This window comes from Methanosarcina sp. (assembly GCF_035390745.1).
GTDB lineage: Archaea > Halobacteriota > Methanosarcinia > Methanosarcinales > Methanosarcinaceae > Methanosarcina.
The window spans coordinates 8,212-65,882 of record NZ_DAOOUJ010000008.1; the positions used below are offsets into that span (position 1 = coordinate 8,212).

The window sequence follows — 57,671 nt, forward strand, 5'->3', positions numbered from 1 at the left end:
AATTAACCTGTATCTTCCTTTTTTATTCTTTTTCTCCAGGTTCCTATACTGGTTTTTTGGAAAAGTTTATCCATTGTTGGATAAAATAAACCCTCATGAAAAAGTACATGGGGATTATTGTTGACGCTGTTTTCAGACGGCAGTTCAAAGGTGAGATTACCGTTGAAAATGGAAAAATTACCAGCATAAAAGAAAAAGAGCATGATAACGAACATTATATCCTGCCCGGGCTTGTGGACGCCCACGTGCATATAGAAAGCTCCATGACTGTTCCTTCGGTTTTTGCCCGGATGGCTATAGCAAAAGGCACGGTTGCAGTTGTCAGCGATCCCCATGAGATTGCAAACGTTATGGGGGAAGAGGGCATTGAGTTTATGCTTGAGAATTCAAAAAGATCCCCTCTGAAAATCTATTTTGGAGTGCCATCCTGTGTGCCAGCTACGCCTTTTGAATCCTCAGGAGCAGTCCTTGATGCTGAGGCTGTTGACCGCCTGCTGGCAAAAGAAGAATTGTGTTACCTTTCCGAGATGATGAATTTTCCGGGAGTGATTCTGGGATTCCCCGATGTAATGGCAAAACTGGAATCAGCAAAAAAGCACGGTAAAGTAATTGATGGGCATGCCCCCGGCCTGAGGGGAGCCGACCTGCAAAAATATATCGGTGCAGGGATTTCAACAGACCACGAGTGCTTTGAATATGAAGAAGCTGTTGAGAAAATAAAGCTGGGCATGAAGATCCTTATCCGGGAAGGAAGTTCAGCCAGAAATTTCGAAACCCTGCACCGCCTGATAGATGAATATCCCGAATTGGTTATGCTGTGCACAGATGATTCCCACCCGGACACCCTGATATACGAAGGTCATATCGATAAGCTTATCCGGCGCGGGCAGGAAAGAGGACTTGATATCTATAATCTTGTCAGGGCAGCTGTTTTCAACCCTGTGAAGCATTACGGGCTCAATGTCGGGCTGCTACGTGAAGGAGACCCTGCTGATTTCATCATTGTAGACGACCTGAAATCTTTCAATGTGCTCAGCACCTTTATAGGCGGCGAATGTGTTTACGATAAAGGAAAGGTTCTTTTCCCCCTGGAAAAAGTTCCTGCTAAAAATGTATTTAACAGGAACAAAATTTCAGTTGATGATGTAAAACTGGGTCTACCTCCTGCAGAGGCAGATAAAGAGCAAATAAAAAAGATCAGGGCAATAGTTGCCAGGGATGGAGAACTGGTCACAGGACAGGAGCTTTTTCTGCCAAGCATCAAAAACGGCAGTCTGGTTTCCGATCCGGCAAGAGATATTTTGAAAATGGTTGTCCTTAGCAGGTATGCAGATGACCCTGTTCAGATCGGTTTTATAAAGAACATGGGCCTGAAGAAAGGCGCTATAGCAAGCAGCATTGCCCATGACAGCCACAATATCATTGCAGCAGGAGCAACCGACAAAGATATAGTTGAAGCTGTTAACAGGCTGGTGGAAAATAAAGGGGGAATCGTTGTCGGGACTGCAGAAAATCTCCTTGACCTTCCTCTTGAGGTTGCAGGCCTTATGAGCACCCTTAGTGGAGAAGAAGTAGCTTCCCGTTATCAAATGCTTAACGAAGAAGCCAGAAGGCTCGGAATTTCTCTAAAATCGCCTTTTATGACTCTTGCTTTTATGTCTCTTCTGGTTATTCCCGAACTTAAGCTGGGAGATAAAGGTCTTTTTGATGTAATGAAATTTGAGTTTGTCGAGCTTTTTGCAGACGAATAATCAGAAGAGAGAAAAACAGAATAATCAGAAGAGAGAAGCCGAAAAGAAAGCCAGGCAGAGAATTTTTCTGCTTTTTCAGCCGTTTCTGTCCTTTTCCACAACTTTCAAAACATCAGCATTCGATGAGGTTTGAACGATCATGAACTGCCTGCTCACGGAAGCTGTTTTCTTAGCTGCGGTTTCCATACACAGGATCAGGATCTTCACCGCATCCTGCAGACTGCTTTTTTTCGTCCAGTGATCCTTGAAACATTTGTTAGCTACCTGCTTCGTAAACTCATTTCCGAATGCTATGAAATTGCTTCCCTTCCCCTGAGAAGTCAGTGTCATATCGGCATTCCTCAGTTCTGCTATTGCATGGTTTCCTGCTGAGGCGTAAAGCCTTCTTTTTTTAACGACTCCGCCTTCAATTGAAGAAACCTCCCCTACAAGAACGCCGTTTCTCTCCGAGACTTTCTCCTTGCAGTCGGTAACCGTTATTCTGACCCCTAACTCCTCTGCTTTCTTTTGCAGTTCCTCATCCGTAGCGATTGCCCCGCTGTAAAGCTCTTTTTCGAGCTTTTCCCTGTCGGGCTTCTCCCCTTCAAAAGTGATTTCGCGCATATCTCCTGCCATGACTGCACCGTTCTTTCCTATAAAAGCAATAACAAGGGTCATTATAATCTGCTCCAGAAGTTGTGTTTAAGAATCTCTTTGTTTTAGTTACTTCTATTTCTTAATAATTCTCCTTAAAGCGATATTATTCTGGATGAGGAAATAAATGATTCGAGAAATCGAATAACGTTGCAGGGATCAGAAGAAATATCTTTCTACCAGAGAACTGGCTTTAAATTCGTATAGTATTGAAAAAAAACCAGCTTGTCTGGCGGTCCTGCCCAAAAAGCAGAAAAGCAGAAAGTAGTAGAATGAAAAAAGGCTTTAAAAGTAGTGAAAAATAAACTAAACAGCAAAGAAGTACCTCGGCAGTATTTGTTCGTTTTTCTGCCTTTAAATCGGTTTTTGGCATCACTTTTACATTGTAACTTTATTTTTGGCTTTTTTCCTGTTCTTTTTTTGCTTTTTGAGAAAGCCGCTCTCCTTCGTCGAGCGTAACAAGAATGACTCGGTATAGCAAGTACTATTTTTTGGGTCAAGAGTTTTTCTTGTGAACTCAGTTTATTGTATAATCCATTATAGACCACAAATTAGTCAACTTGAGTTCAGTTAACTTATAAAATCATAGATTAGTCTGCTTGAGGAAGCGAAGCGAAAATTACACCGTCCTTCCGAAGCGAAACTCGGGGAGCGAAGCGAAAAGGACACCGCCCTCCCGAGGCGGAACTCGGGAAGGATAAATCTAAGAGGTGATTCACATCTCTTTAAGGTTTGGAATATATGCGTAAAGCTGCGTTCCAGATAAACTGCATTCTCCAATCTCTTTCTGTCTGAGATGTTCCTGGAACTTTTCTATTGCCTCTTTACGTACGCTTTCCGGAATATTGCTGCTGTTTGCTATTGAAATAAATGTCCCAAGATCAGATTTTTCCATGGTTCTGATTAACCAGCATAATATATTATGTCTTGCAGCTTCGTTGGGGTGGCTTAGCAGTTCAAATGCTGCAGAAGCGTCTTCTAAGGAGAGATAATCATAGATGGTAACCGAGGCTCTCGCTGATATTATCCCTTCTGAAACATTAAGAGCAGAAATCAAGCATTCTTTTATTGCCTTTCTCTGTTCCTTTGAAAATACTGTAGGATCAATCCCCTGAAGCCCTACTACGGAAGCCAGGATATAATATGGATTTTTCTTTTCTCCTAGACCTTTAAGGAGACAGGCTGCCCTCATGTCTTCAGGTATAAGGTTAGGGTGGAAAAGAAGATTGGACACTGCCTGAGGGCTGTTCCATCTCTGGAGGATGGAACGAATCTTCTTTATATCTTTCTCGTCTAACTGTCTTATCTTTGACCTTGCTTCCAACAAGTCATCCAGGTCCTCTGCCTCAAGAAAGTCCTTTAGTTCGGGACTCGTTCCCGTAGAAAAAATACCCATATATTGTACCCCCGGAGTTTTATGCTCTAAATTAATGCTCTAAAATGCAGGAAACTTATCAGCGCATCCGGCAAAGCTGGCATTATTTTTTTCACAGCTAGATGTCGTGAATATGTATAGGCGTATTAGATTATCTGTAATGTAAGTTTAGGTTTAATTATACTTAAACTTATTTTATATATTTATATTTTAATATCTATTCGACAAAGTTCACAAATATTTATATTAAGCAGGTAAAATATAAGTCTAAACATAAGGTTTAGATCCGGTATCATAAAACCAGGTCTCACATTATAAATATCGAATTTTTCCAACAAAACCAAATAGATCGACTGCGATACTTATACAGGGGGACCAGTATGTGCACTATCATAGGAAGCAGAGAAATTCCAGTAAGCCTGTTTGTTAATAAGGATTGGGGAATCATTATCAGGCAGAGTTGCGGTTCTTATTTTTGTAAAAAATCTGAAGGATTACTCGTCGAGAGGGGGAGACTATATGGCTAATCTCAGAAAAATAAAGAAAATAAGGAAAAGCATGCCAACCGTCGAAGGGGCAGGAGTACACCTCAAGAGAGCTTTTGGGTTCAGGCATGTGCCTGAGTTAGATCCATTTTTGCTGTTTGATGAATTTCACTCAAAAAAACCGGAGGACTACAGTATGGGATTTCCCTGGCACCCGCACAGGGGAATTGAGACTATTACTTATGTCCTGCAGGGGGAGATAAGGCATGAAGACAGCCTGGGAAACAGCGGTATAATTCGGTCTGGAGAACTGCAGTGGATGACTACCGGAAGCGGGATCATCCATCAGGAAATGCCGCATGGAGATGAAAAAGGGGATCTGTGGGTTTTTCAACTCTGGGCAAATCTTCCGGCTTCCCTTAAGATGATAGAACCGCAATACCGTGAAATCAAAAGCAGCCGCGTCCCTGAACTCATCATGGAAAAAGGGCTGAAGGTCAGGATTATCTGCGGAGATGTGAACGGAGTTGAGGGGCCTGTGCGGGAAATAGCTACCGATCCCGAATATCTGGACATTACAGTCCCGGCAGAGGAGAAGTTTTTCCATATAACAACTCCGGGGTATACCGTCTTTGCGTATGTCATAGAGGGCAGCGGGCATTTTGACAGGGAAAAAGACCCGTGTGCTTTTGAGGTTGAAGGAGAAAGGTACATTCATCCGGCAGGGGACTGCACGATAGGTCCTGAAACCCTGGTTCTCTATGGAGACGGAGATTCCATTGAGGTGACTGCAGGAGATAAAGGGGTAAGGTTTCTTCTAATATCAGGAAAACCTATAGGGGAGCCTGTTGCCTGGTACGGGCCGATTGTTATGAACACAAAAGAAGAATTGAGAGCAGCTTTTGAAGAATACAGGCAGGGGGTTTTTACAGGAAGTACCGGATAAAAATTGAAATTCGTTACTTTTTTATAAATTCAATATCTTTACCGAGAAATAAATACCTCACACGGCCTGCTGCAAATACCTCAATGGTCTAATACTGAAATCATAAGAAGTTAGACGTGAATTGTTGATTTTTAGCACTGAGGCATTTTTCCATTCTTACTGATAAAGTATTGATTTTTGAGTGAGTTTCTTTTTTTACAAAAGCCTTTAATATTAAAATATGTTATCTATATCTAACACATGTTAGATGAATCTAACTTAATGTTAGTAATTTCGAATAATATGTTGCAGATAATGAACAATGAACCATTGTTTTTTACAGGAGATATTCAACAAAGTCTATTCAATAGAACAGGATTATTTAAGGAGATATGAAAATGAAAAGTCTACAAAAAGGATACAAATACAAGCTTTCTTCAGGAGTAGTTCTTATACTTGCAGGAATATTGTTTACGTCTTTTGATGTTGAATAGGGGTTTTCGGAGGTATTTTGTGAAAACAAGGATCAAAGAGTTTCGGGCAAGGCATGACCTGACCCAGGAAGCTCTTGCAAAGCTGGTAGGAGTCAGGAGAGAGACCATTGTTTTCCTGGAAAAAGGAAAATACAATCCCTCTCTGAAACTTGCTTACAGGATAGCCAGATCTCTGGGCAGCACAATTGATGAACTGTTCATTTTTGAAGACTCGGATCTTGAATGAGCTTCAAACAAATAATGAAGCTGTTTTGGAAAAAACTGATAGCAGTTATTACTATATTTATAATTTTTGTCCAGAGTCTCAAACAATCACAGATAATAGAACGATTTTCAGTTTTTATCAAATAACAGAGATTCAATTTCTTTAAAGAAGATGAAATTAAATAAACTTTTTAAAGAACATATTATTAAACAAGTCTTTCAGGAGAAAATATGGAAAATACATTGATCGCCTTCCAGAATGTCTGGAAAACTTATCAGATGGGCGAAGTCAAGGTCAATGCTTTGAAAAATGTGAGCGTGAAGCTTGGAAAAGGAGAATTTGCTGCTATAATAGGTCCTTCAGGAAGCGGGAAATCTACGATGATGAACCTGGTTGGCTGTCTTGACGTTCCTTCACAGGGTAAAATCTTCCTGAAAGGCAGGGATATATCCCGGCTTCAGGAATCGGATCTGGCAGCCCTAAGAGGCAGGACAATTGGATTCGTATTCCAGCAGTACAACCTGATTCCCGGGATGACGGCACTTGAAAACGTGCTCTTGCCCCTTGAGATCCAGGAAATTGATGAGAAGACTGCGGAAAAAAAGGCAAAGGAACTTCTCGACCTTGTAGGGCTCTCGGACAAAATGCAGAATAAACCCTCCCAGCTCTCAGGAGGACAGCAGCAGCGAGTTTCTATTGCCAGAGCCCTTGCCTGCGACCCCGAAATAATCCTTGCAGACGAACCGACAGGCGCTCTTGACAGCATAACCGGACAGGAAGTAATTTCGATTCTTTACAGGCTCTGGAAAGAGAAAAGAAAAACAATAGTTATGGTTACTCACGATCTGCACCTTGCAGGGTATGCCAGCAGGCATATTCAGCTCAAGGACGGAGAAATGGTCAGGGACTGCACAAACGAATCACAGATCACCCCTGAAACCTGACAGGGATTGAAAAGCTCAAAATTTCAGTCGAAAATCAGATTCAGTCGAAAACTGAACAAATTAATTCTAATTATAAAAAAGGGTTTCTGTAAATGATTTTAATGATTACAAATTGGAGTAGTTAATAGAGGTATCCAAAAATGGGTGTTAAACAATATATCAGTTTTATATTCATGATTCTGTTCAGTTTATTATTATGCAGTGGAACTTCTCTGGCTGAAAGTACTATTAATACATCGAGTCTTGATAAAGGCTTAAGTGTCGACCTTCTTAACCAGGATCCGGACCCTGTAAATCCAGGGGATGTGCTTGAAGTAAGGATTTCAATTGAGAATACAGGTTATGATGATATAGAAAACTGCTTTGTAGAAATCAAGCCAGAATATCCTTTTAAGGCTCTTTCGGGAGAAAAACTTGTAGAGAGCATAGGAACTCTCGGAAAACGTTCTGAAGATGACCGCAGAAAGGTTCTGAAGTTCAAAGTCGGAGTTGAAAATGATATCAATGAAGGCTCATATCCCCTTAAAGTGTACCTTTACTCGACAGATAAGAAAAAGAAAGTTTCCCTCACCAAAGAACTCACAATAGATATCGACAGCGAATCAAATGCTGAAATAGAATATATCAGTGTCGAGAAGCTGATACCAGGAGAAAAAACAAAACTTACTTTCGGTATAAGAAATGCAGGAAACTCCCCCCTCAAAAACTCAATGTTTTCCTGGGAATCCACAAACGACGTGATCCTTCCTGTAGGTTCCAGCAATGTCAAGCACATCAACCTTATTGATGTTGGGGAAACTGCCAATGTCAGCTTTGAGGTTCTGACCAATGTGAATACAAAACCCGGCCTTTACAAGCTGGATATGACTCTGACCTATGATGATATAGAGGAACTTCAGACAATTACGGAAGCAGGCTATGTAGAAAACGAAAAGCGCAAGACAATAGAAAGCAAGGCAGGGATCTACATAGGAGGCACCACAGATTTCGATATAGCCTTTATGGAACAGAGCCCAACAGGCGCTTACACTTTTTCAGTTTCTAATATAGGGAACAACGGTGCAAACTCGGTAAAGGTTTCTGTTCCCCTGCAGGAAAACTGGACAGTAACAGATGGCAGCAATTCTGTAGTTCTCGGTAACCTGGCAAAAGGGGACTATACAATCGCAGATTTCAACCTTGAACCCGTAACTGTTGGAGAGGAGCTTCCCATAAAATTTGAAATCAGTTATACCTCCAGTGACGGGATCAGGCAGGTTGAAGAAAATGTGATCTCACTTTATGCATCTCCTTCTACCCTGCAGGCAGGTTCTAAGATGACAGAGGAGAGCAGCAAATCGAGCATGCTGTCGCATAAACTTCTGTTCCTTCTCCTGCTCGGTGCTGCAGGCTTTTTCGTTTATAAAAAGCATCAGAAAAAGGTAATAGAAAAGAATGCTGAAGCAAATTTGACCGGCGAAAACCAGACCGACGAAAAGAAAATGGACGAATAAATCCTGAATCAGGATCTGTTTCCATGAAGCTGGCAAAGATTTTGAAAATCGCCCTGAATATGGTCAGAGCCAATAAGCTGAGAAGCTGGCTGACAATTATAGGGGTTATCATAGGGATTGCCTCGGTAATGGTAATCATTACTACTGGAGAGTATTTTCAGGAGCAGGTAACTGAAACTCTGGAGGGGCTCGGGGGTGATACAATTACAATAATAGCCTCGATTCCTTTTGAAATATCATCTGAAGACGATACGTATGAAGAAGATATGGAAGAAAGCTCAGATGAAAGTGCAGCAATGAGCACAGAAACAAATGCGGGAATCGAGGGTGAATCTGAGAACGCAACTTCCGATCCCATAGAATCTGAAACTGAAACTGAAACTGAGGCAGAACTCACAAGAAAGGATGTATTTGTCCTGCGAAGCATCCCGGCTGTTGAATATGTAAATGTTAACGTTCAAACCGGAGCGGAGTTGAAATCAGGAAGCGAATCAACTTTTGTCTGGGTTGACGGCGTGGATCCGGCTGTCTGGCCTGATATTACAAAAAAGAAGGTCGGAGAGGGCAGGATGCTGGCGCCTGGGGACAGGGCAGTTGTGGTTATTTCGAATGAGCTGGCAAAAAATACCTTCGAGCAGGAAATCCGGCTTAACCAGATGATACCCCTCAACGGTAAATCTTACAGGGTAATCGGAATACTGGCAAAGGACGGAGGGCTTCTTGGAGGTATGGGAGATATTTTTGGGAGCAGCGTTTATATGCCATATCAGGAGGTATACTCCCTTCGGAATGGTGAAGAGTATGCATCCGAAAGAGAAGGGGATGTGTACGATACCATAGAGGTAAAGCTCTATAATGAGGCAGATTATGATACAGCACTTCAGGAAATAGAGCGTAAATTAAGACTCTCAAGGAGAGTTACCGAAGAAACCCAGGACTTTTATGTAAACTCCCAGAAAGAGGCTATTGAAAGTACGCGAAAACTTATTAATGGCCTCACAGCATTCCTCGCATTCATCGCAGGTATCTCTCTTCTTGTAGGCTCAACAGGGATTGCAAATACAATGTTTACTTCCGTGCTTGAGAAGACGAAGGAAATCGGGATTATGAAAGCCATAGGTGCAAAGAACAGCGATATCATGATGATTTTTCTTTGCAATGCCGCAATGATCAGCCTTGTAGGCGGAATAATAGGAATCCTTCTGGGGACAGCTGCAGTCCAGCTGATTCTATTCCTGATTTCAGCAAAAATGAGCATTCCTTTTGAATTTGCTTTAAGCCTGAAAGGCACCCTTATTGCAACTCTGGTTTCTATAGTGGTGGGGCTGATTGCAGGTATCGTGCCGGCAAAGAATGCATCCGAACTGAAACCCGTGGATGCTCTGAGATATGAATGAGTTATTGAGCTGTGCAATTTCAGGCAAAAGAAAGATAAAAAGGAATAAAAAGAGAATATACTCTAGTAAATATATAAATAATGTTAAAAACTCTATATAATATGAAAAATGTACAGACCGGGTTTATATGGAGAGAAAAATGGATAGTTTAAAATTATTTAAGCAGGTTACAGATGCCATTACCACAATCATTCTTTACATACTTTTATTTGCTTTAATTGTGGGAATGGCAAAAACCTTGCTGGAGATCCGTTTCATTATTTTTGAGTCGCTTGAAAGCGGATTCAATCACATGGTAACAAGTGTATTGACAGTTTTTATCGTTATTGATCTTTTCAAAGCTTTTGTTGATTATCATGAACATGACAGGATCAAGCTTACAGATATTACTGATGCCACAATCTTAATAGTCCTGCGTGAAATTGCTGTGGGTCTTTACTCCCAGAAATTTGGATATGAGTTTATCCTGAGCCTTGCCGTGCTGCTGCTTGTGCTGGGCATAATAAGAGTACTTGCAGTTCAATATTCTCCTGCGTCAAAACCTCAGAGTTATCAAACTCCATTAAAGGGAGAAGGGCAGACTTCAAAAAAAGGACTGAACGCCCTGCTTGATTGGTGCAACCCCGATGCTGAAGGAAAACGGCCCCTCAGTTAAAAGAGGGGTTCCTTCAGAAAACCAGAATATACGGGCTAAGCGAATGAAAAGCCCTGAAACAGAACATTTTTAAACAATTTCCTGAACATAGTGTATCCAATGAAAGATTCAATCAAAAAAGACATTCAAAACCTCAGCTTCAAAAGAAAAGATCCCGGGCCTGTTATCCTGAAGATCTACAAATTCCTCTTTAATTCATATGGTCCTCAGGGATGGTGGCCTTTAATAGAACTCCACGACAATGGTGGGACAAATCCTACAAAAACAGGTTCTGTCCAGGGATACCATCCTGGAGATTATACATATCCTCATGCTGAAAATCAGCAGTTTGAGATCATATGTGGAGCCATGCTTACTCAGAATACGAGCTGGCAGCAGGTTGAAAAAGCCCTGATAAACCTGGAACAGATAAACTCTTTTTCTCCATGCGGAATCCTTGACCTTGTTCCCGAAACCTTAAAAGAAGCTATAAAGCCTGCAGGCTATTATAACCAGAAAGCAGTACGCCTTAAAACTCTTGCAGAATGGTTTCTGGAATTGAAAGGCAGAATGCCTGAAAGAGATGAGCTGCTCTCATTAAAAGGTGTGGGTCCCGAGACTGCAGATTCGATCCTGCTGTATGCCTTTAAACAGCCTTCATTTGTGGTTGATGCATATACCAGAAGAATAGTAAGCAATCTTGGCCTGGCTGATGAGAAAGCAAAATATTCCGAAATCAAGGCATTGTTTGAAGAGAATTTACCGGAAGACCTGGTCATCTATCAGGAATATCATGCCCTTCTTGTAGAACATGCAAAGAGGTATTATCAAAAGAAGGTTAACTATTCCCTGTGTCCTCTTCTAAATATTTACTAATAAGGCCAATGGAATTTGAGATTTAAGGACCTGAATATTACATCCCTATATCCAGAAAAATTCATCAACTAAAAGATTTTAAGGGGAGTAAGAACTGGTTACTTAAGAAACTCTGGCTGAAGTTTCCGCTGTATAATGTTTCTTAATCCTTGTTTATGCGATCAGATCAGATAATTGTTAAGGCAGTAAAGTGCCCTGTTCAATAATCAAATAATCCCTGTTCAATAATCAAATAATTGATCCAATCCAGATTTCGTCATGCATCGATCTGTGCCTATCTTTTTTCCGAAGGGCGGTTTGTGCTTACAGGAGCTTTATTCCGTACCAGTCGGAAAGTTCTGCATCAAGAACGCCTTCGTGGACCATCTTTTCGATCTCGTTTTCGACCTGTCCGTAAGTGAACTTATAGTCATGTGAGATCGCTGAGATAACATCCGGGCTATGGCAGAACCTGTCCGGAAATGCCCTGTTGAATGTTGCCACGTTCTCGATAATTATATTTCTAAGTTTTTCCATTTTATATCACCTTTTTTATTTCTAATTCAAATTTATTCTAATTTTAGTCTCGTTTCTTGGTTCTCTTCGACATAATATAGTGTGCATGACAGATATAAATAGATATCCCCAATAGTAATTATATATTATACATATCTATATAGTTGGAACTTAGTTATAACTAATTTAAGTCTTTATGTATCGATTAATATAAATAACTCACATTGAATATTTACTCAGTTAACTTATATATCTTTTATGCTCTGTTAGTAAAAATAAGAAGAAAAGAGGGAGGAAAACCTGCTAAATCATGCATATGAAAACTCAGAAGTAATCCTGAACATATGCATATTTTTGAGTACTTGAGGCACCAACTCAAAACTTACTGGCTGAGAAAGCCCCCATCACGAAACCTCGAACTCTCCATAAACAGCAAGACTATGAAAAGATTGTAATCTCAGGTATTATGCTGAGACATATTTTAACAAACACTATTGCGAAAATCAGCAGTGATATGTTAACCACAGCTTCTACCAGCCGTCCCATAAGCTAAGATTGTACTCCATATACTTAATAATTTTTGTTCAACAGTTTTGTATGGTTTCTATTCTTATTTTTGTATAATTTTTGCAGCTTCAGCAAGATCTTCAGCTATCACTTCTCTTTTCGACTTTTCTATCAGGTAATTCTACCATCAACATATATACCTCAATATTCGGAAAAAGGGCAAGTTCCTTTTCGAGCACCAGAGAGCAGTTTTTGACCGTCTGTGCAGAAATCCCGTACTTCGTCTTTTTACATTTGACTGCCGTTGTGAGGTAGAATCCAAGGTCGAGAATTTCCCTTATGCTGCTTACCGAAATTCCTGCATCATTGAACGCCTGGAGGGTTGTTCTCAGGTAAAAAGGATCTCCCGGAGCATAAAAATAATCGTGAGGATCTTCAGGAGGAGCTTCGGAAATCATAACTACTTTAACCTTTTCAGGATCGAGGTCTGCAGCAGGCATAATATACCCGCTTTTATCAATACCGGAACAGGGAAAGTTTTTACATTCGATACATTCAACAGGTTTCATTCTTAAATTAAGGTGATAGAAATATAAATAGGAATTAGGGCAGAAAATAAGATATTAAAAAAGGGTTTTTGTGACCCATAAGGTCTGATCCACAATTTAATGTAGTTCTTTACTCAGTTAAGTTATGCCTATTTAAGTTATGCTTATTAAGTCATTACTCATTTAAGTTACTACTTAGTCAAGTCATTACCTATTTAAGTTACATACTTTCTTCGTACGTCTTCTTCATAGATTTGGGACTGACCTTATGGATCAAGTTATATTTATGTGCTAATGGTATAAAAAAACAACGATAAAATATTCTATTTTTTATAAAGTGCCGATCTTCTGGAAGGCCAGATTGCATAAATATGCTCGGCTAACAAAGTCTGGCTCACCAGACTTTCAGGAGCAGTATTAACAAAGAAGTATCAACAAATTGCCCGAGCTTTGATGAGCTGTTTTAAATCCGCTTTTGGGATCCCGATAAAACTCCTCTTGTACCTGAAGTCATAACTGTTCAATTGCCGCCGCTATACATCCAATTATTCTGAGGCGCCCAGTTCATACCATAGAGCTATAATAATCTTGATTTCGAAAGATATATTCGTTTAATTATATAAGGTTGAAATTATAGATTATTGTTTATAATAAATCAGATAAAGGGCTGAAACGGCTGATGAAGTCGGGAGATCAGAACTATAGAGAGGCCTGCAGTCACTACGAAAAAGGAGATTTAAGCGAAGCTATCGAGCTGTTTACCAAAGCTATTGATTATTATTCCAAAAGTTTAGAGCTAAACAAAGAGACTAAAGCGCACTACTATAGAGGGTGCTCTTACTATAGACTTGGAATACAGTTTGAAAAAAATCAGATGTTTGAAGATAGTGAAGAAAACTTTGAAAAAGCCATAAAAGACTTCGAGGAAGTTTCTAAAAAGATCAATGAATTAGTGCTGAATAAATTTAAAGAAGATAAGGATCAATTAAATACCAATATAGAAAGATTTTGTGAAGTGTATAAAGAAATCGACAAAAATAACAAAATCAAGGAAAAGTATAATGACGTAAAAGAAAATATTGAAGAAGTTTCTACTTTTAAGAAAAATTTAACTCTGTTTTTGGAAGAATTTTGTAAAGTTTATCAGAAAGTAGAGGGAAATAGCAAAATTAAGGAAAAGTATGATCATGTTTTAGAAAAGGTTGAAGAACTCTCTTTAAAAATCGATGACTTATTTTCCTTCAATTACTATGCAGGATGCACCTTTTATAAATTTGGAATGCTGTATGAGAAAAAACGAATGAATAGCAAAGCTTATGAAAACTTTAGAAGTGCTTCAGAACATTTAGATAATGCCTCAAAGTGTGGTTTATATAAGGAAAATGGCAAATTGTGGTTCTATAAAGGCATTGCAAATTATAAACTTAAAAAATATGAGGATTCTTTTGAAGATTTCAAAAAAGCAGTAATTTATGATTATTATGATATAGAAATATTAGAAATATTAAGGAAATTACCTTGTGGAGAGCAGGCTGAAGACACTCCTGAAAATGAACAAAAGAATATTTTGCTTTTATATTACCTAAAAAAATATGAATGTATAAACAAAATTTCAGATAATTATTTAAATTTAGATCTTTTGAACGACCTAATAACTAAGTATAAGCGCGATGGAGCATATTATTTTGCTCTTTCTCGCTATGAAGTTAAAGATTTTAAAAGTTCGTTTAAAATATTTGATAAGCTCGCAAAAGAAGAAGCTAATAATGATTTGTCTTCTAAAAAAATCTCCTCAATTTCATGGTACTATAAAGGCCTCATACTTCGCGAACTTAGGAACAATTATAAAGATCTGGAGATGTTAAAAAATATTATCAATAAAGATCAGACTGATAAACCAGAGAATAATAAAAAATTTCATAAAAAATTTCAAGCTATAATAGAGGAGAATGAAAACGAATTCTTGAAAAGTTACAAATCAATGAGTTATGAAACGAAAGTTAAGTTCGCAGAACGTTTGTTAAAAAACATATTGAGTAATGAATTAAATGCCAGAATACTTCAAAAAATTTTTGATATAGAATCCCAGGTAGCTTTTAAAATAGCCCTTGAAGAATATAATAAATTAATAGAATCTTCCCAAACATTTGAATTATATTACGATAAAGCCCTTGTTTTAGACGAGCTCAAAAGATACAAAGAAGCTATTGAATCCCTCGACAAATTCCTTAAAAATAAACCACGGGATGCAAAAGCCTGGCTTAAAAAAGGAACTATTCTCTTCAAAATTGCAATAGATGAAGAGATCAAAACTGCTTCTGAAGAACCTAAAACAGAAAATAAAGATGAAAAAAGCCCATGTGAAAAGGAAATAACAAAAATTAACGCAGCTAAAAATGCTCTGGAAAAATCCATAGGATATTTTAAAATCCTGATTTATGAAAACCCAAACAATCCAGACCACTGGTACAACAAAGGAACTGCCCATTCAAGTCTTGCTGAAGTTCTCATTAAAACCAGAAAATATCAGGATGCCATTGATGAATACGAAAAAGCCGTAACAGCTTTTGATACCGCTACAACTCTAAATCCAAATTTTCCCCTTGCGTGGAATAATAAAGGCAACGCATATATGAAACTCAAAAAATACAATAAAGCTATTGAAGCTTTTGAAAAAGCATTTGAGATAAACCCAAATTACTATCTTGCGTTGCATAATAAGGGTGATGCTCTATATTCTCTTGGGAAATATAAAGAAGCAATTAATATTTATGACCAGGTAATATCTACTGAAAATGATCCAAACGTTTACAAATCCTGGAATGACAGAGGACTTGCCAAATATAGACTCGAAAATTATGAAGAGGCTCTAGAAGCTTTCGATAAAGCAATTGATATTAACCCGACTTTTGCTGATGGTTTGATAAACAAGGGGGTCGTCTTCTACAAACTGGAAATTTTTTCAGAGGCAAGAAAAGCTTTTGAAAAAGCTCTGGAACTTGAACCAGGGAATTCACGTGCTTCCAACAATCTGGGAGTTGTTCTTGCCAGAGAAGGAGAACTGAATAGAGCAAAAAAGCTTTTTGAGAATACTATACAGGAAGATCCTGATTTTATTTTAGCGCATGCCAATCTGGCAGAGCTTTTCTTAAATAGTGGAGGAATTGAAGAAGCCTCCAAAAACATAAAAAGTATTCAAATAGATGACAAAAATCCTGATTCTAATATAGGTTATATTCACTTTCTGGAAGGCAGAATAAAAATAGAAGATATAGAAAGTCAGGAAAAGAAATATAGTAACGCAGCTAAATTATTTGAAAAAGCAGCTTCTTTCAATCTAGATAACCCAATATTTCTTCTCTGGTCGGTTTATGCCAAATACCTTTGCCAGAAATTTGAAATAAATGGAGAATCAGACTCTTCTGAGGAATCAAAATCTGCCAACGAAAATAGTCAATCAAAAACTGAAGATATACACTCGAATGAACTTTTTAATTCAATTATATGTGATCTGGAAAAAGTCATACCTTTTTGTAAAAAATCTGAGGTTACAAGAGACGATCTAGTTAAAAAAATAAACCAAGATTCCCGATCAAAAACCATTTTACCTATCTGTACAATAGCTGCCTTAACAATTACGTTAATATTAGGAATAAAAATTCTCTATCCTATTTTTAAATTTTTTGGTATACTGGAGTTAGTTAGGGACCACTTCTATATTGCTTTAATCTTACTCCTACTGGCAATTTTATTAAATTACCAATATAGAATCTTAAAGAGGCTTGAAACAAAAGAATTAAAAATTGAAGAATCAATGAATGAGAAAAAATTAACGATTAAAGAAAAAGTAAGCTCTTATTTAATCCAACTGGGGATTAAAGTTTTCCGTCTTGAATCAGTCTCCAGTCGGATTAGATTAACTCTGATTAGATTAACTCTGAAATCTACTGAAAATTCAGAAGACTCTGAATCAGAAACTAATAACTATGGAAGATTAAAATGTAAAACAGCGATTAGAGCACAACTTACCAAATTTAATAAATATGAAAAAATTGAAGAATACACCCTGTACCTTCTGGGTTACTTTTACTTTAAACTTCAGGACTACACAACCGCTAAAGAGAAACTTCAGAAATGCATAAGCCTGAAGCCAGACCCCAGGACTGATAAAGCTGCCAGAGATCTTCTTGACAATATCTGGAAGCAAAAAATAAAACCACCCTTCTGGACTTACTGGTTTAATTCGCCTGTAAATACATGGAGAAGAAGGACTTCTGGCACATTTGTTATACTTGGGATTTTGTTAACATTGTTTGTTCACATGGAAAATCCACAACCTGTAGCATGGAACAATTCTACATCCAATGATGCTTGGTATTTTGTTCCCGACCAGATAAACATTTATCCCTATATAATTTCGTACTCTCCGGCAAATAACACAACTTCAAATCCTGTAGCTTCTGAGATTAGCAATGGAGATGCAATAGAGAGTATTTTAACTCCCGCCAGTATGGACATTTATTTGCACTATCCAGCAAATAACACAACTTCAAATCTCATAGGTTCCTTGAGTAACAACAATAACACTAACAATGAAAATGACAGCAATAACAGTAACAACAATACAACCTTGAATATTTTAACTCCAGCCAGCGTAAACATTTACTTGTACTACCTGGCAAATAACACAACTTCAAATCCTGCAGGTTCTGAGAACAGCAATAACAATACAGCCTTCAATATTTTAACTCCTGCCAGTGTGGACATTTATCCGAAAATACCAGATAATTATTTTGATGATATATTACTGTTAATTTTTATCCTGATTCTGATTTCTCCCAGTGTCAGGATAGCAGAAGCTATCACAGAAGCTATCAAAATTGTACTTAAAAAAGGGGTTGGCGATGTAAGCCTCGATTTAGGACCAATAGTGGCTCCACCGGAATTTAATTTTGAACTATCTCCCTCTCTGATGCTGGATGTAATAAAAAGACTGGATGAGAACCTGTAAGTAAAGGCTTTCGTGAGCTGTGGGCTCCGGAAGACTAAGTTTCACTTTTTGTTTTTCACTTTTTCATCTCAAGTTTCTGTCCATAATGTTGCACGGCGAATGAAGAAATCTTTTTTACCTTTCATGTATACTGAAATCCCATGAAACGATGGCCCCTGAATCCAGATATTCCAGAAGAAACAGCTTCGGAAAAAACATTTCTGAAAAAAATAATTCCCGGAAGAATACCGCGAAAAGGAGAACCCGGCTCTTTCTGGGAAGACAGGGGAGACAGGTACCATTGCGGAGTTGACCTTTATGCTCCTGAAAATACAGAGGTGGTTTCGGTTGAAGGCGGAATTGTCACAGAAACCGGTCTGATGACATCGCCTGAACTCCTGCCTTACTGGAATCCGACATATTATGTAATTATTGAACACGAGAAAGGGCTTTTCTGCAAATATGGTGAGCTTGCATGCTTTTCCGTAAAAAAAGGAGACGAACTGGAGCCGGGAAGCCTGATAGGACACGTGGGAATGGTCCTGAATTCTGACAAAATAGACAAATCATGCCCACTTTATATCCAGAAGCTAAAAAATAAAAACCCCAGTATGCTTCATTTTGAAGTCTGGAAGAATGAACCCATTACCGCCCACAGACATTATCTCGGAGGCAACTGGTTTGCTGATGAAAAGCCGAAAAACCTTGTAGACCCAGTGGAATATCTGGAATCAATAAAGGACTGAATGATATCTCGAACCTGATGTCCACGGCTTCTGCGGCTGATTTTGGAGACTTGCTATAGATTTTTGTTTATTCTAAGTACGATGCTTAAAAAGAGGATAATTTTTCCGAGAGAAAAAAAATTCACTTTGAATTATATGCACATATTCGATTTTATTAAGCAAATCTTGCCAATAAATTTGAATACCTAGGGTATATGTTTTACACATAATTCAAAAGGATAAGGTCATCAAAATCACAGTAAAAAAGAATAAATAAATATAGTGGCATAATAAAAATATATCTAAATATATACATATATCCAACAAAACAATAATGTTGAATAAAGATATTTGTAAATATATTTAAAATAATCAAATAGAATTTTTGTAATATGAAACAAATCCATATTAAAATATGTATTAGTTTTTGATACATGAATCTGAGAGGCCGTCTCTATGAGAAGTTCAGAGATCATACGTTCCGCAATTCTCCCTCTCGAGACTTCTAATCAGCTCAAGAAGCTTTTGTTTATTCAAATCTTCTTTTTGCATGACAAATGAAACATTGCTGTTTAACATTTTCATCTCCTGCATACTCAGGTCTTTTGCAGTGCATACAATTATAGGTATATCCACGGTTTCAGGGTTTTTCTTGAGCTCCCTTATAACTTCAAATCCCGAAACATCAGGCATGGACAGGTCCAGAATTATAGCGTCAGGAAGTTCTGTTGAAGCCCTGTCAATAGCCTCATATCCTCCATGTGCCCGGCTGATAACATAACCTTCGCATTCGACCATCGAAGATATAAGTTCTAACATAGATTCCTGGTCGTCCGCGACCAGAATCTTTGGGGACTCCTTTCTCGTTTTCTCTTTCAAACGCTCCAGAGTTGAAAGCAGGACCGACTTTTCAACCGGTTTTACCAGATGGTCAAACGCACCCCAGAGCATGTTGCAGTCATTCTTTTCATTTATTGAAAGGACAAGTACAGGAATTCCGGAAGTCTCACTGTCCTTTTTCAGGTTTTCAAGCACGTCCCATCCATTCATTTCAGGCAGCATAAGGTCCAGAGTGATAACAAAAGGCTTTAGCTTCTGGGCAAGGGAAAGGGCTTCTTTTCCGCTAGCTGCTTGAGTTACCCTGTAGCCTGCTTCTATTAATGTGAAGATAAGAAGCTCCCTGGACATCTTATCGTCTTCAACAACCATCACAAGAGGTTCGGAGCCGTCCGAGCCTTCCGGCTTGAAAATGACAGGAAAACCCTCTTCTTCAGGGTTTTCTGCCTGCTCTTTGGTTTCGGGTTCAATTGTTTTCTCTGTTTCGATCGTTTTCCCTGCTGTAACAGGAGTTTCGAGAGCATTTGCTTCATTATTTTCACATTTTCCCGGTATTTTCATATTTTTCCCTGTTTTCAGGGTCTTTACAGGCACTTCAAAAGTGAAGGTTGAACCTTTTCCCGGTTCACTTTCAACCCATATTCTTCCTCCATGCATCTCTACGAATTTCCTGGAGAGAACAAGACCAAGGCCGGTACCTTCGTATTTACGGCTGAGGGTAGAATCAATCTGCTTAAAGGGCTTGAAAAGTTGTTTCATTCCGTCTTTAGAAATTCCTATGCCCGTATCGGATACAGCAACCCTGACTCCACTTTCGGATATTAAACCCTTCACATCAACAGAGCCACCTGCTGGAGTGAACTTTATTGCGTTACTCACAAGATTATACATAATCTGCTTGAAACGCGTCCTGTCTGCATAAATAAAGAATCCCGAGTCCACATTGAAGTTCATTGAGATGTTTTTCTTCATGGCAAGAGGTGAGATTATGTTTTTTGTATCAGCAAAAATGTCGTGAAGTGAGAAATAATCAAGCTGAAGATCCATTTTTCCGGCTTCTATCTTGGAAAGATCAAGAATGCTGTTTATGAGCGAAAGGAGATGCTTTCCACTATTTGAGATATTTCCAAGAAACTTTTTGTTGAGTTCGTCAAACTCCCCTGTTGTCCCTCCAAGCATGAGCTCAGAAAAGCCGATTATTGCAGTAAGGGGAGTGCGCAGTTCATGGCTCATGGTCGCAAGGAATTCGCTCATTGCGCGGTTTGCACCTTCTGCTGCGAGTTTTGCCTGCAGAAGTTCTTCCTCAGCACGTTTGCGGTCCGAGAGATCTATGAAACTTTCAACAAAATAACCTGTTCCTCCTATGGAAACAGGCACAACGCTTCTAAGGATCGGCAGGGACTCTCCTGTGGCTTTAAAAAGTACACTTTCAGAGAGATCTCCTGCCTGATCCAGAGGAAGTGCAGCACATTTTTCTCCCCCTTCCTGGCAGATTAACTGGTGGCAGACCATCCCTATAAGTTCCTTATCTGAATAGCCTGTAGTTTTCAATGCTACCGGATTTGCATCAATAATTTTTCTGGAAGAAGCTTCTATCAGCAGGATGCCACAAAGTGTATTATCAAGAATGGTTTTGAGTCTTTCCCGATTTTCCTGTTCATATCTTTCTATATTTTTTCTATAGGTTATGTCCTTGACCACTATCTGGACAATATTATCATTTCTGTCAATAAGCGACAGGCTGACTTCAATATCAGCAATTTCCCCTTTGGGTTTATGATGTGTTATTTCAAAATGAGAAGAGTCCTGTTTGAAAGTCTCCTTAAGTGCCTGTTGAAATTCAGGAAGATATTCCCCGGGAATAAACGACATTAGAGAGATGTTAAGCGGCCTTTTCTCTCCAAAACCGAAAATTTCACATCCTTTTCTATTAATATCCAGGACCTTTTTTCCGTCTGAAATAATAACAGCATCGCTGGACTGTTCAAAGAGAGCCCTGTACATCCGGTCTTTTTCTCTGAGATCATCTTCTGCTTCTCTGTAAAGCACCAAGGTATTTTCGAGCTCCATCCACCTTTTGAGAGAAAAGATTCCCATTCCAAAAGACATATAGATTGAAAGTATGAGCAGGAGCCCCAGACCTTTACTATCGTGGCTTTCCACAAATAATACAACCGATTCAAAAAGGTTATGGCTGGAAGCTGCAAGTATAAATATAAATCCCAGAACAAGAATAAGCAGAAGTTCATTAGATTTTCTTGTGAACGGTGACTTTTGAATATTTTCCATCCACTCATCCCCTTAAAGGACCAGAATTTGTTAAATTCCTCATAATACCTGCTGTCTGCCCATACATGAATCGAGTATTGATTTGAATCTTCCAATATCAATAGGCTTTGAAATATATCCACTGCATCCTGCTTTTAAGAACCGTTCTTCATCGCCCTGCATGGCATGAGCTGTAAGAGCTATTACAGGAGTTTTACGGATTTCAGGTAGTTTTTTGATTTCTTTAAGGACTTCAAGCCCGTCAAATCCGGGAAGCTGTATGTCGAGAAGTATGAGATCGAATTTATTTTCCTTAGCAATTTTGAGAGCTTCAAACCCATCCTTTGCCTCTTTACTCTCATATCCAAAAGTAGTGAGAAGGAACCTTATAAGTTCCATAATTACAGCACTATCCTCAACCACGAGTATTCTTTTCATTTGTGTGACCCCTCAATCAATTATTAAGAGATCTGACAGAATACGGATACCTCTGGTAAACGGGCTGCTTTTCCAAAGCCTGGACCATTATCTCATAGAGATGCTTCTACCAGTCCGTTAGAGATCATAAACTCTTTAAGGTGCCAGAGATAAAAGCAAAAAGTATTTTGGCAGACCTAATCAAATAAAGTACCCTGTCGTTTTCCCCAAATTTAAAAGCTTACCAGCAGGCAAGCTAAATATCTTATTTAATTTTTCCCCAGATTATGTAGAAGTTACAAATGTTTAAAAGTTAAAGAGTAATTGTACTCCATACATATAAAAACTTTGTTTATTGCCAAGAAAAAGCCCGATCAGCAGGTAAATAGAACTAATTTTCCTAAAAAAAGAAACTGCTCTGACTAAAAAAACAAGATAGTAACCAGAGAATATCTGAAGAATTATCGGAGAATAACCGGAGAATGACCAGATATTCGTACAGAAAAAAAATCTACCGATGAACTGAAAGTATAAAGATCAAAAGAGCCTGAGAACTTAAATCTATTATAAGATATGAAAATATTTGGAGAATATATAAATAAAAGTTAAAAAGTAAAAGCAAAAAGGAGAAAAAGATAACTGAAATACTCCAATTTGTAATACCCTTAATATAGGATCAAGCTGGATATTTACATTTATAAAGTCCACGAGAGATCTTAATTATTCGGTTTTTCATTCAGGAGGGCGAATTACGGCCGATCAAGGAAAAGATTTGGGAAAAGAGGAAATTTCTGCTGAAAAAAGCTCTATTGAAAACCACAGGGTTTTGTTTCAAAGGTACGGAGAGAAATTAAAAGATCTGGATGCGGAACTGCTTACACCTGAAGATGAAATAGTTCTAAAAGAAGCTTTCAGGCATGCAAAAGAGGTTCTGGAACTGGAGGAACTGATAAGCTGGTTTATAACTGCTGCCGAGCCTTTCTACAGGTCAGCAGCCTGGAAAATGCTTTTACCCATATATGAAGAACTGCTTGACACTTCAGAAAGAGAACTCGGACAGGAATCTTTGGGGACCGCATCTGCACTTAACGGGCTTGCAGGAATCTATCGCTATATGGGAAAGCACGAAGAAGCCCTTAGGTTATTTTTAAGAGCACTCAGCATCCGTGAAAAAAACCTGGGTTCGGATCAGCCTGAGACCGGGGACACACTCAGCGAACTTGGAATACTTTGTTCTGTTATGGACAGGCAGGAAGAAGCCATTTCATACTATACCAGAGCTCTCGAAATTCAGGAAAAGTTTCTGAGCCCGGAGAATCTCGGAGCTGTCAGGACACTTAACAGGACGGCTTTTTATTACAAACTAATTGAAAAGCCGGAAAAAGCAGAAGAAATTTTCTCCCGGTCCCTCAGCCTGCTTGAAAGTCTTGCGGAAAAGGATCCGGAAAACAGGAAGGTAATGGCTTATACTGCCGGCACTCTGAACAATCTTGGTGTCCTTCTTTCGGAAATGGGCAAACTTGAGGAAGCAGAGGAAACTTACGGAAAGGCACTTAAAATCCAGGAAAAAGTGTACGGAAAAGAACACCCTCAGATAGCCCAGACATTAAACAACCTTGCCCTGCTTTATTTCCAGACTACAAGGTACGAAAAAGCCCTTATCCTTTATACACGCTCCCTTGAGATCATGGAAAAGCTGGGGAAGACCGAACATACAGGCTTTGCAACAACCCTGAATAACCTTGCAGGAGTCTATGTCCAGAAAGGCAGGCATGAAAAAGCCCTTGATCTTTACACGCGAGCCCTGGAAATCCGGGAGCGCATCCTTGGTCCGGACAATCCCGAGGTTGCAAAGACCCTGAACAACCTTGGAGAGCTTCACAGAATCCTTGGCCAGCACAAAAAAGCTCTCCCACTTTACACCCGGGCCCTCAAAATCTATGAATCCACACTTGGACCCACTCACCCGGATGTGGGCACTACTCTGAACAACCTTGCGGGCCTGCATGAAAGTATGGGAGAATATGAAACCGCAATTGGTCTTTACGAAAAAGCCCTCGACATAATCGAAAAAGAATACGGGCCCGATCATCCTTATTTCAAAATTACGCGGAACAACCTGCTTGGGCTGTATGAAAAAATAGAAAGAAGCTGGAGGGATAAGTATTAGCCTGAGCGGCTTTTTTCCCAGATAAATGTTATATTTTCATTTGAAAGTTATTACGGATGGCCGCTTGCCAGCCGCCTGTCGTTTATCAATCAGGATCTTATACTGGACTAAAAACTGAACATAATGGTAGCAAGATACCACTGTGGAAATTTCATAAGTTAAAAGTATTTCAGGATATGAGTTAAATTTTTGATGCCGGACCTTTTTCTAAATTTCAACTTTTTAAATATCAGTTTCATTTAAGCCAGTCACATTATAAAACGCCGGATTCTCAAGTAATGATTAATAGACTGCAGGACAATATAAATAGGGAATCAGGTCGGGACAAATCTGCCTGCCAGGGAAATCAGGCTGTCCTTACTGAAAACTTGAGAGGGGATTTTTCTGGTTATAATTGACGGTACAACACTCAGTGTCTGGGATCTTACCTTTCTTCTATTCGTTTTTCTTTTTCTTTATTCCATAATTTACCCGCAGTCTCAGCTCAAAAAAATTCGTATGCAGCGTATGGCGAAAATGAAGGCTATGGAGAAGCGCCACGGCTACAAAGTGCTAACAATGATCCACAGGCGGGAGGCAATTTCCTTTTTTGGGCTGCCTGCATATCAGTTTATAGACGAAGAAGATGCCGAACAGGTCCTGCGCTGGATAAGAAAATACAGGGATCATCCGCTTGAGCTGATCCTCCACACCCCCGGCGGACAGCTTCATGCCAGCATCCAGATTGCCCGCGCCCTGAAGAATCACCCAGAAAAGACCCGTGTAATTATCCCCCATTATTCGATGTCAGGAGGCACAATAATTGCACTTGCAGCAGATGAAATCGTGATGGATAAAGATGCCGTTATAGGACCTATCGACCCCCAGGTAGGAGACATCATACGTGGCCTCTTCCCGGCGCCTTCCTGGATCTATGCCGCAGAAACGAAAAAAGAAGACGCAGAAGATTCGACGCTTGTTATGAGTGATATCTCTAGAAAAGTCCTCAAGCTTACCCGGACCGTTGCAAAAGAACTTCTTGAGGGCAAAATACAGGGAGGAGAAGACAGGCTTGATGAGCTTGTTGAAAAACTGGTTAGCGGAGAAATGATACACAGCACCCCCCTCTCAGCCAGAGAAGCAAAAGAACTGGGGCTTCCAGTGAATACGGACTTCCCTGAAGACGTACACGATTTCATGAGGCTGTTCCGCCCCGTAAAAAAGACTGTAGAATATGTGGGATAAATATCAGATTTTTGCAATCGATCTCATTCGGTCTCCCTGACTTCAGCTTATCCAATACCTTAGTTTCATCTGCCCTATTAGCCCTGTTTGAGCCTTACCACATTGTATTTTTATCCCTTATCCGAAAGGTATTCTTCTGAAAACATTTTTATCGTAAGGTAAAAATAAGCCAGCAGAAGGGGGCCGATGACAATTCCTACAAGTCCAAAGAGTGAGATTCCTATAATAATCCCAAGCAGAGACTGGAAAGGATGAATTTCCCCTATTTTCTTCTGGATTACGGGCCTGAACAAACTGTAGTCTGCGATGGTTAGAAAAATCCCCGTTGCAAGGATGCCTGCTGATGCGATATAATCCTGCTGGAGAAACTGGATAATTATTGCAGGAACCCAGATCAAAGGAGTTCCTACCACTGGAAGGAAAGACAGAACTGCTGCAATCGATCCCCAGAGAAAAGCTCCCTGGATTCCAAAAATAAGAAAGGAAGCGGTCAGGATTCCTCCTTCGATTACTGCAATAGCACCGCTGGCGATAAGAGTCGTCCGGACAACGTTTCTGAACTCATCGAGAAGTACGATTGTGTTATTTGTATTGAAGGGAACTGCCAGAAATAAGCTGCGCATGAAATCTGATTCTTCACCTGTTAAAAGGTAGTAAAACAAAAAATACATTATAAGTAAACCAATAGCCTGCTGGCTGATGCTCTGAATTGAGCCCAGAACGAGTAAACTCAGGAAATTAAAGGCCTGAGTAGCAAGATCCATAACCTTCTCTTCAAGGCTGGTCTGAAAAGTACTGTAGACATCAAATCTTGAGAAAAGAGTGCTGAGAAGCTGGCTTCCGGAATGAATAGATGTCACAATAGCTTCCGGATTCAATAAAATCTGCTGGATCTCGATAATGACCATGCTCAGGAGAAAGAAAAGAGGAATCAGTACGAGAAATACGGAAATTATTATTACCAGAAATGCTGAAATCTGCCTGTTGAGCCTGATCTTTTTCAGGAGAAAGCGGTAGAGAGGTTTGAAGATAACAAAAAGGATTAAACTTCCAAAAATATAGTTTATGTATGGAAGAATCGCGTAAATAATTACAGCGCCCAGGATAACAATAAGAATAAGAGCCAGTGCAGTTCTCACCTGTCTTTCCATCAGACATAATGTGGTTTCTTATTATATAACCTATAAGCATAACAGTTCTTTCCAGCCGGTAAAAACTGCAGCAATCACACCGCAGCCCTGAAAAAATTAAGAAAAATCCGTAATCAGGGTCTGCCTCTCATCTCTTTCCCTGAGTTTCGTAACTCCAATACCAATAAGCCTGAATTTTCGCCTGCCTATGAATTCCGACAAAAGCTGCACTGCTGTCCTTTTGATAACAAAAATGTCTGAAGTCCAGATGGGAAGAGTCTTTGAGCGGGTATAGGTAGAAAAATCCTCAAACCGGACTGTAAGGGTTACGGTTTTGAAAAGAAAGCTGTGCATCAGGAGAGAGCCATGCACACTTTCTATAAGAAGGTCCAGGGATCCTGAGATTTTCACAGGGTCATTTGTGTCCTCTGAAAAAGTCCCGTGCCTGCTTATTGATTTTACGCTTTCTTTTTCTATGACCTCTTCAAAGTCAAGCCCGTTTGCCAGCTGTTTTAGCCTGAAACCCATTTTTCCAAACCTTTCAGAAAGCATCTGGATATCGCAGTTTGCAAGCTCTTCTACCCTGCTTATCCCCATTCCTTTAAGGATTTCATCGGTCTTTTCTCCCACTCCGGGAATTTTAGAAACAGGAAGCGGAAATAGAAATTCCCGGACGTCTTCAGGCCTGACAACAGTGAGCCCGTCAGGTTTCTGAAAACCCGAAGCAATTTTTGATACAAGCTTGTTAGGTCCAACCCCGACAGAACATGTGATTCTCTGCTGCTTCTGCACCTCATCCTTTATCTTCAGGGCATAGATGGCAGCTTCTTCATAATTCCTTATCTCAGGCCCGGGTATAAGATAGGCTTCATCCACACTGACCTGCTGGAACTTTTCTGCAAACCCCCGCAAAAGTTCCATTACTCCTGCCGAAACCCCCGCATAGAGCTTCATGTTAACAGGTAAAAATACAGCATGCGGGCAGAGCCTGTAAGCCTGAGAAATCGGCATTGCCGAATGGATCCCATATTTCCTTGCCTCATATGAACAGGTGCTTACAACTCCCCTTCCAGACCCTCCTTTAGGGTCAGAGCCCACAATTACGGGCAGTCCTTTCAGTTCAGGCTTTTCTCTAACCTCTACGGACGCAAAAAAGCTGTCCATATCAACATGGAAAATAATTCGCCTTTCAGGGGTGTTCTTTTCTGAATCAGGGGCAGGCATCAAGTAAGATAGAATAAAACACGTAGAAAAGGCTTGAGGAAGCCGGGTGAAAGTATTAATTCATATGCTGAAAACTATATCTTTCTGGCTTATGAACCTTAATTTTCATTTCAGGGCTGTAAAAATAGCTGAACTCTTTGTAAACGGCTTAATTCAGGACTCTTCCTCTGCATCCTCATTTCTTCTGTACATTGTTGCTTTTGATAAAAAGCACACTCCCATAGCCGGCATCAAAATTACCAGATAAAAAACCAGAGGCAATAACAAATCCTCAATGCTTGACCATCTGGAAATCTCTATGAGTGCGAGAATAAGGAAAAGTATTGAAAAAACGCTTGCTGCAGATGAAACCACAAGGTATACCTTTGTTAAACTATCATGTCCATACGAGGATAAGAATAGTGATACGGAGCAGGGGGACAGTAAAGCCAGTACAACAATCCAGAGAGTTTCTGCCGTATTTATGGGATCTGCAAGAAATGGTTCCCTGGAATAAATGAGAATATTCGCTATAACCAGTAAGAACATCGAAACGCACAGCGGGACTGCCAGATACCATCGGGATAGTATTTTTCTGGCTTCCAGCAGGAAAAGCACGGAGCCTGAAAAAGAGATAATGCTTAATAACTCGATTACAGAGATGAAAAGCAGGCATGGTGCCATAAAACAGGACATTTCAGGATACGCTGTTGTAACGGGCATAAAACGGAATACAACGGATACAAAGCCTGTGACCCAGGCCATCAGAAAGACAGCTGACGTCAACGTCAGAGCAAGATTTATCCTCATTAACTCGTCACCAGATGTGGAGTTGGGGAAGTATGAAACAGGCTGTCATAAAGGCTGTCATAAAATGTGATTAAATATTCAGACAATGGAAGCAGGTTATCACTGCCCCGGATAACAACCTATAAAGGGAGATGCTATTACAGCTCCCATTACCCTGGAATCCTGTAGAATGGATACCGTACTCGAATGTTTGGGATCAAATAGACCTTTATATTATATTAAATAGACCTTATGAAATAATCCCTATAGTAAATATCTACTTCCCCTGTTTGCATTTTCAGGATAAGAAATGAATTCATTACCCCTGTAAACTGTAGTTAAATCTAAAATTTACAAGAAGTCTCTTCCAGCTTTTCAGGCGGCTCTGCTCAAAAGTAAAATAGAGGAAATTTGGAAGATGCTTGACTCAGAGTTTTAATTGGTCCTTTGAGCTCAGCTTAGTAATAATGTCAAAAAATTAGTCAATGTCAAAAAATTAGTCCTCTTGAGCGCAGCGAAAAGGACGGCGTACTCCCGAGGCGCAATTCGGGGAGCGCAGCGAAAAGGACGGCGTACTCCCGAGGCGCAATTCGGGTGAGAAAAGATTTCTGTAAGCCGGTAAATATAATCTTAACATATTCAGCCTTCATTCAATTCAAAACCAGGAGATTTCATTGGAGGGGGAAATGAAAAGAACAAAGGTGATACTTGGTTTTTTAGCTCTTGTTGTCCTTATTTTTGCAACTTATATTATCCTGAGAACCGTACCCATTAATGACTGCGGAGAAAACGGGACAGGACTTGCCTGTATAGAGCTTCCGCAGGGCTTTTCTATAGATTATTATGCAGAAGGGGTTGAAGGGGCAAGATCTATGGCTTTAAGTCCAAACGGAACGCTTTTTGCAGGAAGCCGAAATGCCGGAAAAGTCTATGCCATGCCTGACTGGAATGGAGACAATAAGGCTGATAGCGTAATCGTACTTGCCGAGGGTCTGGATAATCCTAACGGTGTGGCATTCAGGAATGGCTCTCTGTATGTAGCCGAAATTTCAAGGGTGATCCGGTATGATGATATTGAAGCAAGGCTTGAAAACCCACCCGATCCTGTGGTGGTCAATCGAAATTTTCCGTCAGACAGCTCACACGGCTGGAAATACATAAAGTTCGGTCCTGATGGAAAGCTATATGTGCCTGTGGGGATGCCGTGTAATGTTTGCAACCCAGAAGATAAGCGTTATGGAACGATTATGCGGATGGAACCTGATGGAAGCCAGCTCGAAATCTTTGCAAGAGGGATAAGAAACACTGTGGGTTTTGCCTGGCACCCTGAAACTGAAGAATTGTGGTTTACTGACAACGGCAGGGACTGGCTTGGAGATGATCTGCCGCCAGATGAACTTAACAGAGCATCTGAACCGGGAATGCATTTTGGTTTTCCATACTGCCATGCTGGAGATATTCCTGACCCTGAATTCGGGAAAGATAGAAATTGTTCGGAGTTCACAGCCCCTGAGATTAAACTGGGCCCGCATGTGGCTGCACTCGGGATGACCTTTTACACTGGCAGCATGTTCCCTGAAGAATACAGGAACCAGATCTTTATTGCCGAGCACGGCTCATGGAACAGGAAAATTCCGACAGGCTACAGGGTTACTCTGGTAAAGCTTGAGAACGGGACTCCCGTAAGTTATGAACCTTTTGCTGAAGGCTGGCTTCAGGGGCTTGCAGCATGGGGAAGACCTGTGGATGTGCTTGTGATGCCTGACGGAGCTCTGCTCGTGTCAGATGATAAAAATAATGCAATCTACAGGATCAGTTACGCCTGAGGAAAATATCCTGAAAAAGATACATATAAACATGCCAGAGAAGCCATAATTACTAAAAAACTTCCCAGATCGGTAAAAATACTTATGATTATGCGTCCATATATGATAAGCAGGGGTGAATAATTGTTATCTAAAATTCCTGTAGACCTTAAGGAAGCATCTGAAGACGATATAGATAAGGAAATTATCAGAGCCGGGATTATTGCCGAGCTTGATGCCATAAACCTTTACGAGCAGATGGCTGCCCTTACCAAGAATGAGGACATAAGGACAATCCTGCTGGATATCGCAAAAGAGGAAAAGACACATGTAGGGGAGTTTCAGGCGCTTTTACTCCGGTTTGACTCCCAGCAAAAACAGGAACTTGAAGAAGGGGGTAAGGAGGTAGAGGAGGAGCTATCCAGAAAATAACCTGAACACAGAAAACTCTGATGTGAAAAATAAGAGAGAGACACGACCGCCAGCAACACCCTCTTACCAGAAACAATAATCAGATAATAAGTTCAGGCAGGGGTAAGTCCCCGGGGGTGTGGTGGCTGCCCGGGAACTCTGATTGCACCCACATTCCCATATATATGATTCAGTATATAAAATATTCGTGAAGAATATTTGTGAGGATTGATGAAGAGATATGGAAGCGTTCAAATAACTTCACAGGATTCTTTTATACCAGTGTCAGAAGCAATAATTAGAAAAGTTAATATTGAGAGTGTTACTCTTCCATAATAAAATTCTGGTGAAACAAAGGACTGAAACTGATATTTCCTGTGGCAGTTCTTACACAAAAAACAATAACTCAATATAAATTGAAATATACCGAAAATGCTAAAAAGGATGTCACTATCACATTGCGTTCAATATCACAGAAAAGTAAATAGGAGCAAGTAAAACGTCGCCTGCAGAAATACAAATGTTATTAAATGCATTATTTTTTTCGTCTATATGTGTAATAATGCTATTCATCGTCCAGAAGTTTTTTGCCTGGCAGAGTTCAAAATATCATCAGATGAATCCTTTCGTGAATACCTGGAAGATAATCAAGACAATGAAGTTATGGTGAACTCATGTATTACCCATATGTTGAGACAGATACTGGAAATGAGACTCCATATGAACCCTCAACCGTGAACACATAACTTAAGAAGTGTTAGAAAAACGAAATTATCTTTTTTCAGTGCCATTTACCCGTAGAGGTGTTATTTTCCCCTCCTCTACTTTATCAGAAAACAGATATGTTGTGCCCCGTTGAGATGTGACAGACTGTGCTACGCTACTGGTTTTGTTTTTAAAGCAATAGTTGTATTACGAAGCTTTTCCATTCACTATTTAACTGTATACTTATTCTTTAAGTGAGTTCGCAAGATCTCACTTGAAAATAAAAACGTATCAGATATTGAGATTGCAAGAGTGTCCACACCGTCGGGAACCAGAACAAATATTAAAAATTAGTCTGTGTAAGGGCAGGTTCACCCTGAATTTCTAAAAGTTGAAAACATTAGATTTAAACCAGGTTTATCCAGAGAACCAGCAGAAGGTGAATTCCAATAAATACCGGCACAGAGTATTTAAATCTGGGTTTCTGGGTCTTGTGCCTGAACTGCGTCATTCCGAGCCATGCACCGATTGGTCCGAAAAGTGCAGCTATCAGCAGGCTCTTTTCCGAAATGCGCCATTTTTCCTTTCTTGCTTTGTATTTGTCCAGACCGTAAAGGGCAAAAGAAACTGCGTTAAGGGCAATATAAACGATAGGAAAAAGAAAGTAAATAGCATCTTTCATGGAAAAGAAATATCCTTTATAATAATTAAAGGCTGTGATGCTCTATTGAAATGATTGTATTCCAGAGCAGCACCTCTTTTTATGTTATAAGGTTTCAGAATTATGTATAATGTTTTAGAAAATACAAAATAAAATAGAGATGATATCTAAGAGCAGAGGACTAATAGATGAATGTAAAAGGGAAGGAAGATCTACAGAAGCTGAAAAGTAAAAATAACGATCAAAAAAGCCTTACTTCTCCTCTGCCTCTGGTTTTAAAGGTGGGTCGTTATCTTCCAACCCTTATTCTCCTGGGACTTGCTGTTCATCTGATTCTTCCCCAGATCGCTTCATTTGAAGAGTCCCTTCAGGTGATCAGGACAATGGCTTTATGGGCTGTACTGCTCGCTGCTTTTGCCCAGATACTGAGCTATATCGGAACCGGTTATCTCCTGTATTCGGTTGTGGCAATAGTAAACCAGAACCTTTCAGTGTTAATGGGAGCTATGATAAATCTAGCTGCAACAAGTATGGGAATGGTAGCTGGAGGCACTTTAGGAAATGCTGCAGCCACTTACCGATGGGTACGGAAATCGGGGGTAAGTGCAGAGGGTTCAGGGCTTGCAGGAACTCTGCCCACTATTTTCAACAATGCCATTCTGACAATCCTTGCAGTAGCCGGAATTATCTATCTGATGCTGGTCCATGAACTTTCTTCATTGCAGTTTTTTACTTTCCTCCTGATCCTGGTCTTGATGGGCCTGGGACTTGCAGCAGTGAGCTGGGGAAAACATCACAGGGATAGATTTACATCCGCAGCTGTAAGTATTGCATCTTCTTTTGCCCATCTCCTGAAAAATCCCTATACTACAGATGCAACCGAAGCCCTTGTAAGCCGCATGTTTGCAGCTCTTGATACTCTGGACAATGGAGGCTGGAAACGGCCATTACTTGGAGCCACACTTTCCACAGGTTTTGATATGCTAACTCTTTACTTTTTTTTCATAGCCGCAGGACACCCTGTAAAACTTTCAGTCTTATTTGTTGGATACGGGCTTCCCCTGCTTTTCGGGAAAATGGCTTTCCTGATCCCAGGAGGAGTTGGAGTTGTTGAGAGTACAATGGCAGCCCTTTACACAGGGCTCGGGGTCCCGGGACCAATTACAGTTGTGGTTATACTCGGTTACAGGATGTTTTCTTTCTGGATTCCTACTTTAATCGGCTTTCCAATTGCTTTTTACCTGCAGAAAAAATGAAGGAGAATTTTGATAATATTCAGTGCTGTTTTCAGTATGCTAACAGAAATGATTCTATTCCGGAGTCCCATCTCTTTTATATATTAAAATGTGTGAGAGAATACAAAATAAAGACTACCTTAATTTCAGAGGATTAAAAATGGACATAAATGGACAGGATGGTTTAGAGGGTCAGAATAATAACTACAATAATCGGAGCCTGATATCGTTTCCACCTCATGTCTTAAAAGTTGGACGCCACCTTCCAACCCTTATTCTCCTGGGACTTGCAGTTCATCTGATTCTTCCCCATATTGCATCTTTTGAAGAGTCGCTTCAGGTAATAAGGACAATGGCTTTATGGGCTGTACTGCTCGCTGGACTTGCAGAGATCATAAGCTACATCGGATACAGTTATCTTATTAATTCGGTTCTTGTAATAGCAAACCAGCATATATCAACATTAAAAGGAGTAGCCATAACTCTTGCTGCATCGAGTATGGGAATGCTGGCAGGTGGCACTTTAGGAAATGCTGCAGCCACTTACCGATGGGTGAGAAAAACTGGCGTAAGCAAAGAGGGTTCAGGACTTGCAGGTACACTGCCTACAATGTTCAACAATGCAATAATGATTTTACTCGCAACATCCGGAACAATTCACCTGCTTCTTGTTCACGAACTTTCTCCTCTGCAATTCTATACATTTATTCTGTTCCTGACTCTGCTGAGCCTTGGCTTTCTGACAGTAATCTGGGGAAGAAAGCACAGGAAAAGATTCAAGGCAAAAGCCGGAAAAATAGCAGCTTTCCTTGCCAGAATCCGGAACAAACCCTATAATCCTGCTCCGATAGAGAACTTTGTAAGTCGGTTTTTTGCAGCCCTTGATGTCCTGCATAAAGGAGGCTGGCAACGCCCGTCTCTGGCAGCCGTTTTTTCCATAAGTTTTGACATGTTAACTCTTTACTTCTTCTTCATAGCTGCAGGACATCCTGTAAGACCATCAATTCTCATTGTAGGATACGGGCTTCCCCTTCTCTTAGGAAAAATTGCTTTTCTGGTCCCCGGCGGGGTAGGGATTGTCGAGAGCACGATGGCAGCTCTGTACACCGGTCTCGGGGTACCCGGACCGATTGTTGTTGTGGTTATACTCAGTTACAGGATGTTTTCTTTCTGGATTCCAACATTAATAGGCTTTCCAATAGCATTTTATCTGCAGAAGGAATGAAGTAAAAAAAAGAATATGAAGTAAATTTTCGGAGTTTACATTAAATTAGGATTCAATTATATTAGTCATTAGATATTAACAGAGGATTTGTTGGCTGGGGATTACTCAATTACTCCGATTCTGTAACGCTTCCCTTTAATCCGGGTATCATTCTGTGAACTTTTTTCTGGTATTCCCTGTATTCATCCCCGAACTGAGCCACCAGCCTTGTCTCCCAGTGCAGGGACCCGAGAAACAGATAGACGGTGGTCAAAAGGTATATGATAAGCAGGTTTACGGTCATAAAAGGAGTGAGCCAGATCCCGAGAAGTCCTGAGAGCAGGAAGGGATCCCTTACCCACCTGTAAATGCCCCGGATCTTCAGTGAATCTGATTCGGAATCCTGCGGACCGGAAAGCTGCGAGTTTATTTTGAAGCGGTGCGGAGCGTCACGAAAAGCCAGGGGGGCAAGAACTCCAGCAATCAACTGCCCACCGACCATGAGCCAGCGCCAGGGTGAAGGTATTTTGTAGAGAACCCGCCCAGGATTTTTGTAGAGCTGATAGGCAAGCGGCAATATCGTCAAAACTGAAATGAAGCTGTATGCAGGCAGATAGAGCTTTTCTGCTCTGGGGCCAGCAGCCCTTATGATTAAGCGTTTGAAGGGCAGGCTCGCAGTCAGGCTGTGAATAGCTGCAAATGCTACCAGAGAAAAAACAGGAGTAATTTTGGAAGAAACCAATACCACAGTCCCCTTTATCTTATTTAAATAGCTAATATCTCCACACTAATATGAAAAGTTTACTTATTGCCTTAAAAATATATAGATGTCGTTTTGTATTTGATTGGCATTACATATAGGTATTCAATATCAATTCTTATGGAAAAAATAGGTCCAAAACTAAAAAGGGAACGCCAATAATCTTATTTCTGAAAATAAGTAAAAAGTGAAATCAACAAATTACAGAGTTATATCTTCTGAAAAAATATATTTCAATTGAATTGGGCATCAGGATAAAACTTCAGTTTCCCTTTCTGTAATCATTAAATATGTTAAGGGCGCTTTAAAGTTTCACCCCATTGTCGGTTAATGTGATATTACACTTCCCAACAAAAAATGTATCGTGCACGTCTACACCATTTATTGTTTGCCTGGGTATATCGTTTATTTCCACCTTACGGTCAGTTATATGAATTTTTTTGCCTCCAACAAAAAAAGTCCCGCTCACTGCCAGGTATCCGTCTTCTGTGATTCTGGTATTGAGAATAACATCGCCGCTTTCTCTTTCTTTTAATGTGAGACCGTTTCCTATCTCGATTTCTCCCTGCACATCAAATTTTTCGTTTATTTGAGTAAACTCGTTTCTGTCTATTTTTGCTATGAGTTCGGAATCTTCATCCCGGACCTCTGCTGTAAGAACCAGACCGCCCTCGGAGTTTTCCAGAGTAAGCAGGGGAGTCCGGTCTCCTGTGTTCTTATCCTGATATGACACTGTATACATCTGGTCTGCGTATACGTTCGATCCAAGAATTAGCATATAATCGTCGTGGATCATTGGTTTTCGCCTGTGAATTTTTGCACATGTTTACTGAGATTATTATATAAAACGCTTCTCAACCAGTTTTTATTGCGAATAATTGAAGACAGTTGTAATAAAAAAAGTATTAAGATTTAAGCCGGAGATTAGATTACGACAGATCAACCCATTTCGATCCAATCTAATCTCCAGCAAAACACATGCTTCATTTTTATAATGTTTAAACTCAGGCAGGAGTTTCCTTGTTCAGGATATAAGAGACCATTCCAGGGTTCAGCTTGCTTTCCCTTGAAACTTTTTTCTCAATCTCCTCAGCGGCTTTGCCTTCGTTTTTCATTTCCTTAATTTTTTCAATCACTGAGACTGGAATTGCGTAATATTCGTTTATATCTTTCCTGTGTCCCCAGACATCTCCTTCAAGGAGATGGACTCTCTGCATCTGAAGGAACATCGCTATGGACTTTGAGACTGTACGCATATATGATTTGGGTAACTGAATTACCTCAATCTTCGGACATGTTTCAACCAGTCCAAAGATGTCCTTGTTTGAAGGTCTGAATGCCAGATGAACAATACGCTCATTCGGATTAAGTGTAAAGATCTCTTCCCTGGAACTGACAACTCTTATCCTCATGTTTTTCCCCCACTGTAAAGTTTTTTAGTTTGATTTTAGATGTTTAGTTTTGAATTGCTTCAGGTTAAAGGTGAAATGTATAGAAGTTATACTTTTTAGATGAAACGAAATTATTTATGCAGATATCCCTGAAGAAGCTTTTCCCCTCTTCACTTTTCCCTGAGCAGCTGAAAGGCATTTAAGTGTACAGTAAATTGCCTTTTCTTCCACTTTTTTCAGGACTACGAATTCATTCCCACAAATTGGACATGTTTTAGTTACGTACTCCATAGAACTTCACCCAGTTGTTTTTATTAGTTTTGACTGTTTTTCATATAAGACTTTGATAAATGAATTACCTCAATTTTCGGGCAGGTTACTACCGGTCCAAAAATATCCTTGTTTGAATGCCTGAATTCAGGTGAACAAGGCGTTCTTCAGATTTTGTGTAAGATTTCTTTCCTGGAACTAACCTCTCTTATCAGGGTGTTAGTTTCATCTTTTCCTTCCCCACTGTTAAGTTCTTTTTTGATTGTACTTTGATATTGAGTACGTTTACTTCTTATATAAAGTTATCTCATTAAACTAATATTATTTTGGTAGTATTCACGAAATACCGGTTATATTTAAGTTAATAAATTGAATTAAAAAAGCTTATTATGGCCTAAAAACGCGGTTAAAAGGCATAGTATTCAAATCATTACACCTACTTTTGCTTCAGTTACGGGTCAAATTTCTTATATATCATTGATTAATTATTTTTTATAGTTGTCATTCGACTTCATATTTTTTGAGAAAATTAAAATGAGGAAGAGTGAGGGTAAAACCATGTCCTGTTGCTTATATAGGGGTGCGCCATCTCAACTTTGATTTGTTCAACATATCAGCCATATGCAGGTGAAAGGCCAGAGCAATAAGATGAAAATTAGGAAATCAAATCTTTAAATAGTACATCTCTGGCAATTTTCTCTATTAAAATCCAAAAAAAGATGAAAGTTTTGTCTGCGCTATTTTCTGAACCGGCTCTTCAGGTATGGTTTCTTGCAGTGCTTCCTTCAATCCTTCCTGTTTTCTTTCTCTTTGCAAGCTATTTTCCGAAAAGCCTGTTATAAAACTGCTTTCATCTTCCGAGCCCGGTGAATTTCTGTAGTATTGCATTGTTTTCTCCTGCCAGCTGCCTGAGAAAAGAAGAAACTTCATGCCTCTTTTCTGCTCGTTCCACTCCCAAACTTCGGAGCGGTAAAAAATAGCTGCTAACTGGCTTGAGAGCTGTGCATAAGGAACCTCCTGTCTGAGACTGTACAGGAATTTTCCTATGCCGTCCTTTTCAGTCCCCATATACAGTTTTGCTGCATTATTTGCCAGGTCTTTCCATTCCATATCCTGCATAAACTCATGAAGCCTGTCCAGGTGACTGCAACTAACTTTGTCTATTCTTGGAAAAAGGGAATTCCTGAACTTCCTTTTTATGAAGATATTTCCCCGGCTGTCTATTCGCCAGAAAAAAGCCTTCTCTTTTGTTCCAAGGGTATGGGACAGAGCCCAGGAAGCAGACATAGGAATAAATCAGATTTTGAATCTAAAAAATGTTTGTGATTTGTGCTGGATTTTCCTGTTGAGAAAAATCAAAATTTTGTGGCGTTCCTTTTGTATGTTTCTTTAACAATTAAGAAATAATTCAATGAGTTTAAATGTTCAAATACATCCTGACAGCGAGCCAGATAATAAACCATCCAATGGCCGAGAGCAAATTATTTCTGAATTCTGTCTCCATAAATATATACACTCATCAATCATATTTAAATTTTTTTCTCTGTTTAAAAGTGTGCATGGGAGCCTATTTCAGCCTTCTTGCCTATCATTAGCATAAAGCAAAGTTTATTTCTCGCTCCTCGATTTGTTTTGAATGGAAAGTACCTGCTGCCATTTTCCAGATGTTGCTGAATCACGTTCACGTTTTTTTATTCAAACCTTCAGCTTTTCATCCAGCCTTGGCACGATTTTATCAAAATACCTTGTTACCACACATGATTCCATACATTTTCCGCACCTTATACAGGACTCACTCACATGCGGTTTTCCTTCTTTAATCGAAACTGCGCCGACAGGACAGGCTTTTACACAGATCCCGCAGCCTGTACAGCGGGAAAGCCTTACTAACTGCTTTGCCGTTTCCTTAAAAAGCTGGACAGCCTTTTCTTTAGTTTCCGAGCTTACAAGCAGGTTTCCGTTCGAGAAAAACTTCACAGTCCCGGTTCCGGTTTTTACCAGCAGCATGCCAAGTTCTTCTGCATAGATGGTCTTTCCAAGCACATTAATGAAATCTGCGGCTTCTTTTTCCCTGATGCCTTTAACCCCTGCCTCGACAGAAAATCCTCCAGCTTTGCAGGGAGATATTCCTGAAACGACCTCGATCTCAAAGTCTTCGGCTTTTTCTTTCGCAAGGACGGATATTCCAAGCTCTTCTGCCAGCCTGAGCATTTTAGGAGGCAATTCTTTCCAGCGCCAGAACCCATGCTCTACGAACTTTTCCGAAAGCCCGCGTGCTTTTGCCCACTCGAGCAGAAAAGCATTCCACCTGGCATACATTTCAGGATGCAGCTCTTTTACCCTGGAATATTCGGCAGCAAGGGCAGACGGGCAGAGCCAGCACCCGACCCTTTCAAAGCCCAGATCATAGAGAGGGTTGTATGAAAGCCCTCTCCAGTGGATATAAAGCCAGACCTCAAGAGCGCGCCAGTCCCGGATAGGGAAGATATTGAGCTGTGCTGGGACGAAGGGGTTTGTTTCACTTGCCGCAATCCTTGCCCTTGAAAAAGACTCGTGTTTCCGCTTGCCGTCTACTGTCAGGTAAGCAACTGCATCTGCAGCATCCTTTTCCTGAAAGGAACATGTTTCTTTTCCTGTTTCCAGATCTCCTGCCGAAGCCAGCTTGCAGACCTTGCAGCACCAGCGGAAATCCTTTGCAGGAGGCCCGAACTTTTCTACCTGCTCCCAGAAAGCAGAACCAGAGTTCATCTCTTCAAGTGGCACTTTCATTTCCCTGCAGGAACTCCGGGCAAATTCCACAGTTTCTGGAAATTCAATTCCTGTATTCAGAAAAAAAGCCCTGAACTCCCTCTGCTTCAGGGCAGCCTTTGTCAGGTCCAGCACCACAAGGCTGTCTTTTCCTCCGCTGAAGGACACATATACAGGCAGGTTCCTGTACTCATTTCTGGAAACAATCCCGCGAATAGTATTTATGGCATTTTTCCCGAGCGTCTGAAGGTGCTTTCTGTTAGCTTCTATACATACCCTTAAATCCGGAGCCTCAGGGTGAAGGAAAGCTTCGCCACTGTCAACTTTTCTGACCCTGAGAATTTTCACTTCGCTTTTTTCGCTTTCGGACTGAGTGGATTCGGATGTTTTTTTCAGATCTGTAAAATCCGCGCTGTCGATGTATGAAATTCCATATCCACTGAGGCTTCCCGCAGTTACAAGGACAAAATCCCCTGCTTTTACGTCGCCGGCAAAAGAATCTATAAGCTCTGCAGGCACGTTTTTTCCATTGAGGTGCCTGTTTGTTTTCTTAAGCTCGACTTTTTTGCCTTCAGCATGTTTAAGGAGAATTTTTGCCCCCTGAAGGGAAGGCTCAAAGCGGTAGTCCATTCTGGAAAGTTCAAAACTGAGCGCTCCGAAAATAAAGCCGTCTACAATAACCTCGTCAGTTTTGTCTTCTCCGGGGATTTTATTAAGGAGAACAAGCCTGTCTCCCAGAGGATCACAGCCAAATGATGAAATCAACTGCCCAGCAAGAAGCTCGCGCTCATATGGAGAACAGAACCTTATATCGGCAGGCTGGGAAAGATGGAGTATCTCACCTTTGCCGCCGCAGATTTCACATTCTTCCCCTATAAGAGGCAGATTGCATTTTTTGCACCAGAATATGTAATTATCTTCATATTCAAAGCGCGAAGAGGATTTTTTCTTTGAAAAACTTTCCGTATCAGGCAGTTTTTCAGAGCCAGAGCTCTTTCTGCAGGAGGGTTTTTCTTTAAAGTCTCGTGACCGGTTTTCTGCCCTTTTTTCGCGGGTTTGCGGACCCTTTCTGTCCTGACTATTTCTATCCGGACTGTTTCTTTTTTGTTTTTTTGAGCTGGAAGCCTGGTATTTTTCTTTTTTCTGATGCATGGAAGCCCTGACCGGTGGTTAGAAGAAATGATTAAGTATCTTATCGTTCAGTTTTCTGCAAGGATGCATTTATCGATATATCAATATTTTGAGAGAAAGGAAGATCAGGTAAAGAAAACATGGCAATACTGTTAAAAAGGTATTACATGCAAACTCCTGTTGGATAGCCCATATAAAAATATAACTTAAGACTTATATTTAAGTTGTTATACTATTAAATTATAAGAGCTATGAATATATTAACCTTCCTTTAACCTTTCTGAGAAGAATTAAGGTCTACTGGAACAAAAGGGAACAGGGTTTCCAGAATAAGCCAGCATTTATTCAAACTATTTACTATTTATTCAAACTATTTACTGTTCAAACTTGATTTGTGATCTAGCTTAATTTGTTATGTAAATGTGATATCTTATGGAATATGATGTTGTTGTGGTTGGAGCTGGCCCTGTGGGCTCTACTGCTGCCCGCTATGCGGCAATGAACGGGGCAAAGGTTCTCCTGCTTGAAGAGCACGCTTCAATAGGGTCGCCGGTGGGCTGTACAGGGCTTCTGAGCACAAGAGCTGTTGAAGAGTGTGACCTAAAGCCCTCTGACGAATTTGTTTTCAATTCTGTGAGAGGAGCTTTTGTGCACGCTCCTGACGGGCAGTGCCTGCCTATTGATGGAAAGCATACAAGGGCATATGTTGTTTCCAGGAAAAACTTTGACCGCACCCTTGCAGTAATGGCTGTGGAAGAAGGTGTTGATCTATCTCTGAAAACAAGAGCTATCGGACTTGAAAAAGAATACTCTGAAACCGGAACAGGGACAAAGGGAAATAAAAACAAAAAGAACTCCCCGGTAAAACTCAGGATAATCAAAAACGGTAAGCCCGAAACCATATCCACTTCTGTGGTTATAGGCGCGGACGGGGTAAAAAGCCGCATAGCCAGTTATGCAGGACTTGAAAAACCTGCGCGTGTACTCCCGGGAATACAGATCGAAGCCCCTTATGCCTCGGATGACAGTGACTTTGTTGAACTGTTTCCCGGCTCTTCAGCCCCGGGTTTCTTTGTATGGACCGTGCCCCTCAACGAAAAAACCTCGAGAATAGGGCTTGCTATTGAACCGGGAATTGCCAGCAAAAGCGGGCATGGAGAGAATTCACCGTTTTCCTACCTTGAAAGATTCCTGCGCTCAAACCCGCACGTAAAAGCAAGGTACTCAGGCGGCATGCTTGATTTTGTGGTCGGCGGAATTCCTATCGGCCCTCAGGAAAAAACATTTGCTGACGGCATCCTCCTTGCAGGCGATGCTGCAGGGCAGGCCAAACCAACATCAGGAGGGGGAGTTTACACCGGGGCTTTTGCAGCAAAAATCGCAGGAAAAGTTGCAGCCGAAGCCGCCCTTGAAGGAGATACCTCTGCAGGCAGGCTTTCCGAATACGATAAACTCTGGAGAAAGGGCCTGGCAAAAGAACTCGATATAGGCATGAAAATCCATGATTACATGGGAAAGCTGGAAGACAATCAGCTGAACGAACTCATAGGCTCTTTAAATACTCCTTCCATCCTGAATACGATCACGGAATACGGAGATATGGACCATCCATCTGTCCTTATGAGAAAGCTGATGTTCTCAGGCAACTCTTTGAGGCTGATGAAAGCCTTCGGGACATTTCTGAAGACGCTCTTTTAAAGAGATCTGCATTGTGTTATATCCTGAAATGATTTTGCATATACCAAAACAGTTGAATTTTCAATTTATGATACAGCAGCAGGTGATTTAAAAGGAAAAACAGTTAGTAAAAATACAAGAAAAAAATGTAACTGGGAAAATGTAAATCTTACTCTTCAGCCTTTTCCATTTCATTCAGCCGGTTTCTTTCAAAGTTCAGGACTTTCCTGATAATTATCTTTTTGGACCCGAGTGCAAGTTCTTCGTTTTCAGGATAGTTTTCCTTTACATAATCATAAAGTTCCGGAACACTCATCTCGTCAAGTTTCCTTTTGAGCTTGTTAAAATCCTCCATAAAAGACACCTCACTTACAAAGAGCGAATTACATATACATTTTCACATCTGGGCAGGGATCCTGAATATATTTCAGAGATCCTTTTAAGACACCTGGCAGGATTAATAGTCCTTTAATAGTCCTTAAATAGTCCTTAATCCTGCCAGTTTCAAATAGCCTGATAATACTCCTGATAGCTGTTTTTATATATATCCATATTCAGCCAAAAACTGCAATATATTGTGTTTATCACTGCCTATCTAATTTCTTTCTGATTCATATCCAAAATATTAATATGTCAATAATCTCATCATACATGTGACTGCCGAATAGGATTTTCGTGAAAAAGAACGCCGAAAACGCGGAGCTCCGGACAGGAAACTCAAAATCTGGAAAATAAACTGAGAACAAAAAAGCAGATACTTAAAGGCCGGGTGGTAATATAGACATTGCTGAAAGAAAAAGCAAAGCAGAAGAAGACTGGAAGGAAGAATTTCTATTAAACAGCCCCAGCCCGGTCCTGAGGATAGAAAAAGATGGAGTAATTACCTATTCTAATGAAGCAGGAAAGCTTTTACTTGAAGCATGGGAAAGCAGTGTTGGAGGAAAAGTTCCCGCAAATGTCCAGGAAGCTTTGCGAAAAGCAGCCCTGAGAAGAAAATCTGAATACATGGAGATTAAGGTGGGGGAAAAAACGTATTTAGTCACTTTTATGCCTTCTGCTGACAGTAAACATACTGTTCTCCAAGCAATGGACATTACTTTATCCAAAAAAGCCGAAAGAAAACTGTCCTTAATAGATAAACATCATAAAAACCTTACCAGAATTGCCGAACTGTCTCTTACAGGCCAGAATCTCCAAACCCTTCTGGACGAATCTTTTGCCTTAATTACTGCTACTCTTGATGTAAAATACTGCAAGATTCTGAGACTTTTGACTGGCGGAAATTTTTTAATTGAAGCGGGTACTGGATGGAAGCCGGAAGATAAAGGCAAAGTCATAGAAAGAAAAGCAGCTTCGAATGCCGGATATACTGTTCTTTCAAAAACCCCTATCCTGACAGAGGAGTTAAACAAAAAAGGTTCTATTGAAAGAATGGGACTTGAAGGCTATCAGGAAATAACGAGAGGAATGAGTGTCCTTATAGGGACCCTTGAAAAACCATATGGAGTGCTTGCAGTTCACAGCACGAAGAAAGAGAAGTTTGAAAAAGAAGACGCGTATTTTTTAGAAGCTGCTGCATCCCTGATTTCATCAGCCTTTGAACAAAATGAAGTCGAAAGTATCCTGAAGGATAAGGTACTTTTTCTTGGAACTCTTTTAGATGCGATTCCAGCTCCTGTTTTTTATAAAGACAAGGAAGGGATCTACCGTGGATGCAACGAACTCTTTGCGAAAATGATTATTGGAAGATCAAAGGAAAACGTAACCGGATACTCTGTAGACGAGCTCCCTGAATCACTTCCTTCAGAACTGGGAAATCTTTTCAAAAGAACGGACAGGCAGTTGCTCCAGAGAGGAGGAAGCCTGGTTTATGAATCCAGAATGAAGTGTTCCGACGGGGTAATCAGGCAGTTCCTTATTAATAAAACCGTATACACAAACCTCAATGGAGATATTGAAGGGCTTGTGGGAGTAATGCTTGATATTACCGGACGCAAACACACCGAAGAAAAGCTGTTAAAAAGCGAAGAGAGGTATCGGCTGGCTACGGAACAGACAGGACAGTTGATATACGAATTTGACCTGAGAAGTGGTCATGGTGAATGGGCAGGAGCAGTCATGGAACTTACAGGCTACAGCTACAGTGAAATGCAGAACTTCGACTTTTATGACTGGCTTGAGCACATACACCCCGATGAACGCAAAAGAGTACAGCAGGAATTTAGAAAATGCTGGAACACAGGAGAAAAATTTAATACAGAATTCAGGTTCAGGCGGAAAGATGGAAGCTATTTTTTTGTGGAGAATAAAGGGGTCTACCTGAGGGATGAAGAAGGCTGTGTATGCAAAGCTCTTGGGGTGATGAAAGACATTACTGAAATCAAACTTTCCTCAGAAAAACTGAAGGAAAGCGAAGAGCTTTACAGATCATTTTTAGAGAATTTTAAAGGAATATCATTTAAGCTGGACAGGAATTTTACGCCTGTTTTTCTGGAAGGAGCTGTCGAGGAAATTACCGGGTATCAAGAAGAGGACTTTATCACCGGCAAAATAGATTTGTCTGCCCTTATTCTTCCAGAAGACTATCCATTGCTCGAGATAAGCAAGGAAAAACTGTATTCTTCCCCTAGCTCTATTCTGGAGCACGAGTACAGGCTCAGGCGAAAAGATGGAACTGTAAAATGGGTTCATGAGTTAATCCATAATATCTGCAGCGAAGAAGGAGAAACTGAGTTTATCCAGGGCTATGCTTACGATATTACTCAGAAGAAAAAAGCCGAGGAAACCCTTGCAAAAGCCGAAGCAATCGGCATGAGGGAAATCCACCATCGTATCAAAAATAACCTTCAGATAGTTTCGTCCCTTCTGAGCCTTCAGGCTGAGAAGTTTAAAGATAAGACTGTTGTTGAAGCATTCCGGGAAAGCGAAAATCGCGTTGTATCCATGTCGATTATCCATGAAGAGCTTCATAAATCCGAGGATACTACAAGCATAGATTTTGCAGCCTATCTGAGAAAACTTACTTCTGAACTCCTTTATTCTTACAGGGTTGGAAATGAGAAAGTCCAGCTCTTCCTTGATGTAGACCCCATATTCCTTGGAATAGACACTGCAATCCCTCTGGGAATTATAATTAACGAACTCTTTTCAAATTCCTTAAAATATGCGTTTCCCAGAGGCACCGATGGAGAGATCAGAATCTCTCTCTGCAAACATCCTGAAACCTCTGGACCTGCCAGTGAATCAAACAGTAATACCGGTGAAAAAGAACCAGCCAAAAACTATGGATTTACACTTGTTTATTCGGATAGTGGGGGATGCTTCCCAGAAAACATCGATTTTGAAAATCCCAGTACTCTTGGTCTGCAGCTTGTAAATGCTCTGGTTGAACAGCTTGATGGGACAGTCGAGCTTGAGAAAGGAGAAAAAACAAAGTTCACTATCAGATTTGAAGATAAGGGCATTCCGGAAAAAAACTGAACCGAGTCCGATTTCTTCTTTTTTGTCCGAATTACAGGTTTTTTCCGCCATAAGATCTGATATGCTTCCAGGCTTTATGGTAATCGGCAAAAAGAACTTCATCTGTATATATCTCGTTATTATCCCTTTTATACAGCTCTCTATCCTTTCCTATCGGGCAGACTTTGATACATATCCCGCAGGGCGAAATGTAACGCCTGTTTAATTCGGCGCTGTAAGAGGAACAGGCTTTCTTATCTGTTAACCCGTCAGGATAATCTTTCTTTTTAAGAGCATTCGACGGGCACATTTTAACACAGCGCATACAGCGGGTGCAGAGCTGAGTATCCAGCACTGGATCTGAAGGAAGCTCAGCTGTGGACAGGATTGAACCAAAACGGACCCTGGGGCCGTACTCAGGTGTAAGGATCGTATTGTTCACCCCAAAGTTTCCCAGACCGGCAAGAAAAGCTGCATGCCTGTGAGAGAAGAATGCAACAGGATTTTCCAGAAGCACCTGAATGTTTCCATACCCGTCTCTGGGTACAAAAATAGATGGGTATCCTTTACTGGTCAGGAAGTTGGCAAGCCTATATGTGTATTGATCCAGTAGATTATTTACAGTATTGTAAAGTTCGCGGTAATATATTGAGGGTGATGTCTCCAGCACCGGCAGAGGGATCGGCAATCCGATAACTATCACTGATTTTGCTTCGGGGTATATGGATTGAGGATAGAATTCTTCAGGCATCCATGGCAAAAAAGGCGGGTTAGTCCATCTCTCAACACTGGCAACCCCAACCATGGGTATGTCCATACTTTCGCATTTCTGCAGGAGGGCTTCTTTCAGGTCTTCAGTCATAAATATCCCTTCTTTGTGATTCCTTATCCCTGCATGGAGATGGTTTCTTCACAATTTGAACATTTCCACCCATAAACATATTCAGGATAGAGAGTTATGTTTTGGTTCCCGGTATACGGAAAGCTCAGAAAATAAGCGCATTTGGGCAAAGTGTGTTCTGATCAAAATCAACCAGCTGATATATCAGTGCCTGAGTTTTCTTCAGAGCCATAATACTATAAGTTTTTATGTCATGAATGTAAGGTAAATAGCAGATATGAGAAACAACTTTAAGCAGAAATCATCGGTTCCTAATAAATACTTGATTTTGATTGCAGGCATCGTTTGGATGTTTGCTGGAATAATGGTAATAGAGACCGGATTACCATATTTTATAAATCAGGGGAGATATATTTTTAGTGTTTTTTTAGCTGCTTCAGTATTTTCAGTATTTTATTTTTTCATTTTCTCTAAATTAGTTGAAAAGCACACGACTCGAATAAGTAAGGATAAAAGAAAGAAAATGTTTGTTATGGAATTTTTTGATAAAAAGTCATACCTGATTATGGTGGTAATGATATTAGGCGGAATTACTATTCGGAAATTCAGTCTTTTGCCGGCTTTTGACATAGGATTCTTTTATGTTGGGATTGGTCTGGCATTGTTCTCGTGTGGCATGAAGTTTGTATATAAATTTAAGAATTCGTCTTTGTGATTGAATGTTTCCATCATTCAGCATCCAGAAGGGGGTCTCAAGCATTGCTGCCTGAGGGAGACGAAGTTGTGGATCTCTTCGACAACTGGCTTCACTATCGGACCGATACTCAGCCTGGAGCTTCAGGCTCGCCAGTATTCAAAATTGGGAGAACTGCCCCCGGAACATTACCGAATGGCGGACGGCTATAACCCCTGATTTTCTGGGCTCCCTGCGCCATCTGCCACTTCCCAGGCTGGTCGATAATCTCCAGTCCAAAGTCGCAAAGCTCAAGGATGGGGGGAGATTCTCACCTGCCTGCACTTCTCGATAGTGATGAATGCCGATCGAAGGCTGACCTTTCTATACCGCGGCGAAAAGGGTCTGGAAAGTCAGAGGAGCAATATAAGGAGGATTCGCTCTGTTGCAGACATAATGCTCTGATCGAGCTCTTGATGGTTGTTGCTTCGGATTAGACAATGAAGCACAATCTTGCCAATTAACTATAAAGGCCCATGCTGGAAAGCCATTTTTTTGAATGTCGGCTTCACTTTATTTTGCGGGAAAGCTCAATGACTGGCAGCGTCATATCTTATCCGCCCCGCCAGGCTCCAATTCTTTTCGCACCATGCTTGCATGATAGACTCTTTTATTGTATTTCGGTACTAAAATATAATAATTTGGATAATTATTTATACCATAACTGTGATGTACGTATCGTTACATAATTCAAATACTATCAGTTTTTGACTGCAGTTTCCAGGACCTCTCCTCAGAATCCTCTTTTTTGAAATGTTTTTCCGGACTTCAGAGGGAACCTCAACTGCCAGAAACTACCCTGGTTCAAAATCACAAACACTCTTAAAGGGAGATTACTGTAGAAAATAAAGTTATACAGTGATTGCTGGTTCTCAGAGAATGAAAGTATTCAAGAGATATTGTTAAAAAGCAATAGATAAACGAATTAGAGATTCAATGCTGGGAACTTTGTTTCTTATGGATTTCTCAGACAAACCATTGTTTAATACTTTCACCCCGCTATATAACTTTATTAATAAAAAGTCTGCGTGTTGCTATGTGTATTGAATTTCGGGACTGTTGACCACAACAGACGGATCACAATAAATGCAATTTCTGTTACTGGAATAATAACACAATGAAAGAAATAATAACAGATTAAAATTCATACAGAACAGTTTTCTTTAAACACGTATCTGGTTTCAGATATTACATAATCTCAAAATCTTAATCTCAAACCTTAACCCAGAATTTTTAAGTTTCAACTTATCTCCAATTACGAAGATCTCCAATTAAGAAGAAAAAAACCTGAGAGAAGGAAAATGAAGAATATCATAATCAAAGGGGCACGGGAACACAACCTGAAAGACATTACCGTGGAACTTCCGCGGGATAAGTTAATTGTAATTACCGGAGTCTCAGGTTCGGGAAAATCAACCCTTGCCTTTGACACCATCTATGCCGAAGGGCAGCGCCGCTATGTGGAGTCGCTCTCCGCTTACGCACGGCAGTTCCTGGGGCTTATGAACAAGCCTGACGTGGACAGCATTGAAGGGCTGTCTCCGGCAATTTCTATAGAGCAAAAAACCACATCCAAAAACCCCCGGAGTACGGTGGGAACTGTCACTGAAATTTACGATTATCTCCGGCTTCTCTTTGCAAGGGTGGGCACTCCTTACTGCCCCATCCACGACATCAAAATTGAGTCACAGTCCCCTGAAAGGATTGCGGACAGCCTCAGCAGGGAATGTGAGGGAATGGTCACAATCCTCGCACCCATAATCCGCCAGAAAAAAGGGACTTACCAGCAGCTTTTCAGGGACCTGAACAGCGAAGGCTTCACAAGGGTAAGAGTAAACGGGGAGATCCACAGGACAGATGACGAAATCCCCCTTGACCGCTACAAAAAACACGATATTGAAGCAGTAATCGACCGCATGGACCCTGCAGAAGACCGTTCAAGGCTTGTCGAAGCATGTGAAAATGCTCTCCAGAAAGGCGAAGGGCTCATGATTGCTGTGGATGCGGAAGGAAAAGACCACCTGTACTCCTCAAACATGGCCTGCCCTGTCTGCGGTATGGCTTTTGAAGAGCTCCAGCCCAGGATGTTCTCTTTCAACAGCCCCTTCGGCGCATGTGATGCCTGCAACGGGCTAGGGTTTAAGATGGAACTCGATCCTGATCTCATAATCCCGGACAAAAGCCTGTGCATTGCTGACGGAGCCGTTGCTCTTTACAGGAACTACCTCGACAGCTACCGGAGCCAGCACCTTGCTGCTGTTGCAAAGCACTTTGGTTTTGATGTATTTACTCCTATAGAAGACCTGTCGGAAGAGCAGTACAATGCTCTTATGTACGGCTCGGACGAACGCATCCAGTTTAGCATGAGCATGAAAAACGGGGATGCCCAGTGGTCTCATAAAGGCACATGGGAAGGGCTTCTCCCGCAGTCTGAAAGGCTCTACAACCAGACAAAGTCTGAATACAGGCGAAAAGAGCTTGAAAAATTCATGCAGGTCCACTCCTGTCCCAGATGTGAAGGCAAACGCCTGAAAGAAAAGGTCCTTGCAGTCAAAATCGCAGGCAGGTCGATAGTGGATATTACAGACATGTCCATTGTCCAGTCCATCCAGTTTTTTGAAGATCTGAAACTTCCCCAAAAAGAGCAGGAAATAGCAAAGCAGGTACTTAAGGAAATTCGTTCCCGCCTGGGTTTCCTTGAACATGTGGGGCTCAGTTATCTCACCCTTTCCCGGGGTGCAGGCACTCTCTCAGGTGGAGAAGCCCAGAGGATAAGGCTGGCAACCCAGCTGGGCTCAAACCTTATGGGCGTGCTCTACGTTCTTGACGAGCCTTCTATAGGGCTTCATCAGAGAGACAACGAACGGCTTATTCAGACCCTTAAAACCCTGCGAGACCTTGGAAATACACTCATTGTGGTGGAGCACGATGAAGATACTATCCGGGCTGCTGATTACGTGCTCGATATCGGTCCCGGGGCAGGGATACACGGAGGGTATGTGGTAGCTGAAGGGACTCCTGCAGAGATTGAGAGAAATCCGGAATCTCTGACAGGCAAGTACCTCTCTGGAGAAAAGCAGATAAAAACCCCTGCTCTCCGCAGACAGAGCGACTCGTATATCAGATTGAAAGGCTGCCGGGCAAATAACCTGAAAAATGTGGATGTAAACATACCCATAGGGCTCCTGACAGTAGTTACCGGAGTTTCAGGTTCCGGAAAGTCCACGCTTATTTACGATACCCTTTACAAAGCTCTCACAAAAAAGATCAATAAATCAAGTGTAACTCCCGGTGATTATGACGAGCTTATCTTTGATTCCGAGATAGATAAGGTAATTGTTATTGACCAGAGCCCCATAGGCAGGACTCCACGTTCAAATCCTGCAACCTATACCAAGGTCTTTGATGCGATAAGGCAGACTTTTGCCGAATCCAGGGAAGCAAAAATCCGCGGATACAAAAACGGGCGCTTCTCTTTTAACGTAAAAGGAGGGCGGTGTGAAGCCTGCCAGGGAGAGGGTCTGATTAAAATCGAGATGAACTTCCTTCCTGATGTTTACATTGAATGTGAAGAGTGCAAGGGTACGCGCTATAACAGGGAAACCCTTGAAGTGAAATACAGGGGCAAATCCATTGCTGAAGTCCTGGACATGACTGTGGAAGAGGCTGCGGAGCATTTTGAAAACGTTCCTGCTATTAGAGGCAAGCTCAACACTCTCACACGTGTTGGGCTGGGATATATCAAACTCGGACAGAGCTCCACAACCCTTTCCGGAGGGGAAGCCCAGAGGATCAAGCTCACAAGGGAGCTCTCTAAAAAATGTACAGGAAAGACGATATATCTCCTTGATGAACCCACAACAGGCCTGCATTTCCATGACGTTAAAAAGTTAATTGCAGTCCTTAACGGGCTTGTTGCTAAAGGAAATACTGTTGTTGTTATTGAACACAACCTGGATGTTATCAAGTCAGCAGACCATATAATAGACCTTGGTCCCGAAGGCGGGCATGCAGGCGGGGAGATTATTGCAGCAGGTACTCCTGAAGAGATTGCCCAGGTTCCTGAAAGCTATACCGGACGCTTCCTTGCCCCCAGGCTTTCGGCAAAAGAAAAAACATATGCTGAGTCGGGAGCACAGCCTGTAGAGGTAGTTTTTGAAGACGAGGAAGAGTTTGAGGTCGATTTTGAAGAGTTAGAAGAGGGCACGGATGAAGGCATCGAAGAAGAACCAGAGGAACTGGAAGATAGAGCGGATGAAGTGTTTGAAGGGCAGACACTTCAAAAGATTCTCGTGAAAAAATAAAACTCAATGAAATCCGAAATTAATTTGAACGGGATGTGGTCCAAAAATGATTGATCTGGAAGCTCTTCCGCACCTTCCCGGCTGTTACCTTTTCAAGGATGAGGAAGGGATTGTACTCTATGTTGGTAAGGCAAAGGACCTCAAAAAAAGAGTAAGCAGTTATTTCCAGAAAAGGGACCACGACCCTAAAACAGCGAGCCTTGTGCAGGTTATCAGGGGGCTTGATTTCATTGTCACAAATACTGAGGTAGAAGCCTTCCTCCTGGAAAATACCCTGATAAAAAAACACTGGCCCAGATACAATATCCTGCTCAAAGATTCAAAGCGGTATGCCTGCATTCACTTAACAGGGGAAAAGTTTCCCAGAATCAGGATTTCCCGGAAAAATACCGGAGAAGGGGAATTCTTCGGACCCTTTGTTTCTGCCAGAGAAAGGGACTATATCTTTGAGGTCGTAAGAAAAACCTTCCAGCTCAGGACCTGCAAGAAAATGCCTTCTCGTGCCTGCCTCCGCTATCATATTGGAGCATGCAGCGGACCCTGTACAGGTAGCATTTCCGCTGAGGAGTATGGAGAGAGAGTAAAGAAGGCAAGTTCTGTCCTGAAAGGCAATATCAGGGAACTCATAGATTCCATGGAAACAGAAATGAAAGAGATGGCTGCAAAACAGATGTTTGAGCAGGCCATTGAACTCAGAGACGAGATTGCAGCCCTCGAGTACCTCCAGGAAAAGCAGAATATGGAGAGGCAGAAAAAGCATGATGAGGATATACTGAACTATATTGTAAGAGACAACATTGTCTATCTCATGCTTTTCAAGGTTTACAGGGGTACTCTGGAAGACAAGCAGGACTTTGTCTTTGCTTTCGGAGAGGATTTTCTGGAAGAGTTTCTTGTACAGTATTATTCAGAAAACGACCCTCCTGAAGAACTGATCGTTCCCGAATCTCTTGAAGAATCTCTTGTAGAGTTTCTGGCGCATGTGAAAGGAAAGAAGGTGAAGGTAACGGTTCCCAGGCAGGGAGAGAAAAAAGAGCTTCTCGACCTTGTCCTGAAAAATGTCGAAATCGGGTTTTTCGGGGACAGGAAAAAGCTTGAAGCCCTGCAGAGCAAACTTTCCCTTCCAGCACTCCCGAATGTTATTGAATGCTTTGATATCTCTCATCTCTCAGGCACTGCTACAGTAGGTTCAATGGTGCAGTTCAGGGGAGGCAGACCTGATAAACACAACTACCGCCGCTTCAAAATAGAAAGCGTGGAAGGGATTGACGATTTCGCTTCCATCGCCGAGGTTGTGAGGAGGCGTTATTCCCGCCTGCTTGAGGACAGGCATGAAATGCCTGATCTGATAATTATAGACGGGGGAAAAGGTCAGCTTTCATCAGCTTTTCAGGAACTCCGGAAGCTCAGGCTCAGGGTTCCCATCATCTCCATAGCAAAACGTGAAGAGGAAATTTACGTTCCCGGCCTTAAGTCCCCTCTCCCGATCAAGAATAATGAAAAAGCTTCTCTCTTTGTCCAGGAAATAAGGGACGAAGCCCACAGGTTTGCAATCACTTACAACCGCCTCCTAAGACAGAAATCATTGATACAGAAATAAGTCATTGATACAGAAATAAAAAAGCACTGATACAGTAATCGATTCCACATTGATCGATTCCACATTGATCGATTCCACATTGATCGATTCCACGTTGATCGGCTCCACATAATAGATTAATCAATTCCACATGCTTAAGAAGGTCATGATTTCATGAAAGTTTCCAGCCAGACATCCGGGGAGTTATCCGATAAGAAATTTGAGACAATACACGATGCAAGGTACCGGGAAAGCCCTCAGTTTAAACTGGTTTCCGATTTTGAGCCTAAAGGTTCCCAGCCTCAGGCAATAGAAGAACTTGTGGAAGGGCTGAATAAAAAAGAGCAGTTTCAGACCCTTCTGGGGGTTACAGGGTCAGGAAAGACCTATACTGTTGCAAATGTGATAAATCGTGTTCAAAAGCCGACCCTTGTTATTGCCCATAATAAGACCCTGGCTGCCCAGCTTTACAACGAGTTCAGGGAGTTTTTCCCTGAAAACCGGGTTGAATATTTTGTTTCATATTATGACTATTACCAGCCTGAGTCCTATCTCCCTGCCAAGGACCAGTATATTGAAAAAGATGCCATGATAAACCCCAAAATCGAGCAGATGCGCCTTGCAGCCACAGCCTCCCTGATGTCCAGGCAGGACGTGATTGTGGTGGCGTCGGTTTCCTGCATCTATGGTCTGGGCAACCCTGAGAACTTCCAGAAGATGGGGTTTGAACTTAAAGTTGGAGACAGGGTTCCAAGAAAGGAAATCCTTGGGAAACTTATCGATATCCAGTTTGAAAGAAATGACCTTGAACTCATGCCCGGACGGTTCAGGGTAAAAGGAGACACCATTGATATCATTCCGGGTTACTTCGATGACATTATCCGGATAGAACTTTTCGGGGACGAGATAGACCGGATTTCTGAAGTGGACAAGCAGACCGGGCAGCGGAAAGAGTACATGGACTATTTCTTTGTCTACCCGGCCAGGCACTATGTCATTCCTGAAGAGGAGCAGAAAAGCGCAATCCAGTCTATACTTGAAGAGCTTGAAGAACGCCTGCCCGAGCTCGGGCTGCTTGAGTCTCACAGGTTAAAGCAGCGCACGCTTTATGATATGGAAATGATTCAGGAAACCGGAAGCTGCAAAGGAATTGAGAATTATTCGAGGCATTTTGACCACAGAAAACCTGGAGAGCAGCCCTTCTGCCTGCTTGACTATTTCCCTGACGATTTCCTTCTGGTCATTGATGAGAGCCACCAGACAATACCTCAGCTGCACGGGATGTATAACGGAGACAGGTCACGAAAAAAGAGCCTTGTTGATTACGGTTTCAGGCTTCCAAGTGCCTATGACAACAGGCCCCTGAAGTTTGAAGAATTTGAAAAGTACATGAAAAATGTGATCTTCGTCTCGGCAACCCCTTCAGACTACGAGCGCGAGCACTCTTCCCGGATCGTGGAACAGATTATCCGCCCGACAGGTCTCGTTGATCCCGAGGTTGAAGTGCGTCCACTTGAAGGCCAGGTAAGGGATGTTATGCAGGAGATAAGGAAAATTGTGGAAAGGGGAGACCGCGCCCTTGTCACTACCCTTACCAAAAAGCTTGCAGAAGAACTTACCGAGTTCCTAGCGAGAAATGAGATTAAAGCACGTTACCTGCATTCGGATATAAAGACCATTGAAAGGACGGAGATTATCCGCGAACTGCGCCTTGGCAAATTCGATGTTCTTGTAGGGATCAACCTGCTAAGGGAAGGGCTTGATATTCCTGAAGTAGGTTTTATCGGGATACTTGATGCAGATAAGGAGGGCTTTCTGAGGAATTCTAAGAGCCTCATCCAGATTATAGGCCGCGCGGCAAGGAACTCCAGTTCAAGGGTTGTCCTCTATGCAGACAACATGACAGATTCCATCAAAACGGCGGTACAGGAGACTGAAAGACGCCGTGCAATGCAGATTGCCTATAATGAAAAACACGGCATTGTCCCTACAACCATTCGAAAACCCATAAGGGAAAAAGTCGTTGATATCACGGATACAAAACATATCCCGAAAACCGATATTCCCAACGTGATCATCGAACTGGATGCGGAGATGAGGGAAGCTGCTGACAGGCTGGATTTCGAGCGTGCAATTCAGCTTAGAGAGCTTATAAAGAAACTGGAAAAAGAAGTGAAATAGGTGTGAAGGACTGAGAATTTTTTCTTTTTTAACTGTTTTTTCATTCCATTTTTATCATTTGTCTTTTTCCTCCTCATTCTTCTCAAAGTCTCTACCGTTAGTATTCATATTCTCGCTTTTTGCACATGCTTCGGACGATAAAAAGGGCCAGGCGTTCTCATAAATAGGGGTAAAAATAAACCTCTTATTCAGGCAAATTAAAATGTATCCATTAAATTTCAGGCTTGAAAGTCACATAAAGTTTTACTTTATTTTTTTCTAAATTATCTTTTTCAGCATATATAATTCAGAAATTAATATCTTTCATAACTTAATTTTCTATACTCCGGCTATAGCTGTCGATTATTCTTGATTTTGAGGATTATACAGTCTGAAGTATATTTAACTAAATAAGCTTATTAATTTATAAAATAATATTGTAGAAGTTTTCTTTATTTATCTAAAAGAGGTTTGAAAGGATGAAGATACTACGAATTGTAGGGGTTCTGGTTTTTTTATTATTCATACTTGGTTCTGCAAGCGCGTGTAATGACAATTGTTATTATAATAATGTTAAATATTCTCTGGATCTGCAAAAATCGGCCAATACTTCAACTTATGACCATGCAGGACAGGTAATAGAATACACATATACCGTGACAAATAAAGGAGAAGCAACAATAAAAGGAACTATTAGCATTACAGACAACAAAATTCCTGGTCTGGTTATCCTAATTGACGATGATCTTGCAAAAGGTGCTAGTGTAACAAGAACAGCTACCTATGTGATAAAATCGGATGATCTCCTTAGGTACAGCGTGTTTAACACCGCCACTGCAACTACAAAAGTTGGTAGAACGACCATATAGGATACTGCTTCAGCAACTATCTACAATGCCGGTCTGACAATAACAAAATCAGCTAATCCTACAACTTACGACCATGCCGGACAGGAAATAACATATACATATGTTGTTAAGAATACAGGAAAATATCGTGTAACTAATATCATGATCACGGATGACCACATTGATAATGGAAAGTCTTTTAATGGAAAAACTTATGGTGATTTAAATCTTGATCCCGGAAAGAGTAAAATTTGCTATAAAACCTATATCATAACCTCCGATGATCTCACTAATGGTTATGTAACAAATGTAGCATATGCAACAGGTATAACGTCCAACCAAAAACAAGTTAAATCAAATGAAGCGACAGTAACTATCCAAGCCATACGTAACCCGGCTCTGAGCCTCGAAAAAACAGCTTCTTCACAAACATATAGTTCAGAGGGAGAGTCGATTACGTACACTTATGAAGTGACCAATTCAGGAGATGTTGTAATCTATGGACCCATTACTGTCAATGACGACAAACTTGGTACAGTGCCCATATCCAGCTCATCTCTTTCACCAGGTCAGACTGTTACAGGGACAGCTACCCATACCATATCCTCAGCTGACCTCGATGCAGGTTCTATAACCAATATAGCGCAGGCAACAGGTTTTACATACGGAGGCAGTGAAGTCAAATCGAACACTGACACTGTAACAGTAACAGCAGAAAAGCCGCCTACGCCAGATACTCAAGTTCCAGAGTTTCCGTCGATAGCTCTGCCAGTTGCCTCAATTCTCGGATTAATTTTCGTTGTACAGTATAGAAAGAAGAAGGAATAAGCAAACCCTTTCTCTGCCCCTTCATCTCTTTTTATTTTTTACTTCTTTGCGCGAAGAATTTTCTTAGATTCATTTTCGCTACTGGCTCCAGATCACAATTTAACTGGACGCGAAAAAAGGATAACTGCTTTCAGGCATGGGCTTAGAGTACACAACTTATTTTTGAGGATTTGTAACAAAAAGTAAGGAAAATAGGCAGGAGTGAAGCGAATTAAAAAAAGTTTTGAAAAACGGAGTTATCGCGTTAAACCTTATTTTTGTAGTCTTTTCCTTTTTATTGCAATGTCTTAAAATATTCATATATATTAGTCTTTTCATTTTAAAACGGAATTTGCTGTAATTTTCATAGAGTTTATCCTTCCTGAAGCTCAGACTTTATTAAGTTTACCAGGAACATCCAGATCAA

At 40.9% G+C, this 57,671-nt stretch carries 44 protein-coding genes; 27 read left to right on the forward strand and 17 right to left on the reverse strand.

The annotated features are described in order from the left end of the window. The first annotated feature begins 95 nt into the window (after positions 1 to 95). Positions 96 to 1,751, forward strand: a complete 1,656-nt coding sequence (gene ade, locus PLL47_RS03745) for an adenine deaminase (RefSeq protein WP_324444860.1) — start codon at positions 96 to 98, stop codon at positions 1,749 to 1,751. A 75-nt stretch (positions 1,752 to 1,826) separates the two neighbouring features. Here the strand turns inward: ade and PLL47_RS03750 are convergent, their stop codons facing one another. Both PLL47_RS03750 and PLL47_RS03755 read right to left on the reverse strand, forming a co-directional pair. Then, positions 1,827 to 2,408 (reverse strand): DUF2121 domain-containing protein, encoded by a 582-nt coding sequence (locus PLL47_RS03750; protein WP_324444861.1) that lies wholly within the window; start codon positions 2,406 to 2,408, stop codon positions 1,827 to 1,829. Between the two features lie 691 nt (positions 2,409 to 3,099). Further along, the gene (locus tag PLL47_RS03755; protein ID WP_324444862.1) at positions 3,100 to 3,780 is read right to left on the reverse strand and encodes a GIY-YIG nuclease family protein; all 681 of its coding nucleotides are present in this window, start codon (positions 3,778 to 3,780) and stop codon (positions 3,100 to 3,102) included. Positions 3,781 to 4,278: 498 nt separating this feature from the next. Here PLL47_RS03755 and PLL47_RS03760 point away from each other — a divergent pair, with 498 nt between their 5' ends. The 7 genes from PLL47_RS03760 (at position 4,279) to PLL47_RS03790 (ending at position 11,212) form a co-directional block, all read left to right on the forward strand. Further along, positions 4,279 to 5,190 carry a pirin family protein gene (locus PLL47_RS03760; protein ID WP_324444863.1) on the forward strand — a complete coding sequence of 304 codons (912 nt, stop codon included), beginning with the start codon at positions 4,279 to 4,281 and terminating at the stop codon, positions 5,188 to 5,190. Positions 5,191 to 5,682: 492 nt separating this feature from the next. After that, complete coding sequence (locus tag PLL47_RS03765; RefSeq protein ID WP_324444864.1) at positions 5,683 to 5,889, forward strand: helix-turn-helix transcriptional regulator; 207 nt, start codon at positions 5,683 to 5,685, stop codon at positions 5,887 to 5,889. A gap of 209 nt (positions 5,890 to 6,098) precedes the next feature. Then, the gene (locus PLL47_RS03770; protein WP_324444865.1) at positions 6,099 to 6,812 is read left to right on the forward strand and encodes an ABC transporter ATP-binding protein; all 714 of its coding nucleotides are present in this window, start codon (positions 6,099 to 6,101) and stop codon (positions 6,810 to 6,812) included. Between the two features lie 140 nt (positions 6,813 to 6,952). Next, positions 6,953 to 8,305, forward strand: coding sequence for a COG1361 S-layer family protein (locus tag PLL47_RS03775; protein ID WP_324444866.1), 1,353 nt, complete (start codon positions 6,953 to 6,955; stop codon positions 8,303 to 8,305). A gap of 23 nt (positions 8,306 to 8,328) precedes the next feature. Further along, a complete protein-coding gene (locus PLL47_RS03780) occupies positions 8,329 to 9,702 on the forward strand; it encodes an ABC transporter permease (RefSeq protein WP_324444867.1) in 1,374 nt (457 codons plus the stop codon). A gap of 139 nt (positions 9,703 to 9,841) precedes the next feature. Further along, entirely contained in the window at positions 9,842 to 10,357 is a 516-nt protein-coding gene (locus PLL47_RS03785; protein ID WP_324444868.1) for a phosphate-starvation-inducible PsiE family protein, read from the forward strand. A gap of 99 nt (positions 10,358 to 10,456) precedes the next feature. Next, on the forward strand, positions 10,457 to 11,212 hold the full coding sequence (locus PLL47_RS03790; protein WP_324444869.1) for an endonuclease III domain-containing protein: 756 nt from the start codon (positions 10,457 to 10,459) through the stop codon (positions 11,210 to 11,212). Positions 11,213 to 11,515: 303 nt separating this feature from the next. On the opposite strand, the gene PLL47_RS03795 is transcribed toward PLL47_RS03790, so the two are convergent. After that, entirely contained in the window at positions 11,516 to 11,728 is a 213-nt protein-coding gene (locus tag PLL47_RS03795) for a hypothetical protein (RefSeq protein ID WP_324444870.1), read from the reverse strand. Positions 11,729 to 12,354: 626 nt separating this feature from the next. Beyond that, a complete protein-coding gene (locus PLL47_RS03800; RefSeq protein WP_324444871.1) occupies positions 12,355 to 12,783 on the reverse strand; it encodes a uracil-DNA glycosylase family protein in 429 nt (142 codons plus the stop codon). Positions 12,784 to 13,441: 658 nt separating this feature from the next. On the opposite strand from PLL47_RS03800, the gene PLL47_RS03805 reads away from it, so the two are divergent. Then, positions 13,442 to 17,773 carry a tetratricopeptide repeat protein gene (locus PLL47_RS03805; protein WP_324444872.1) on the forward strand — a complete coding sequence of 1,444 codons (4,332 nt, stop codon included), beginning with the start codon at positions 13,442 to 13,444 and terminating at the stop codon, positions 17,771 to 17,773. Positions 17,774 to 17,913: 140 nt separating this feature from the next. Beyond that, a complete protein-coding gene (locus tag PLL47_RS03810; protein WP_324444873.1) occupies positions 17,914 to 18,498 on the forward strand; it encodes a M23 family metallopeptidase in 585 nt (194 codons plus the stop codon). A gap of 444 nt (positions 18,499 to 18,942) precedes the next feature. Here the strand turns inward: PLL47_RS03810 and PLL47_RS03815 are convergent, their stop codons facing one another. Together PLL47_RS03815 and PLL47_RS03820 are read right to left on the reverse strand one after the other, a co-directional pair. Further along, the gene (locus PLL47_RS03815; RefSeq protein ID WP_324444874.1) at positions 18,943 to 21,603 is read right to left on the reverse strand and encodes a response regulator; all 2,661 of its coding nucleotides are present in this window, start codon (positions 21,601 to 21,603) and stop codon (positions 18,943 to 18,945) included. Positions 21,604 to 21,642: 39 nt separating this feature from the next. Then, positions 21,643 to 22,020: a response regulator gene (locus PLL47_RS03820; RefSeq protein ID WP_324444875.1), complete on the reverse strand. Its 378-nt coding sequence runs from the start codon at positions 22,018 to 22,020 to the stop codon at positions 21,643 to 21,645. Between the two features lie 751 nt (positions 22,021 to 22,771). On the opposite strand from PLL47_RS03820, the gene PLL47_RS03825 reads away from it, so the two are divergent. Further along, entirely contained in the window at positions 22,772 to 24,169 is a 1,398-nt protein-coding gene (locus PLL47_RS03825; protein WP_324444876.1) for a tetratricopeptide repeat protein, read from the forward strand. A 393-nt stretch (positions 24,170 to 24,562) separates the two neighbouring features. Continuing rightward, positions 24,563 to 25,393: an SDH family Clp fold serine proteinase gene (locus PLL47_RS03830; protein ID WP_324444924.1), complete on the forward strand. Its 831-nt coding sequence runs from the start codon at positions 24,563 to 24,565 to the stop codon at positions 25,391 to 25,393. A 110-nt stretch (positions 25,394 to 25,503) separates the two neighbouring features. On the opposite strand, the gene PLL47_RS03835 is transcribed toward PLL47_RS03830, so the two are convergent. Together PLL47_RS03835 and dinB are read right to left on the reverse strand one after the other, a co-directional pair. Further along, positions 25,504 to 26,544, reverse strand: a complete 1,041-nt coding sequence (locus PLL47_RS03835) for an AI-2E family transporter (RefSeq protein WP_324444877.1) — start codon at positions 26,542 to 26,544, stop codon at positions 25,504 to 25,506. Positions 26,545 to 26,640: 96 nt separating this feature from the next. Further along, on the reverse strand, positions 26,641 to 27,750 hold the full coding sequence (dinB, locus tag PLL47_RS03840) for a DNA polymerase IV (protein WP_324444878.1): 1,110 nt from the start codon (positions 27,748 to 27,750) through the stop codon (positions 26,641 to 26,643). A gap of 43 nt (positions 27,751 to 27,793) precedes the next feature. Between dinB and PLL47_RS03845 the strand changes: the two genes are divergently transcribed. The 5 genes from PLL47_RS03845 to PLL47_RS03865 all read left to right on the forward strand — a co-directional run bounded on the left by PLL47_RS03845 (position 27,794) and on the right by PLL47_RS03865 (position 30,752). Next, positions 27,794 to 27,994, forward strand: a complete 201-nt coding sequence (locus PLL47_RS03845) for a hypothetical protein (protein WP_324444879.1) — start codon at positions 27,794 to 27,796, stop codon at positions 27,992 to 27,994. A gap of 27 nt (positions 27,995 to 28,021) precedes the next feature. Next, on the forward strand, positions 28,022 to 28,243 hold the full coding sequence (locus PLL47_RS03850; RefSeq protein ID WP_324444880.1) for a hypothetical protein: 222 nt from the start codon (positions 28,022 to 28,024) through the stop codon (positions 28,241 to 28,243). Beyond that, positions 28,244 to 28,606, forward strand: a complete 363-nt coding sequence (locus tag PLL47_RS03855; protein ID WP_324444881.1) for a hypothetical protein — start codon at positions 28,244 to 28,246, stop codon at positions 28,604 to 28,606. It begins immediately after the preceding gene. A gap of 595 nt (positions 28,607 to 29,201) precedes the next feature. Continuing rightward, positions 29,202 to 30,341, forward strand: a complete 1,140-nt coding sequence (locus PLL47_RS03860) for a PQQ-dependent sugar dehydrogenase (protein WP_324444882.1) — start codon at positions 29,202 to 29,204, stop codon at positions 30,339 to 30,341. Positions 30,342 to 30,464: 123 nt separating this feature from the next. Next, complete coding sequence (locus tag PLL47_RS03865) at positions 30,465 to 30,752, forward strand: ferritin family protein (RefSeq protein WP_324444883.1); 288 nt, start codon at positions 30,465 to 30,467, stop codon at positions 30,750 to 30,752. A gap of 1,090 nt (positions 30,753 to 31,842) precedes the next feature. Here the strand turns inward: PLL47_RS03865 and PLL47_RS03870 are convergent. After that, entirely contained in the window at positions 31,843 to 32,118 is a 276-nt protein-coding gene (locus PLL47_RS03870; protein WP_324444884.1) for a DUF1294 domain-containing protein, read from the reverse strand. Positions 32,119 to 32,285: 167 nt separating this feature from the next. On the opposite strand from PLL47_RS03870, the gene PLL47_RS03875 reads away from it, so the two are divergent. After that, positions 32,286 to 33,353: a lysylphosphatidylglycerol synthase transmembrane domain-containing protein gene (locus PLL47_RS03875; protein ID WP_324444885.1), complete on the forward strand. Its 1,068-nt coding sequence runs from the start codon at positions 32,286 to 32,288 to the stop codon at positions 33,351 to 33,353. A gap of 139 nt (positions 33,354 to 33,492) precedes the next feature. Further along, entirely contained in the window at positions 33,493 to 34,557 is a 1,065-nt protein-coding gene (locus PLL47_RS03880; RefSeq protein ID WP_324444886.1) for a lysylphosphatidylglycerol synthase transmembrane domain-containing protein, read from the forward strand. Between the two features lie 109 nt (positions 34,558 to 34,666). Here PLL47_RS03880 and PLL47_RS03885 read toward each other — a convergent pair whose 3' ends face one another. The 6 genes from PLL47_RS03885 to PLL47_RS03910 all read right to left on the reverse strand — a co-directional run bounded on the left by PLL47_RS03885 (position 34,667) and on the right by PLL47_RS03910 (position 40,857). Then, positions 34,667 to 35,278, reverse strand: coding sequence for a methyltransferase family protein (locus PLL47_RS03885; protein WP_324444887.1), 612 nt, complete (start codon positions 35,276 to 35,278; stop codon positions 34,667 to 34,669). Positions 35,279 to 35,600: 322 nt separating this feature from the next. Then, positions 35,601 to 36,092, reverse strand: coding sequence for a hypothetical protein (locus tag PLL47_RS03890; RefSeq protein WP_324444888.1), 492 nt, complete (start codon positions 36,090 to 36,092; stop codon positions 35,601 to 35,603). A 208-nt stretch (positions 36,093 to 36,300) separates the two neighbouring features. Continuing rightward, positions 36,301 to 36,708: a DUF1699 family protein gene (locus PLL47_RS03895; protein WP_324444889.1), complete on the reverse strand. Its 408-nt coding sequence runs from the start codon at positions 36,706 to 36,708 to the stop codon at positions 36,301 to 36,303. A gap of 114 nt (positions 36,709 to 36,822) precedes the next feature. Further along, on the reverse strand, positions 36,823 to 36,978 hold the full coding sequence (locus PLL47_RS03900) for a hypothetical protein (RefSeq protein WP_324444890.1): 156 nt from the start codon (positions 36,976 to 36,978) through the stop codon (positions 36,823 to 36,825). 681 nt (positions 36,979 to 37,659) lie between these two features. Then, on the reverse strand, positions 37,660 to 38,244 hold the full coding sequence (locus PLL47_RS03905) for a hypothetical protein (protein WP_324444891.1): 585 nt from the start codon (positions 38,242 to 38,244) through the stop codon (positions 37,660 to 37,662). Between the two features lie 408 nt (positions 38,245 to 38,652). Continuing rightward, positions 38,653 to 40,857 carry a phosphoadenosine phosphosulfate reductase domain-containing protein gene (locus PLL47_RS03910; RefSeq protein WP_324444892.1) on the reverse strand — a complete coding sequence of 735 codons (2,205 nt, stop codon included), beginning with the start codon at positions 40,855 to 40,857 and terminating at the stop codon, positions 38,653 to 38,655. A gap of 411 nt (positions 40,858 to 41,268) precedes the next feature. On the opposite strand from PLL47_RS03910, the gene PLL47_RS03915 reads away from it, so the two are divergent. Further along, entirely contained in the window at positions 41,269 to 42,534 is a 1,266-nt protein-coding gene (locus tag PLL47_RS03915; protein ID WP_324444893.1) for an NAD(P)/FAD-dependent oxidoreductase, read from the forward strand. A 148-nt stretch (positions 42,535 to 42,682) separates the two neighbouring features. On the opposite strand, the gene PLL47_RS03920 is transcribed toward PLL47_RS03915, so the two are convergent. Next, positions 42,683 to 42,868, reverse strand: a complete 186-nt coding sequence (locus PLL47_RS03920; protein WP_324444894.1) for a hypothetical protein — start codon at positions 42,866 to 42,868, stop codon at positions 42,683 to 42,685. 692 nt (positions 42,869 to 43,560) lie between these two features. On the opposite strand from PLL47_RS03920, the gene PLL47_RS03925 reads away from it, so the two are divergent. Beyond that, complete coding sequence (locus tag PLL47_RS03925; protein WP_324444895.1) at positions 43,561 to 45,993, forward strand: PAS domain S-box protein; 2,433 nt, start codon at positions 43,561 to 43,563, stop codon at positions 45,991 to 45,993. Between the two features lie 31 nt (positions 45,994 to 46,024). Here the strand turns inward: PLL47_RS03925 and PLL47_RS03930 are convergent, their stop codons facing one another. Beyond that, positions 46,025 to 46,834: a 4Fe-4S binding protein gene (locus tag PLL47_RS03930; RefSeq protein ID WP_324444896.1), complete on the reverse strand. Its 810-nt coding sequence runs from the start codon at positions 46,832 to 46,834 to the stop codon at positions 46,025 to 46,027. A gap of 328 nt (positions 46,835 to 47,162) precedes the next feature. On the opposite strand from PLL47_RS03930, the gene PLL47_RS03935 reads away from it, so the two are divergent. From PLL47_RS03935 to PLL47_RS03960, 6 genes are all read left to right on the forward strand, one after another. Beyond that, positions 47,163 to 47,528 carry a hypothetical protein gene (locus PLL47_RS03935; protein ID WP_324444897.1) on the forward strand — a complete coding sequence of 122 codons (366 nt, stop codon included), beginning with the start codon at positions 47,163 to 47,165 and terminating at the stop codon, positions 47,526 to 47,528. A gap of 1,319 nt (positions 47,529 to 48,847) precedes the next feature. After that, positions 48,848 to 51,850: an excinuclease ABC subunit UvrA gene (gene uvrA / locus PLL47_RS03940; protein ID WP_324444898.1), complete on the forward strand. Its 3,003-nt coding sequence runs from the start codon at positions 48,848 to 48,850 to the stop codon at positions 51,848 to 51,850. A gap of 46 nt (positions 51,851 to 51,896) precedes the next feature. Next, entirely contained in the window at positions 51,897 to 53,450 is a 1,554-nt protein-coding gene (gene uvrC / locus PLL47_RS03945; protein ID WP_324444899.1) for an excinuclease ABC subunit UvrC, read from the forward strand. 153 nt (positions 53,451 to 53,603) lie between these two features. Beyond that, on the forward strand, positions 53,604 to 55,610 hold the full coding sequence (gene uvrB / locus PLL47_RS03950) for an excinuclease ABC subunit UvrB (RefSeq protein ID WP_324444900.1): 2,007 nt from the start codon (positions 53,604 to 53,606) through the stop codon (positions 55,608 to 55,610). Between the two features lie 458 nt (positions 55,611 to 56,068). Continuing rightward, entirely contained in the window at positions 56,069 to 56,458 is a 390-nt protein-coding gene (locus tag PLL47_RS03955; RefSeq protein WP_324444901.1) for a CLIPPER-2 domain-containing protein, read from the forward strand. A 39-nt stretch (positions 56,459 to 56,497) separates the two neighbouring features. Beyond that, entirely contained in the window at positions 56,498 to 57,265 is a 768-nt protein-coding gene (locus PLL47_RS03960; protein WP_324444925.1) for a CLIPPER-2 domain-containing protein, read from the forward strand. Positions 57,266 to 57,671 lie beyond the last annotated feature (406 nt).

Bases quoted from the DNA above. Each gene is read 5' to 3' on its own strand.
- PLL47_RS03770 (WP_324444865.1), top strand. From the start codon at position 6,099: ATGGAAAATACATTGATCGCCTTCCAGAATGTCTGGAAAACTTATCAG.
- PLL47_RS03880 (WP_324444886.1), top strand. From the start codon at position 33,493: ATGGACATAAATGGACAGGATGGTTTAGAGGGTCAGAATAATAACTAC.
- PLL47_RS03755 (WP_324444862.1), bottom strand. From the start codon at position 3,780: ATGGGTATTTTTTCTACGGGAACGAGTCCCGAACTAAAGGACTTTCTT.
- PLL47_RS03775 (WP_324444866.1), top strand. From the start codon at position 6,953: ATGGGTGTTAAACAATATATCAGTTTTATATTCATGATTCTGTTCAGT.
- PLL47_RS03805 (WP_324444872.1), top strand. From the start codon at position 13,442: ATGAAGTCGGGAGATCAGAACTATAGAGAGGCCTGCAGTCACTACGAA.
- PLL47_RS03850 (WP_324444880.1), top strand. From the start codon at position 28,022: ATGCTTGACCATCTGGAAATCTCTATGAGTGCGAGAATAAGGAAAAGT.
- uvrA (WP_324444898.1), top strand. From the start codon at position 48,848: ATGAAGAATATCATAATCAAAGGGGCACGGGAACACAACCTGAAAGAC.
- PLL47_RS03935 (WP_324444897.1), top strand. From the start codon at position 47,163: ATGTTTGCTGGAATAATGGTAATAGAGACCGGATTACCATATTTTATA.
- PLL47_RS03835 (WP_324444877.1), bottom strand. From the start codon at position 26,544: ATGGAAAGACAGGTGAGAACTGCACTGGCTCTTATTCTTATTGTTATC.
- PLL47_RS03925 (WP_324444895.1), top strand. From the start codon at position 43,561: ATGCCTTCTGCTGACAGTAAACATACTGTTCTCCAAGCAATGGACATT.
- PLL47_RS03800 (WP_324444871.1), bottom strand. From the start codon at position 12,783: ATGAAACCTGTTGAATGTATCGAATGTAAAAACTTTCCCTGTTCCGGT.
- PLL47_RS03820 (WP_324444875.1), bottom strand. From the start codon at position 22,020: ATGAAAAGAATACTCGTGGTTGAGGATAGTGCTGTAATTATGGAACTT.
- PLL47_RS03790 (WP_324444869.1), top strand. From the start codon at position 10,457: ATGAAAGATTCAATCAAAAAAGACATTCAAAACCTCAGCTTCAAAAGA.
- PLL47_RS03795 (WP_324444870.1), bottom strand. From the start codon at position 11,728: ATGGAAAAACTTAGAAATATAATTATCGAGAACGTGGCAACATTCAAC.
- PLL47_RS03855 (WP_324444881.1), top strand. From the start codon at position 28,244: ATGAGAATATTCGCTATAACCAGTAAGAACATCGAAACGCACAGCGGG.
- PLL47_RS03900 (WP_324444890.1), bottom strand. From the start codon at position 36,978: ATGGAGTACGTAACTAAAACATGTCCAATTTGTGGGAATGAATTCGTA.
- uvrB (WP_324444900.1), top strand. From the start codon at position 53,604: ATGAAAGTTTCCAGCCAGACATCCGGGGAGTTATCCGATAAGAAATTT.
- PLL47_RS03875 (WP_324444885.1), top strand. From the start codon at position 32,286: ATGAATGTAAAAGGGAAGGAAGATCTACAGAAGCTGAAAAGTAAAAAT.
- PLL47_RS03815 (WP_324444874.1), bottom strand. From the start codon at position 21,603: ATGGAAAATATTCAAAAGTCACCGTTCACAAGAAAATCTAATGAACTT.
- PLL47_RS03910 (WP_324444892.1), bottom strand. From the start codon at position 40,857: ATGCATCAGAAAAAAGAAAAATACCAGGCTTCCAGCTCAAAAAAACAA.
- PLL47_RS03760 (WP_324444863.1), top strand. From the start codon at position 4,279: ATGGCTAATCTCAGAAAAATAAAGAAAATAAGGAAAAGCATGCCAACC.
- PLL47_RS03890 (WP_324444888.1), bottom strand. From the start codon at position 36,092: ATGATCCACGACGATTATATGCTAATTCTTGGATCGAACGTATACGCA.
- PLL47_RS03920 (WP_324444894.1), bottom strand. From the start codon at position 42,868: ATGGAGGATTTTAACAAGCTCAAAAGGAAACTTGACGAGATGAGTGTT.
- PLL47_RS03780 (WP_324444867.1), top strand. From the start codon at position 8,329: ATGAAGCTGGCAAAGATTTTGAAAATCGCCCTGAATATGGTCAGAGCC.
- PLL47_RS03810 (WP_324444873.1), top strand. From the start codon at position 17,914: ATGAAACGATGGCCCCTGAATCCAGATATTCCAGAAGAAACAGCTTCG.
- PLL47_RS03895 (WP_324444889.1), bottom strand. From the start codon at position 36,708: ATGAGGATAAGAGTTGTCAGTTCCAGGGAAGAGATCTTTACACTTAAT.
- ade (WP_324444860.1), top strand. From the start codon at position 96: ATGAAAAAGTACATGGGGATTATTGTTGACGCTGTTTTCAGACGGCAG.
- PLL47_RS03870 (WP_324444884.1), bottom strand. From the start codon at position 32,118: ATGAAAGATGCTATTTACTTTCTTTTTCCTATCGTTTATATTGCCCTT.
- uvrC (WP_324444899.1), top strand. From the start codon at position 51,897: ATGATTGATCTGGAAGCTCTTCCGCACCTTCCCGGCTGTTACCTTTTC.
- PLL47_RS03930 (WP_324444896.1), bottom strand. From the start codon at position 46,834: ATGACTGAAGACCTGAAAGAAGCCCTCCTGCAGAAATGCGAAAGTATG.
- PLL47_RS03915 (WP_324444893.1), top strand. From the start codon at position 41,269: ATGGAATATGATGTTGTTGTGGTTGGAGCTGGCCCTGTGGGCTCTACT.
- PLL47_RS03750 (WP_324444861.1), bottom strand. From the start codon at position 2,408: ATGACCCTTGTTATTGCTTTTATAGGAAAGAACGGTGCAGTCATGGCA.
- PLL47_RS03955 (WP_324444901.1), top strand. From the start codon at position 56,069: ATGAAGATACTACGAATTGTAGGGGTTCTGGTTTTTTTATTATTCATA.
- PLL47_RS03860 (WP_324444882.1), top strand. From the start codon at position 29,202: ATGAAAAGAACAAAGGTGATACTTGGTTTTTTAGCTCTTGTTGTCCTT.
- PLL47_RS03785 (WP_324444868.1), top strand. From the start codon at position 9,842: ATGGATAGTTTAAAATTATTTAAGCAGGTTACAGATGCCATTACCACA.
- PLL47_RS03905 (WP_324444891.1), bottom strand. From the start codon at position 38,244: ATGTCTGCTTCCTGGGCTCTGTCCCATACCCTTGGAACAAAAGAGAAG.